This window comes from Pseudomonas sp. MDT2-39-1, from assembly GCF_054898085.1.
In genome coordinates this window covers 2,780,593-2,837,029 of record NZ_CM142716.1, presented here as the reverse complement: position 1 = coordinate 2,837,029, position 56,437 = coordinate 2,780,593, and the positions used below count along the sequence as shown (strand labels likewise).

52 protein-coding genes (2 of these 52 running past the window's edge) are annotated in these 56,437 nt (G+C 60.4%); 29 read left to right on the top strand and 23 right to left on the bottom strand.

The window, feature by feature from the left end; all coding sequences use genetic code 11:
• Together ACYZTM_RS13620 and ACYZTM_RS13615 are read left to right on the top strand one after the other, a co-directional pair.
• Positions 1-774 carry the 3' portion of an SdiA-regulated domain-containing protein gene (locus tag ACYZTM_RS13620; RefSeq protein ID WP_461988946.1) on the top strand. It extends 156 nt beyond the left edge of the window, so 774 of the gene's 930 nt are visible here — the last part of the coding sequence; its start codon lies beyond the left edge, outside the window; the stop codon is at positions 772-774.
• 105 nt (positions 775-879) lie between these two features.
• Positions 880-1,797, top strand: a complete 918-nt coding sequence (locus tag ACYZTM_RS13615) for an SdiA-regulated domain-containing protein (RefSeq protein ID WP_461988945.1) — start codon at positions 880-882, stop codon at positions 1,795-1,797.
• A 126-nt stretch (positions 1,798-1,923) separates the two neighbouring features.
• Here the strand turns inward: ACYZTM_RS13615 and rpiA are convergent, their stop codons facing one another.
• Positions 1,924-2,595, bottom strand: a complete 672-nt coding sequence (gene rpiA / locus ACYZTM_RS13610; RefSeq protein WP_131061068.1) for a ribose-5-phosphate isomerase RpiA — start codon at positions 2,593-2,595, stop codon at positions 1,924-1,926.
• Positions 2,596-2,910: 315 nt separating this feature from the next.
• On the opposite strand from rpiA, the gene ilvA reads away from it, so the two are divergent.
• Both ilvA and ACYZTM_RS13600 read left to right on the top strand, forming a co-directional pair.
• Positions 2,911-4,425, top strand: coding sequence for a threonine ammonia-lyase, biosynthetic (ilvA, locus tag ACYZTM_RS13605; RefSeq protein WP_131061069.1), 1,515 nt, complete (start codon positions 2,911-2,913; stop codon positions 4,423-4,425).
• 39 nt (positions 4,426-4,464) lie between these two features.
• Positions 4,465-4,890 (top strand): DUF2269 domain-containing protein, encoded by a 426-nt coding sequence (locus ACYZTM_RS13600; protein WP_131061070.1) that lies wholly within the window; start codon positions 4,465-4,467, stop codon positions 4,888-4,890.
• 120 nt (positions 4,891-5,010) lie between these two features.
• On the opposite strand, the gene ACYZTM_RS13595 is transcribed toward ACYZTM_RS13600, so the two are convergent.
• Positions 5,011-5,667 carry a histidinol-phosphatase gene (locus tag ACYZTM_RS13595; RefSeq protein WP_461988944.1) on the bottom strand — a complete coding sequence of 219 codons (657 nt, stop codon included), beginning with the start codon at positions 5,665-5,667 and terminating at the stop codon, positions 5,011-5,013.
• A gap of 143 nt (positions 5,668-5,810) precedes the next feature.
• Between ACYZTM_RS13595 and ACYZTM_RS13590 the strand changes: the two genes are divergently transcribed.
• Both ACYZTM_RS13590 and ptsP read left to right on the top strand, forming a co-directional pair.
• A complete protein-coding gene (locus ACYZTM_RS13590) occupies positions 5,811-6,290 on the top strand; it encodes an RNA pyrophosphohydrolase (protein ID WP_007945562.1) in 480 nt (159 codons plus the stop codon).
• A gap of 22 nt (positions 6,291-6,312) precedes the next feature.
• Entirely contained in the window at positions 6,313-8,592 is a 2,280-nt protein-coding gene (ptsP, locus tag ACYZTM_RS13585) for a phosphoenolpyruvate--protein phosphotransferase (RefSeq protein ID WP_131061072.1), read from the top strand.
• 108 nt (positions 8,593-8,700) lie between these two features.
• On the opposite strand, the gene ACYZTM_RS13580 is transcribed toward ptsP, so the two are convergent.
• Positions 8,701-9,447, bottom strand: a complete 747-nt coding sequence (locus ACYZTM_RS13580) for an NRDE family protein (RefSeq protein ID WP_461988943.1) — start codon at positions 9,445-9,447, stop codon at positions 8,701-8,703.
• A 133-nt stretch (positions 9,448-9,580) separates the two neighbouring features.
• Here ACYZTM_RS13580 and ACYZTM_RS13575 point away from each other — a divergent pair, with 133 nt between their 5' ends.
• From ACYZTM_RS13575 to ACYZTM_RS13565, 3 genes are all read left to right on the top strand, one after another.
• A complete protein-coding gene (locus ACYZTM_RS13575) occupies positions 9,581-10,363 on the top strand; it encodes a sulfite exporter TauE/SafE family protein (RefSeq protein WP_131061074.1) in 783 nt (260 codons plus the stop codon).
• Positions 10,364-10,437: 74 nt separating this feature from the next.
• A complete protein-coding gene (lgt, locus tag ACYZTM_RS13570; RefSeq protein ID WP_131061075.1) occupies positions 10,438-11,244 on the top strand; it encodes a prolipoprotein diacylglyceryl transferase in 807 nt (268 codons plus the stop codon).
• A 48-nt stretch (positions 11,245-11,292) separates the two neighbouring features.
• On the top strand, positions 11,293-12,264 hold the full coding sequence (locus ACYZTM_RS13565) for a thymidylate synthase (protein WP_131061076.1): 972 nt from the start codon (positions 11,293-11,295) through the stop codon (positions 12,262-12,264).
• Between the two features lie 126 nt (positions 12,265-12,390).
• Here the strand turns inward: ACYZTM_RS13565 and cadR are convergent, their stop codons facing one another.
• The gene (gene cadR / locus ACYZTM_RS13560) at positions 12,391-12,840 is read right to left on the bottom strand and encodes a Cd(II)/Pb(II)-responsive transcriptional regulator (RefSeq protein ID WP_131061077.1); all 450 of its coding nucleotides are present in this window, start codon (positions 12,838-12,840) and stop codon (positions 12,391-12,393) included.
• Positions 12,841-12,925: 85 nt separating this feature from the next.
• Between cadR and ACYZTM_RS13555 the strand changes: the two genes are divergently transcribed.
• The 7 genes from ACYZTM_RS13555 to ACYZTM_RS13525 all read left to right on the top strand — a co-directional run bounded on the left by ACYZTM_RS13555 (position 12,926) and on the right by ACYZTM_RS13525 (position 22,003).
• On the top strand, positions 12,926-15,205 hold the full coding sequence (locus tag ACYZTM_RS13555; RefSeq protein ID WP_461988942.1) for a heavy metal translocating P-type ATPase: 2,280 nt from the start codon (positions 12,926-12,928) through the stop codon (positions 15,203-15,205).
• Positions 15,206-15,221: 16 nt separating this feature from the next.
• Positions 15,222-16,085 (top strand): LysR family transcriptional regulator, encoded by an 864-nt coding sequence (locus ACYZTM_RS13550; protein ID WP_131061079.1) that lies wholly within the window; start codon positions 15,222-15,224, stop codon positions 16,083-16,085.
• Between the two features lie 233 nt (positions 16,086-16,318).
• Positions 16,319-17,395 (top strand): putative 2-aminoethylphosphonate ABC transporter ATP-binding protein, encoded by a 1,077-nt coding sequence (locus tag ACYZTM_RS13545; protein ID WP_461988941.1) that lies wholly within the window; start codon positions 16,319-16,321, stop codon positions 17,393-17,395.
• Positions 17,395-19,119: a putative 2-aminoethylphosphonate ABC transporter permease subunit gene (locus ACYZTM_RS13540; protein WP_461988940.1), complete on the top strand. Its 1,725-nt coding sequence runs from the start codon at positions 17,395-17,397 to the stop codon at positions 19,117-19,119. Before ACYZTM_RS13545 ends, ACYZTM_RS13540 begins: the two co-directional genes overlap by 1 nt.
• Before the next feature lie 48 nt (positions 19,120-19,167).
• Positions 19,168-20,193, top strand: coding sequence for a putative 2-aminoethylphosphonate ABC transporter substrate-binding protein (locus ACYZTM_RS13535; protein WP_131061082.1), 1,026 nt, complete (start codon positions 19,168-19,170; stop codon positions 20,191-20,193).
• A 119-nt stretch (positions 20,194-20,312) separates the two neighbouring features.
• Positions 20,313-21,446 carry a TIGR03364 family FAD-dependent oxidoreductase gene (locus ACYZTM_RS13530; RefSeq protein ID WP_461988939.1) on the top strand — a complete coding sequence of 378 codons (1,134 nt, stop codon included), beginning with the start codon at positions 20,313-20,315 and terminating at the stop codon, positions 21,444-21,446.
• Complete coding sequence (locus tag ACYZTM_RS13525; RefSeq protein ID WP_131061084.1) at positions 21,446-22,003, top strand: phosphonate degradation HD-domain oxygenase; 558 nt, start codon at positions 21,446-21,448, stop codon at positions 22,001-22,003. The genes ACYZTM_RS13530 and ACYZTM_RS13525 overlap by 1 nt, the downstream gene beginning before the upstream one ends.
• 149 nt (positions 22,004-22,152) lie before the next feature.
• Here ACYZTM_RS13525 and ACYZTM_RS13520 read toward each other — a convergent pair whose 3' ends face one another.
• Positions 22,153-23,529 carry a GTPase/DUF3482 domain-containing protein gene (locus tag ACYZTM_RS13520; RefSeq protein ID WP_461988938.1) on the bottom strand — a complete coding sequence of 459 codons (1,377 nt, stop codon included), beginning with the start codon at positions 23,527-23,529 and terminating at the stop codon, positions 22,153-22,155.
• Positions 23,522-24,901, bottom strand: a complete 1,380-nt coding sequence (locus ACYZTM_RS13515) for a DUF2868 domain-containing protein (protein WP_461988937.1) — start codon at positions 24,899-24,901, stop codon at positions 23,522-23,524. Before ACYZTM_RS13515 ends, ACYZTM_RS13520 begins: the two co-directional genes overlap by 8 nt.
• A gap of 85 nt (positions 24,902-24,986) precedes the next feature.
• Here ACYZTM_RS13515 and ACYZTM_RS13510 point away from each other — a divergent pair, with 85 nt between their 5' ends.
• Positions 24,987-25,499 (top strand): dihydrofolate reductase, encoded by a 513-nt coding sequence (locus tag ACYZTM_RS13510; protein WP_131061087.1) that lies wholly within the window; start codon positions 24,987-24,989, stop codon positions 25,497-25,499.
• Positions 25,500-25,619: 120 nt separating this feature from the next.
• Here ACYZTM_RS13510 and ACYZTM_RS13505 read toward each other — a convergent pair whose 3' ends face one another.
• A complete protein-coding gene (locus tag ACYZTM_RS13505; RefSeq protein WP_461988936.1) occupies positions 25,620-27,011 on the bottom strand; it encodes an L-cystine transporter in 1,392 nt (463 codons plus the stop codon).
• Between the two features lie 241 nt (positions 27,012-27,252).
• Here ACYZTM_RS13505 and ACYZTM_RS13500 point away from each other — a divergent pair, with 241 nt between their 5' ends.
• Positions 27,253-28,308, top strand: coding sequence for an HAD family hydrolase (locus tag ACYZTM_RS13500; RefSeq protein WP_461988935.1), 1,056 nt, complete (start codon positions 27,253-27,255; stop codon positions 28,306-28,308).
• Between the two features lie 255 nt (positions 28,309-28,563).
• Here ACYZTM_RS13500 and ilvD read toward each other — a convergent pair whose 3' ends face one another.
• The 5 genes from ilvD to ACYZTM_RS13475 all read right to left on the bottom strand — a co-directional run bounded on the left by ilvD (position 28,564) and on the right by ACYZTM_RS13475 (position 35,530).
• A complete protein-coding gene (gene ilvD, locus ACYZTM_RS13495) occupies positions 28,564-30,405 on the bottom strand; it encodes a dihydroxy-acid dehydratase (protein WP_131061090.1) in 1,842 nt (613 codons plus the stop codon).
• Positions 30,406-30,663: 258 nt separating this feature from the next.
• Positions 30,664-31,872 (bottom strand): MFS transporter, encoded by a 1,209-nt coding sequence (locus ACYZTM_RS13490; protein WP_461988934.1) that lies wholly within the window; start codon positions 31,870-31,872, stop codon positions 30,664-30,666.
• Positions 31,865-32,830, bottom strand: a complete 966-nt coding sequence (locus tag ACYZTM_RS13485) for a diiron oxygenase (protein ID WP_131061092.1) — start codon at positions 32,828-32,830, stop codon at positions 31,865-31,867. Before ACYZTM_RS13485 ends, ACYZTM_RS13490 begins: the two co-directional genes overlap by 8 nt.
• Complete coding sequence (locus ACYZTM_RS13480) at positions 32,827-33,906, bottom strand: SagB family peptide dehydrogenase (RefSeq protein ID WP_461988933.1); 1,080 nt, start codon at positions 33,904-33,906, stop codon at positions 32,827-32,829. Before ACYZTM_RS13480 ends, ACYZTM_RS13485 begins: the two co-directional genes overlap by 4 nt.
• A 427-nt stretch (positions 33,907-34,333) precedes the next feature.
• A complete protein-coding gene (locus ACYZTM_RS13475; RefSeq protein WP_071490392.1) occupies positions 34,334-35,530 on the bottom strand; it encodes a class I SAM-dependent rRNA methyltransferase in 1,197 nt (398 codons plus the stop codon).
• Positions 35,531-35,844: 314 nt separating this feature from the next.
• On the opposite strand from ACYZTM_RS13475, the gene ACYZTM_RS13470 reads away from it, so the two are divergent.
• The 3 genes from ACYZTM_RS13470 to ACYZTM_RS13460 are packed head-to-tail and all read left to right on the top strand — an operon-like array spanning position 35,845 to position 37,879.
• Positions 35,845-36,660, top strand: coding sequence for an HDOD domain-containing protein (locus ACYZTM_RS13470; protein WP_178083838.1), 816 nt, complete (start codon positions 35,845-35,847; stop codon positions 36,658-36,660).
• Positions 36,661-36,688: 28 nt separating this feature from the next.
• Entirely contained in the window at positions 36,689-37,501 is an 813-nt protein-coding gene (mutM, locus tag ACYZTM_RS13465) for a bifunctional DNA-formamidopyrimidine glycosylase/DNA-(apurinic or apyrimidinic site) lyase (RefSeq protein WP_131061096.1), read from the top strand.
• A gap of 54 nt (positions 37,502-37,555) precedes the next feature.
• Positions 37,556-37,879: a multidrug transporter gene (locus tag ACYZTM_RS13460; protein ID WP_131061097.1), complete on the top strand. Its 324-nt coding sequence runs from the start codon at positions 37,556-37,558 to the stop codon at positions 37,877-37,879.
• Between the two features lie 54 nt (positions 37,880-37,933).
• On the opposite strand, the gene ACYZTM_RS13455 is transcribed toward ACYZTM_RS13460, so the two are convergent.
• The 5 genes from ACYZTM_RS13455 to ACYZTM_RS13435 all read right to left on the bottom strand — a co-directional run bounded on the left by ACYZTM_RS13455 (position 37,934) and on the right by ACYZTM_RS13435 (position 42,633).
• The gene (locus tag ACYZTM_RS13455) at positions 37,934-38,185 is read right to left on the bottom strand and encodes a YfhL family 4Fe-4S dicluster ferredoxin (RefSeq protein WP_461988932.1); all 252 of its coding nucleotides are present in this window, start codon (positions 38,183-38,185) and stop codon (positions 37,934-37,936) included.
• A gap of 102 nt (positions 38,186-38,287) precedes the next feature.
• Entirely contained in the window at positions 38,288-38,767 is a 480-nt protein-coding gene (coaD, locus tag ACYZTM_RS13450) for a pantetheine-phosphate adenylyltransferase (RefSeq protein ID WP_131061099.1), read from the bottom strand.
• A gap of 115 nt (positions 38,768-38,882) precedes the next feature.
• Complete coding sequence (locus tag ACYZTM_RS13445) at positions 38,883-40,478, bottom strand: GMC family oxidoreductase (RefSeq protein WP_461988931.1); 1,596 nt, start codon at positions 40,476-40,478, stop codon at positions 38,883-38,885.
• Positions 40,479-40,628: 150 nt separating this feature from the next.
• Positions 40,629-41,174, bottom strand: a complete 546-nt coding sequence (locus ACYZTM_RS13440; RefSeq protein WP_131061101.1) for a twin-arginine translocation pathway signal protein — start codon at positions 41,172-41,174, stop codon at positions 40,629-40,631.
• Between the two features lie 28 nt (positions 41,175-41,202).
• Positions 41,203-42,633 carry a coniferyl aldehyde dehydrogenase gene (locus ACYZTM_RS13435; protein ID WP_461988930.1) on the bottom strand — a complete coding sequence of 477 codons (1,431 nt, stop codon included), beginning with the start codon at positions 42,631-42,633 and terminating at the stop codon, positions 41,203-41,205.
• 147 nt (positions 42,634-42,780) lie between these two features.
• On the opposite strand from ACYZTM_RS13435, the gene ACYZTM_RS13430 reads away from it, so the two are divergent.
• Both ACYZTM_RS13430 and ACYZTM_RS13425 read left to right on the top strand, forming a co-directional pair.
• Entirely contained in the window at positions 42,781-43,452 is a 672-nt protein-coding gene (locus tag ACYZTM_RS13430; protein ID WP_131061104.1) for a TetR/AcrR family transcriptional regulator, read from the top strand.
• A 33-nt stretch (positions 43,453-43,485) separates the two neighbouring features.
• Entirely contained in the window at positions 43,486-44,340 is an 855-nt protein-coding gene (locus ACYZTM_RS13425) for a sulfurtransferase (protein ID WP_461988929.1), read from the top strand.
• Between the two features lie 196 nt (positions 44,341-44,536).
• On the opposite strand, the gene ACYZTM_RS13420 is transcribed toward ACYZTM_RS13425, so the two are convergent.
• From ACYZTM_RS13420 to ACYZTM_RS13400, 5 genes are read right to left on the bottom strand one after another with little or no spacing between them, the layout of a single operon-like run.
• A complete protein-coding gene (locus ACYZTM_RS13420; RefSeq protein ID WP_461988928.1) occupies positions 44,537-45,376 on the bottom strand; it encodes an AraC family transcriptional regulator in 840 nt (279 codons plus the stop codon).
• 3 nt (positions 45,377-45,379) lie between these two features.
• Positions 45,380-46,378, bottom strand: coding sequence for a hydrolase (locus ACYZTM_RS13415; RefSeq protein ID WP_461988927.1), 999 nt, complete (start codon positions 46,376-46,378; stop codon positions 45,380-45,382).
• A 55-nt stretch (positions 46,379-46,433) separates the two neighbouring features.
• Positions 46,434-47,045, bottom strand: a complete 612-nt coding sequence (gene rsmD, locus ACYZTM_RS13410; protein WP_109635619.1) for a 16S rRNA (guanine(966)-N(2))-methyltransferase RsmD — start codon at positions 47,043-47,045, stop codon at positions 46,434-46,436.
• A complete protein-coding gene (locus ACYZTM_RS13405; RefSeq protein WP_131061109.1) occupies positions 47,045-48,535 on the bottom strand; it encodes a M16 family metallopeptidase in 1,491 nt (496 codons plus the stop codon). Before ACYZTM_RS13405 ends, rsmD begins: the two co-directional genes overlap by 1 nt.
• Positions 48,528-49,883 (bottom strand): M16 family metallopeptidase, encoded by a 1,356-nt coding sequence (locus ACYZTM_RS13400; RefSeq protein ID WP_461988926.1) that lies wholly within the window; start codon positions 49,881-49,883, stop codon positions 48,528-48,530. The genes ACYZTM_RS13405 and ACYZTM_RS13400 overlap by 8 nt, the downstream gene beginning before the upstream one ends.
• Positions 49,884-50,491: 608 nt before the next feature.
• Between ACYZTM_RS13400 and ftsY the strand changes: the two genes are divergently transcribed.
• From ftsY to rpoH, 4 genes are all read left to right on the top strand, one after another.
• Positions 50,492-52,000 carry a signal recognition particle-docking protein FtsY gene (gene ftsY / locus ACYZTM_RS13395; RefSeq protein ID WP_461988925.1) on the top strand — a complete coding sequence of 503 codons (1,509 nt, stop codon included), beginning with the start codon at positions 50,492-50,494 and terminating at the stop codon, positions 51,998-52,000.
• Positions 51,997-52,668, top strand: a complete 672-nt coding sequence (ftsE, locus tag ACYZTM_RS13390; protein WP_131061112.1) for a cell division ATP-binding protein FtsE — start codon at positions 51,997-51,999, stop codon at positions 52,666-52,668. Before ftsY ends, ftsE begins: the two co-directional genes overlap by 4 nt.
• On the top strand, positions 52,665-53,687 hold the full coding sequence (gene ftsX / locus ACYZTM_RS13385) for a permease-like cell division protein FtsX (RefSeq protein ID WP_131061113.1): 1,023 nt from the start codon (positions 52,665-52,667) through the stop codon (positions 53,685-53,687). Before ftsE ends, ftsX begins: the two co-directional genes overlap by 4 nt.
• 112 nt (positions 53,688-53,799) lie before the next feature.
• Positions 53,800-54,654, top strand: coding sequence for an RNA polymerase sigma factor RpoH (gene rpoH, locus ACYZTM_RS13380; RefSeq protein ID WP_007897890.1), 855 nt, complete (start codon positions 53,800-53,802; stop codon positions 54,652-54,654).
• 420 nt (positions 54,655-55,074) lie between these two features.
• Here the strand turns inward: rpoH and mtgA are convergent, their stop codons facing one another.
• The gene (gene mtgA, locus ACYZTM_RS13375) at positions 55,075-55,797 is read right to left on the bottom strand and encodes a monofunctional biosynthetic peptidoglycan transglycosylase (RefSeq protein WP_461988924.1); all 723 of its coding nucleotides are present in this window, start codon (positions 55,795-55,797) and stop codon (positions 55,075-55,077) included.
• 74 nt (positions 55,798-55,871) lie between these two features.
• Between mtgA and ACYZTM_RS13370 the strand changes: the two genes are divergently transcribed.
• Together ACYZTM_RS13370 and thiS are read left to right on the top strand one after the other, a co-directional pair.
• On the top strand, positions 55,872-56,243 hold the full coding sequence (locus tag ACYZTM_RS13370) for a DUF423 domain-containing protein (RefSeq protein WP_461988923.1): 372 nt from the start codon (positions 55,872-55,874) through the stop codon (positions 56,241-56,243).
• Between the two features lie 90 nt (positions 56,244-56,333).
• On the top strand, positions 56,334-56,437 hold the 5' portion of the coding sequence (gene thiS / locus ACYZTM_RS13365) for a sulfur carrier protein ThiS (protein WP_167394879.1). 97 nt of this gene lie beyond the right edge of the window; 104 of the gene's 201 nt are visible here — the first part of the coding sequence; its start codon is at positions 56,334-56,336; the stop codon falls past the right edge of the window.

Here is a 56,437-nt window from a genome sequence, read left to right as displayed (position 1 = left end):
TTCGAAAGCCCGGCCGAGCGTCAGGAAAGTATCTGGCTGCCGGATTACCGCGCGGTAATCGACGCCAAACTGCTACCGGGCATGGAGAAGGACGAAGCGTCGGACCTGGCCTACGACCCGCAAACCAAAACCCTGTTTTCGGTCATGGGCAAAAACCCGTTTCTCGTTGAGCTGACCTTGCAGGGTGACGTCTTGCGCAAGATGCCGCTGGTGGGCTGGAGCAACCCGGAAGGCCTGACCGTGATGGGCAACGGTCTGCTGGCTATTGTCGATGAGCGTGAGCACATGCTCTCCATCGTCAAGGTCGATGCCGAGACTCGCGAACTGAACCGCGATAACTTCCCTAAATACGACCTCGGCCCTTCGAAAGATCAGAACAAGGCCTTCGAAGCCATCGTCTATGACCCGCGCAACCAACAACTCCTGCTGGGTGAGGAGCGCCCGCCGGCGCTGTTCAGCTGGAAAAGCGACGGCAGCCAGATCCTCAAGGGCGACAAGCAGAAACTCGCCAATGACGAACTGGACATCCGCAATCTGTCGGGGCTGGCCATCGACCCGCGCACTGGCCACACCCTCGCGTTGTCCGCCGATTCCCACTTGTTGCTGGAACTGGACGAGAAGGGCGAGCAGGTCAGTTTCATGACGTTGCTGGGTGGTTTCAATGGCCTGAAGAAGACCATCCCGCGTGCCGAAGGCGTGACCATGGACGACGCGGGCAACCTGTACATGGTGAGTGAACCGAACCTGTTCTACCGTTTCGAAAAGCAGAAATAGACGCCCCGAATCCAGCGGTTGTGGTCAAAGGCAACTGGCCATTAAGCTTGAATTCATACAGGCGTGATATTTCATCCGCCTGTTTCTGTTTCCGAGCTCGCCTGAATGCGCCGACTTGCCCGTCCCAAACCCCTCATTCTTATCCTGACAGTGATTGCACTGATCGCGCTGGTTGCGGTCGGCCAATACATGCGTCTGTTCGAGCGCGCCTGGTTCAACCTGCACACCCTCTGGCAACCGCTAAGCAGCGAGTCCATCGGCCTGGATCAATACCGGGTGGAGATCGAGGCCCGGGTCATCGACGGGCTGAACGACGATGTTTCCGCGCTGACCTTCGATCCGGTGCGCAAAAGCCTGTTCACCGTCACCAACAAAAACTCTGAGCTGATCGAGCTGTCTCTGGACGGCCAGATTATTCGACGCATTGCGCTGGTCGGGTTTGGCGATCCGGAAGCCGTAGAATTCATCAGCGCCGACACGTATGTGATCACTGACGAGCGCGAGCAACGGCTGATCAAGATCCATCTGGAGAAGGACACAACGTTCCTCGACGCAGCGGATGCCGAGCAGATGACTCTCGGTGTGCACATGAGCGGCAACAAGGGTTTCGAAGGCCTGGCCTACGATTCGGTGGGCAAGCGCCTGTTTGTCGCCAAGGAGCGCGACCCGATGCTGATCTACGAAGTGCAGGGCTTCCCGCATTACAACCCGGAGAAGTCCTACGCGGTACATGTGGTCAACAACCCCAAGCGCGATGCCGGAATGTTCGTGCGAGACTTGTCGAGCCTGCAATACGACGAGCGCAGCGGCCATTTGCTGGCGCTGTCCGACGAGTCGCGGTTGATTCTGGAGCTGGATGTGGACGGGCGACCGCTGAGCACCATGTCATTGAGTAAAGGGCGTCAAGGGTTGCAAAAGACCGTGCCGCAAGCGGAAGGCATCGCCATGGATGACGACGGTACGATGTACCTGGTGAGCGAGCCGAACCTGTTCTACGTCTTCAAAAAACCACCGCAACCCTGACCAACACCCCAAAACCAATTGTAGGAGCGAAGCTTGCTCGCGAAGAGGCCCTGACAGTCGACATGATACGTTGAATGTCAGGGCCTCTTCGCGAGCAAGCTTCGCTCCTACGGGTGCGACGAACCATCAGGCCTTGAGGGTTTTCACGCCTTCGCTGGTGCCCAGCAGCAGCAAATCCGCCGGACGCGCCGCAAACAAGCCATTGGTGACCACGCCGACAATCGCGTTGATCTGCGTCTCCAGCTCCACCGGGTTGGTGATCTGCATGTTGAACACGTCGAGGATGATGTTGCCGTTGTCGGTCAGCACGCCTTCACGGTAGACCGGGTCGCCGCCGAGCTTTACCAACGCGCGAGCCACGTGACTGCGGGCCATCGGGATCACTTCGACCGGCAGCGGGAACGCGCCAAGTACCGGCACCAGTTTGCTGCCATCGGCGATGCAGATGAAGGTCTTGGCCACGGCCGCCACAATCTTCTCGCGGGTCAGGGCTGCGCCGCCGCCCTTGATCAGGTTCAGGTGCTCGTCGCTTTCATCGGCGCCGTCGACGTAGAACTCCAGGTCGCTGACAGTGTTCAGCTCATACACCGGAATGCCGTGGCCCTTGAGGCGGGCGGCGGTGGCTTCGGAACTGGCGACCGCGCCATCGAACGCGCCTTTGTGCTTGGCCAGGGCGTCGATGAAGCAGTTGGCGGTGGAGCCGGTGCCGACCCCGACGATGCTCTTGTCGTCGAGTTTCGGGAGGATGAAGTCGACGGCGGCCTGAGCCACTGCCTGTTTGAGTTGATCCTGGGTCATGCGGGCTCCGAGGTGCCGAAGGAGGGAACGAAAGGCCGGCATTATAGGCTTCGGGGCGGGGAAGGTCATTGCCCGATTGGCAGGCTGTGACCGTTACTTGTAGGAGCGAGCGGTGCGGCGATCCGACTTACCCGCGAAGAGGCCGTTACATCCAACATAAATGTCGGCAGTTAGATCGCTTTCGCGGGCAAGCCTCGCTCCTACAGGTCCTGATGCCTTTTAGCGAGGCTAAAACCACCTGTTTAGTGTGGTCGTCCGCCCGAAAGCCGGGTTAGACTCCTTGACCCTGCCCAACCCGCTCAGTGATGCTTTCCGATGCTCGAACAGTACGTCAAAAAGATCCTCACCTCGCGCGTTTATGACGTTGCCGTAGAAACCCCATTGCAGACTGCCCGCCAGCTCTCCGAGCGGCTGGGCAACTCTATTTGGCTCAAGCGCGAAGACTTGCAGCCGGTGTTCTCGTTCAAGATTCGCGGCGCCTACAACAAACTGACCCAACTGAGCGATGAAGAACGCGCTCGCGGCGTGGTCACCGCATCGGCGGGCAACCACGCGCAGGGCCTGGCCCTGGCGGCGAAAGTATTGGGTGTCAAAGCCACCATCGTGATGCCCAAGACCACCCCGGAAATCAAAGTCGAAGGTGTGCGTTCGCGCGGCGGCAAAGTGGTACTGCACGGCGATTCGTTCCCGGAAGCCCTGGCCTACTCGCTGAAACTGGTCGACGAAAAAGGCTACGTCTACATTCACCCCTACGACGATCCCCACACCATTGCCGGGCAGGGCACGGTGGCCATGGAGATCCTGCGCCAGCACCCTGGGCGTCTGGATGCGATCTTCGTCCCGGTGGGCGGCGGCGGGCTGATCGCCGGGATCGCGGCGTACGTGAAATACCTGCGCCCGGAGATCAAAATCATCGGCGTCGAGCCGGACGATTCCAACTGCCTGCAAGCGGCCATGGCGGCCGGCGAGCGCGTGGTGCTGCCGACCGTGGGCCTTTTCGCCGACGGCGTGGCGGTGGCGCAGATCGGTCAGCACACTTTCGAGATCTGCAAAGACTACGTCGATGACGTCATCACCGTCAGCACCGACGAAATCTGCGCGGCGATCAAGGACATCTACGACGATACCCGCTCGATCACTGAGCCTGCCGGCGCCCTGGGCGTGGCCGGGATCAAGAAATACGTCGAACAGAATGGCGTCACCGGGCACACCTTTGTGGCCATCGACTCCGGCGCCAACGTCAACTTCGATCGCCTGCGCCATGTCGCCGAGCGCGCCGAACTGGGCGAAGGTCGCGAGGCCATCATCGCTGTGACCATCCCCGAGAAACCGGGCAGCTTCAAGGCCTTCTGCGAAGCCATCGGCAAGCGCCAGATCACCGAATTCAACTACCGGTACAACACCGGCAGCGAAGCGCACATCTTCGTGGGCGTGCAGACGCATCCGGAAACCGACCCGCGCAGTGCGCTGATTGCCAGCCTCGGCGAGCAGGGCTTCCCGGTGCTGGACCTGACCGACAACGAACTGGCCAAGTTGCACATTCGCCACATGGTGGGCGGTCGTGCGGCCCACGTGGTCGATGAAGTGATTCTGCGCTTTGAATTTCCGGAGCGTCCGGGCGCGCTGTTCAACTTCCTCAACAAGCTCGGCGGTCGCTGGAATATCTCGATGTTCCACTACCGCAACCACGGCGCTGCGGATGGTCGCGTGGTCGCGGGGCTGCAAGTGCCCCATGACGAACGTCATCTGGTGCCGGCTGCGCTGGAAGAAATTGGATACCCGTACTGGGACGAAAGCGATAACCCGGCCTATCAGCTGTTTCTTGGCTGAGCGGCTACGCTGTTGGGCACGCTATAAGGAAATCGAACAATGGAAACGTTAACCGCCCTGAAAGTGGCTCACATCGTGGCAACCGTGCTGCTGTTGATCAGCGCGTTGGGTCTGGCGATCTGGGTCTGGCGTACGCGTCGTAACGGTGATGCGACGGCTCACACGCGCACGTTGCAACGGCCACGAGTGTTTATCTGGCTGGTGATGGGGCTGGCGCTGCTGAGCATGCCGTTCACTGGCTGGTGGATGGTGCATCTGGTGGGCTGGCCGTTGGGGCAGACCTGGTTGCTGGCGTCGAGTGTGCTTTACACCGTGGCGGCGTTGGGATGGTTCTGGTTGTTGGTGCGGCTTAACAAGCTGCGCACTGCACCGGGAGGCAGCGGCAAGTTCACCTTTGCCCTCGCACTGTTCAGCTTCGTCTGTTTTATCGCCATTGCCGGGTTGATGGGCGCCAAGCCGGTTTAAGGCTACAGACCGAGTCGATCCCTTCGCGGGCAAGCCTCGCTCCTACAGGATTTGTGTTGGTCGCCGGAATTTGACACGACGCGTAATCTGTAGGAGCGAGGCTTGCTCGCGAAGGCGATTTCAATCGCGCAACGACATTACCGGCCAGCCACGCTTCTCAGCTTCGGCGCGCAAATTCGGATCAGGGTCGACCGCCACAGCGTGAGTCACCTGCTCAAGCAGCGGCAAATCATTCATCGAGTCGCTGTAGAAGTAACTGTCTTCCAGCGAATGCCCGGTCTCTTCCAACCAACGATTCAACCGCGTGACCTTGCCTTCACGGAAGCAAGGAACATCAGTGCTGCGCCCGGTATAACGGCCATCGACCATCTCGCATTCAGTGGCGATCAGGGTTTCGACGCCCAGGCGCCGGGCAATCGGCCCGGTGACGAAGCGGTTGGTGGCCGTGATGATCACCAGTTTGTCGCCAGCCTCGCGGTGCTTGGCCAACAATTCAATAGCCTTGGGCAGCACGATCGGTTCGATGCAGTCGCGCATGTAATCGCTGTGCCATTGATCCAGCGTGGCCATCTCGGTGCGGCCGAGGACTTCCAGGCAGAAGTTCAGATAGGCGTCGTTATCGAGCTTGCCGGCCAGGTAGTCCTGATAAAACTCGTCGTTGCGTGCCTTGTAGGCGACGGCGTCGAGGAAGCCGCGTTCGCACAGGTAATCGCCCCAGGCGTGGTCACTGTCGCCGCCCAAAAGCGTGTTGTCCAAGTCGAATAAAGCCAGCCGCATTGCAGTTACTCGCTGAAAAGTCTGTAGAAAGGCGTCCAGAATACGGACTTTTCACAAGAGTGCACATAAGGTAGGTCGGCTCGTTGCTGCCTTCACAACCTTTGTGGAACAATGCGGCGACATGCGTTTGCGAGGTTGTTGCCGTGATCGACCCCGATGGTTTCCGCCCCAATGTCGGGATCATTCTCACGAATGATGCCGGACAGGTGCTATGGGCTCGCCGTATCAATCAAGATGCCTGGCAGTTTCCACAGGGCGGGATCAACCCCCAGGAGACGCCGGAAGACGCCTTGTATCGCGAGTTGAACGAAGAAGTGGGTCTTGAGCGCGAAGATGTTGAAATTCTCGCCTGCACCCGGGGCTGGTTGCGCTATCGTTTGCCGCAACGTCTGGTCAGGACGCACAGCCAACCGCTGTGCATCGGCCAGAAACAGAAATGGTTTCTCCTGCGCCTGATCTCCAACGAGCAGCGGGTGCGGATGGATTTGACCGGTAAACCGGAGTTCGATGGCTGGCGCTGGGTCAGTTATTGGTATCCGTTGGGCCAGGTGGTGACATTCAAGCGCGAGGTGTATCGACGCGCTCTCAAAGAGCTTGCCCCGCGCCTTTTAACGCGCGACTGACGACGGAGTTCGACCCCGAGCCATGCTCAATACGCTGCGCAAGATCGTCCAGGAAGTTAACTCCGCCAAGGATCTCAAGGCGGCGTTGGGGATTATTGTGTTGCGCGTCAAAGAGGCCATGGGCAGCCAGGTCTGCTCGGTCTACCTGCTTGACCCTGAGACCAACCGCTTCGTGTTGATGGCCACCGAGGGCTTGAACAAGCGCTCGATCGGCAAAGTCAGCATGGCACCCAACGAAGGCCTGGTCGGCCTGGTCGGCACGCGTGAAGAACCCCTGAACCTCGAAAACGCCGCGGATCACCCGCGCTACCGTTACTTCGCCGAGACCGGTGAAGAGCGCTACGCCTCTTTCCTCGGGGCGCCGATTATTCACCACCGTCGCGTCGTCGGCGTGTTGGTTATTCAGCAAAAAGAACGCCGCCAGTTCGATGAAGGTGAAGAAGCCTTCCTCGTGACCATGAGCGCACAGCTCGCCGGTGTAATCGCCCACGCCGAAGCCACCGGTTCGATCCGTGGCCTTGGCCGTCAGGGCAAAGGCATTCAGGAAGCCAAGTTCGTCGGCGTACCGGGTTCGCCAGGTGCGGCGGTGGGTACGGCGGTGGTCATGCTGCCGCCGGCCGATCTGGACGTGGTGCCCGACAAGACCATCACCGACATCGAAGCAGAGCTCGGCCTGTTCAAGACCGCCATCGAAGGCGTGCGTGCCGACATGCGCGCCTTGTCCGCCAAATTGGCCTCGCAGCTGCGCCCCGAAGAGCGGGCCTTGTTCGACGTCTACCTGATGATGCTCGCCGACGAGGCGCTGGGCAGCGAAGTGACCACGGTGATCAAGACCGGTCAGTGGGCCCAGGGCGCGTTGCGCCAGGTGGTCACTGAGCACGTCAACCGGTTCGAGTTGATGGACGACGCCTACCTGCGTGAGCGCGCCTCGGACGTCAAGGACCTTGGCCGCCGTTTGCTCGCCTACTTGCAGGAAGAGCGCCAGCAGAATCTGGTCTACCCGGAAAAAACCATTCTGGTCAGCGAAGAGCTGACGCCGGCGATGCTCGGCGAGGTCCCGGAAGGCACGCTGGTCGGCCTGGTCTCGGTCCTCGGCTCGGGTAACTCCCACGTCGCGATCCTCGCTCGGGCGATGGGCATCCCGACGGTGATGGGCCTGGTCGACCTGCCCTATGCCAAGGTCGACGGCATTGAATTGATCGTCGATGGCAATCGCGGTGAGGTCTACACCAACCCCAGCGACGTGCTGCGCAAGCAGTTTGCCGAGGTGGTGGAAGAAGAGAAACAACTGGCGCTCGGTCTTGATACCCTGCGCGACCTGCCGTGCGTGACCCTCGATGGTCACCGCATGCCGCTGTGGGTCAACACCGGCCTGCTGGCGGACGTTGCGCGAGCGCAGAAGCGTGGCGCCGAAGGCGTCGGTCTGTACCGCACCGAAGTGCCGTTCATGATCAACCAAAGGTTTCCGAGCGAAAAGGAGCAGTTGGCGATCTACCGCGAGCAACTCGCCGCGTTCCATCCGCAACCGGTGACCATGCGCAGCCTGGACATCGGCGGCGACAAGTCGCTGTCGTACTTCCCGATCAAGGAAGACAACCCGTTCCTCGGCTGGCGCGGCATTCGCGTCACCCTCGACCACCCGGAAATCTTCCTGGTGCAGACCCGCGCCATGCTCAAGGCCAGCGAAGGCCTGAACAACCTGCGGATTCTGCTGCCGATGATCTCCGGCACTCACGAACTCGAAGAAGCCCTGCACCTGATTCACCGGGCCTGGGGCGAAGTCCGCGACGAAGGCACCGACGTGCCGATGCCGCCGATTGGCGTGATGATCGAAATTCCGGCGGCTGTTTATCAGACCAAGGAACTGGCGCGGCAAGTGGACTTCCTGTCGGTCGGCTCCAACGACCTGACCCAGTACCTGCTGGCGGTGGACCGAAACAACCCGCGTGTAGCCGACCTTTACGACTACCTGCACCCGGCAGTGCTGCAAGCGTTGCAGAACGTGGTGCGTGATGCCCACGCCGAAGGCAAGCCTGTGAGTATCTGCGGCGAAATGGCTGGTGATCCGGCGGCGGCGGTGTTGTTGATGGCGATGGGCTTCGACAGCCTGTCGATGAACGCCACCAACCTGCCGAAAGTGAAGTGGATGCTGCGTCAGATCAACCTGAGCAAGGCCAGGGAATTGCTGGCCGAGCTGATGACCATCGACAACCCGCAAGTTATCCACAGCTCACTGCAACTGGCGCTGAAGAACCTTGGGTTGGCGAAGATGGTCAATCCGGCTGCGGTCAAAGCCCTCTAAAAGGCTGATGGCCCCTTCGCGGGCAAGCCTCGCTCCTACTACAGGATCACGTTGTCACCTGTAGGAGCGAGGCTTGCCCGCGAAGGCGTCCTCGAATACGCCGCAGATCTAAAGTCTGATCTCCACTTCCCCCAAATGCCCCCCATACGGCCCGAAACTCCGTTCGACCATATGCCGCGTCCCATCCGCCTGAACAATCAACGCCGTACTCGCCCGCGTCCCGTACGTGGGGCTGGCAATAAACACACTCGACAACAACGTCTCGGTCGCCAACCCCACCCCGGTATCCGGCAGCTCGGCAAACGGCGCTGTCTGCGGGTCGTTCAGCAAAGCCAAAAACGCCTGCGGCTGCGGATCCTCCAACACTTCCTCTAACGCCGCCCGCGCCTTGAGCAGTTTCGGCCACGGGGTGTCCAGCCCTGCGTTCGACAACCCGTAAACCCCGGGTGGCAGCATCACCGCCTCAGACGCCCGCGAATTGAAGTGCCACAGTTCGTTGGCATTACCTATCAGCAGGTTAAACCCGGCATATTCCAGCGATCGTCGGACAACGTCGCTTAAGTAATCATCAATTGGCATGTTGCCCAAGAGAAAACCCGCCACCAGCTCACCTCGCGATTTTCGCGACGGCGGCTGATGCGGATCACGGATATTGGTCAGCGCAGCGAAGCGCCCATTGGCCCCGATACCGAGCCAAGTGCCGCGGGCTTCCAGGTCGCGACCGGCATAGACCTGAGGCGCTTCGGGCCATTGCGCTAAGGGCAGGCTGGGCCGGGCATAGAATTCGTCGCGGTTTGCCGCGACGATCAGCGGCTGGGCGTGGCCCGGTCGCCAGGCGAAAACAATCAGGCACATAAGGTGGTCCTTGTGTGTTTTTTGCTCACTCTACGCAGACATCATGCTTCTATCCATCGCCATCCAGTGGAGCCTTGCACCCCGCATCCGTTACTATGCCGGTGCTTTTTTTGAGCAGCGTATAAGGAAGGCCATGGAATTTCTGCTCTATCTGGCGCTGGGCGCCTGCGCAGGCGTGCTGGCCGGGCTGTTCGGGGTTGGCGGCGGGATCATCATCGTCCCGGTGCTGGTGTTCAGTTTCACCTTGCAGGGCTTCGACGCCTCGATCCTGACCCACTTGGCGGTCGGCACGTCCCTGGCGACGATCATCTTTACGTCAGTCAATGCGATTCGCGAACATCACCGTCGCGGCGCGGTGCGTTGGCCAATTTTCGTCTGGATGACGGTAGGTATTCTGATGGGCGCCGGTTTCGGTGCGCTGACGGCCGAAGCCATCTCCGGCCCGAACCTGCAGAAAATCATCGGTGTGTTTGCATTGATCATCGCCGTGCAACTGGCGCTGGACGTCAAACCCAAGGCCAGCCGAACGGTGCCCGGCAAACTCGGTCTCACCGTGGCCGGCAGTGTGATTGGCTGGGCCTCGGCGATTTTCGGCATTGGCGGCGGCTCGTTGACCGTGCCGTTCCTGACCTGGCGCAGCGTGCCGATGCAGCAAGCCGTGGCGACGTCATCGGCCTGCGGTCTGCCGATCGCTCTGGCCAGTGCATTAAGTTTCATGATTCTGGGCTGGCACGATCCCTTGCTGCCGGCCCATAGTCTCGGTTTTATTTATTTGCCGGCGCTGCTGGGGATTGCCCTGACCAGCATGTTTTTCGCCCGCATCGGCGCTCGATTGGCTCACAGGCTGTCGCCGAAGTTGCTGAAAAGGCTGTTTGCCGCTTTGCTGTTCTGCGTAGGCCTGAGCTTCCTGCTCTAGCTCGCAATGCTGGCTTAATCCTGAGGTGGCAGCGTCGCCCGGGAATTCTGGTTTCAACTTAAAAAGGAGTCGCAATGCTGCCTTACCCGCAGATCGACCCGGTGGCTCTGGCCATCGGTCCGCTGAAAATCCACTGGTACGGTCTGATGTACCTGATCGGCATCGGCGGCGCCTGGCTGTTGGCATCGCGCCGACTCAACCGCTTCGACCCGACCTGGACCAAGGAGAAACTCTCCGACATGGTCTTCTGGATGTCGATGGGCGTTATCGTCGGCGGACGCCTGGGCTACGTGCTGTTCTACGATCTGAATGCTTATCTGGCCAACCCGACGCTGATTTTCGAGGTCTGGAAGGGCGGCATGTCGTTCCACGGCGGCTTTATCGGCGTGATGCTGGCAGCGTTGTGGTTCGGTAAAAAGAACGGCAAGTCGTTCTTCCAGCTGATGGACTTCGTCGCACCAATGGTGCCGATCGGCCTGGGTGCCGGGCGCATCGGCAACTTCATCAACGCCGAGTTGTGGGGCAAGGCGACCGACGTGCCGTGGGCGATGATTTTCCCGACCGATCCGGCGCAATTGGCGCGCCACCCGTCGCAGCTGTATCAGTTCGCGCTCGAAGGCGTGGCGCTGTTCGCCATTCTCTGGCTGTTCTCGCGCAAGCCGCGACCGACCATGGCGGTGTCCGGGATGTTCGCGCTGTTCTACGGCATCTTCCGTTTTATTGTGGAATTCGTTCGTGTACCGGACGCGCAACTGGGCTATCTGGCCTGGAACTGGCTGACCATGGGCCAGGTACTTTGCATACCGATGATCGTCGGCGGGCTGTTCCTGATCTGGCTGGCGTATCACCGCGCCCCGGCAACTCCGGCGGCCGCTGTATAAATTCGAACCCCGGGGTGACGACCCCGGGTTCAAGGACACAGGTAACTCATGAAGCAATATCTCGAACTGGTCGCCCACGTCATCAAGAACGGCACCAAACAGGCCAACCGCACCGGCGTGAACACCATCAGCTTTCCGGGCGCGATGCTGCGTTATGACCTGAAAGAAGGTTTTCCGGCGATCACCACGCGCAAGATGGCCTTCAAATCAGCCATCGGCGAGATGTGTGGTTTTTTGCGTGGCGTGAACAACGCCGCGGAGTTCCGCGCGCTGGGCTGCAAGGTCTGGGACCAGAACGCCAACGAAAACGCGCAGTGGCTGGCCAACCCGTTCCGTCAGGGTGAAGACGACCTCGGTGAGATCTACGGCGTGCAATGGCGCAAATGGCCGGCGTACAAGCAGATTCCGGTCAGCAATAAAGCCGCCATCGAACAGACCCTGAGCCAGGGTTATCGTCAGATCGCCGAAGGCGAAGAAGATGGTCGGGCTTACGTCGTTCTGTACAAGGCGATCGACCAGATCCGCCAGTGCGTCGATACCATCATCAAGGACCCGGGCAGCCGCCGCATCCTGTTCCACGGCTGGAACGTCGCCCAGCTCGATGAAATGGCCCTGCCGCCGTGCCATCTGCTGTACCAGTTCCACCCGAATGTAGAGACCAAGGAAATCTCCCTGACCCTCTACATCCGCTCCAACGACCTGGGCCTGGGCACACCGTTCAACCTCACCGAAGGCGCTGCGCTGCTGAGCCTGATCGGGCGCCTGACCGGCTACACGCCGCGTTGGTTCACCTATTTCATCGGCGACGCCCACGTCTACGAAAACCATTTGGACATGCTGAACGAACAGCTCAAACGCGAGCCGTTCCCGATGCCGAAACTGGTGATCAGCGACCGCGTGCCAGAGTTTGCCAAGACCGGTGAGTATCAGCCGGAGTGGCTGGAGTTGATCGAGCCGAGTGATTTCTCGCTGGAAGGTTACGAACACCACGCCCCAATGACCGCGCCGATGGCGGTTTAAGCCATAACACCAACCAAATGTGGGAGCGGGCTTGCTCGCGAAGAGGGAGTGTCAGTCGACAGAGATGTTGTCTGACACACCGCATTCGCGAGCAAGCCCGCTCCCACATTTGGTTATGAGGTGTTCCTAGTGGCCGTGACTGCGGCCGACATGAGAATGCTCCACCTCCGTCGCCACAACCCCGCCACTCACTTCCAGTCGCTGCAAAATCCCGCATTGATCAATATCCGGTCCTTCGCTGCAGCGTTGGCGCAGGTCGAGCAGTTGCGTCTGCAACGCCAGCAACCCGTCAATCCGCGCCTTCACGTGATAAATGTGCTCGTCGATCAACGCATTCACGCTTTCACACTGATCCTGCGGACTGTCGCGCAAGGCCAGCAGGCTGCGAATCTCCTCCAAGGTCATGTCGAGGGTGCGGCAATTGCGGATGAAGGTCAGGCGCTCGGCGTGGGCCTGGGTGTAGACGCGGTAGTTGCCGTCGCTGCGGGCCGGCTCCGGCAGCAGGTTTTCGCGCTCGTAGTAGCGGATGGTTTCCACGGCGCAGTCGGTGAGTTTCGCCAGTTCTCCGATCTTCATGACGGCAATCTCCAAATAGGTGCTTGACCCTATAGTGGCTACAGGGTCTTTACTTGGCAACAGGCACCTTCATGGACGTAACCCGATGAGCGATTCCCTTCACACCCATAAACCCGAGGCTGATCACGATCACGATCACGATCACGATCACAGCCACAAGCTGCAGCCTGTGCAGAAACATGACCACGGCGGGCACGGGGACTCTTGCTGTTCATCCAAAGCGGCAGCACCTTCGCTGATCAAGTTGAGCGACAAGCCGACCGACGGCGCACGGCTGAGCAGCTTCCGCATCGACGCCATGGATTGCCCGACGGAGCAGACGCTGATCCAGAACAAACTGGGCAAGCTTGCGGGTGTGCAGCAACTGGAATTCAACCTGATCAATCGGGTACTGGGCGTGACCCATGACCTGCCAAGCACTGCGCCGATTATCGAGGCGATCAAGTCGCTGGGCATGGTGGCCGAACCGATGGAGCAGGGCGAAGAAGCGCCCGCGCCAATTCCCGAGAAAAAGCACTGGTGGCCCCTGGCGCTGTCCGGCGTGGGTGCGCTGGCTGCAGAAGTTATCCACTTCACCAACGCCGCACCGATGTGGGTGGTGGCAATCATCGCGCTGATTTCGATCCTCAGTGGCGGCCTCACCACTTACAAGAAAGGCTGGATCGCGCTCAAGAACCTCAACCTGAATATCAATGCGCTGATGAGCATCGCGGTGACTGGCGCGATCCTGATCGGCCAATGGCCGGAAGCGGCGATGGTGATGTTCCTGTTCACCGTGGCCGAGTTGATCGAAGCCAAGTCGCTGGACCGGGCGCGCAACGCCATTGGCGGCTTGATGCAGATGACTCCGGAGCGGGCCACGGTGCAGCAAGCTGGCGGCAGTTGGGTCGAGCAAGACGTCAAAACCATTGAGCTCGGTGCGCGCGTGCGGGTTCGTCCCGGCGAGCGGATTGGCCTGGACGGCGAAGTGGTGTCGGGCAGTTCGACCATCGATCAGGCACCGATCACCGGCGAAAGCCTGCCGATCGAGAAGACGGTGGGCGATAAGGTCTTCGCCGGCACCATCAACCAGGCGGGCTCGCTGGAATACACCGTAACCGCCGCGGCGAATAACTCGACCCTGGCGCGGATCATCCACGCCGTGGAACAGGCCCAAGGCGCACGGGCGCCGACCCAGCGCTTCGTCGATCAATTCTCGAAAATCTATACCCCGGCAGTGTTCATCTTTGCCCTGGCGGTGGCAGTGATTCCACCGTTGTTCATGGGAGCGCTGTGGTTCGACTGGATTTACCGGGCGCTGGTGTTGCTGGTGGTCGCCTGCCCATGTGCGCTAGTGATTTCCACCCCGGTGACCATCGTCAGCGGCCTTGCAGCGGCGGCGCGCAAAGGCATCCTGGTCAAGGGCGGTGTTTATCTGGAGGGCGGTTACAAGCTCGATTACCTGGCCCTGGACAAGACCGGCACCATTACTCACGGCAAACCGGTGCAGACCGATTATTTGTCGCTTGATCCAATCGCTGACGCAACCGCCCCGGCGATTGCAGCGGCGTTGGCCGGTCGCTCGGATCACCCGGTGTCGCTGGCCATCGCCAACGCGGCTGTGGATAAACAATTGGCGCCACTCATTGTGGATAACTTCGAAGCCTTGGCCGGTCGCGGTGTCCGCGGTGAAATCAACGGTCAGGTTTACCATTTGGGCAACCACCGCTTGGTGGAAGAGCTGAATCTTTGTTCGCCCGAGCTGGAAGAACAACTGTTTGCACTGGAAAAACAGGGCAAGTCCGTAGTGTTGTTGCTCGACAAGTCCGGCCCACTGGCGCTGTTCGCCGTGGCGGATACGGTCAAAGAGTCCAGCCGCGAAGCGATCCAGCAACTGCACGATCTGGGCGTCAAAACCCTGATGCTGACCGGCGACAATATCCACACCGCTCAGGCGATTGCCGTGCAAGTCGGCATCGACGAGGCCAAGGGCGATCTTCTGCCGACTGACAAGCTGCAAGCCATCGAAGCCCTTTATGCACAGGGCCATAACGTCGGCATGGTCGGCGACGGCATCAATGATGCGCCGGCGCTGGCCCGGGCCGAGATCGGTTTTGCCATGGCCGCAGCCGGCACCGATACCGCCATCGAGACCGCCGATGTCGCCCTGATGGACGACGATCTGCGCAAGATCCCTGCGTTCATCCGCCTGTCGCGGCAGACCTCGATTATCCTCAAACAGAACATCGCCCTCGCTTTGGTCATCAAGGCGATCTTTCTTGGGGTAACCTTTGCCGGGATCGCCACCATGTGGATGGCGGTGTTCGCCGACATGGGCGTGAGCCTGTTGGTGGTGTTCAACGGTTTGCGTCTGCTGCGCAAATAAGCGATGAGGAAAGGGTGTGCTGAGTGCCGAGCTGAAGGCGTTTTACATGGTTGCCCGCTTGGGCAGCATTACCCTGGCGGCGAAAAAGCTCGGCCTGAGCCAGCCCACGGTGACCACGCAAATCCGCAACCTGGAAAGTCAGTACTCGGTTGAACTGTTCTACCGTGGCGGCCGCCGCCTCAGCGTCAGCGATGAAGGTGCGCGGTTGTTGCCGATGGTCAAGGCGCTGTTGCAGCAGGAAGCCGACATCGAGTTTTTCCTGCGCAACAGCGGCCAGGTCCAGGGCACGTTGCGCATTGCCGCCACGGCGCCGTATTACATCCTCGATCTGGTGAAGACCTTTCGCGAGCGCCTGCCGCAGGTGGAAGTATCGGTGGAGATCGGCAACTCCCAGCAGGTGCTGGAGGCGCTGGAGGATTACCGGGTGGATGTCGCGGCGTCCTCGCAGTTGCTCGACGATGCGCGGCTGATACGTCGGGTGCTCGGCAGCGATCCGCTGGTGTTGGCAGTGCATTGCAATCATCCGCTGGCGGTCCACGACCATGTGCCGCTCAGTGCGTTGGCCGGGCATACCTTGTTGATGCGCGAGTCGGGCTCTACGACTCGGCGATTGACCGAAGAGTTGCTGGCCAGCGCCGGGGTGAGTTTCGGGCCGCTGCTGGAGATCGGCAGCCGTGAATCGATTCGTGAGGCGGTGCTGCGCAACATCGGCATCAGCATCATCGCCCGGCAGGAAGTGCCGCATGATCCGCAACTGCGCGTGCTGACGATTGAGAATGCGCCGCAGATTCCCGAGTATTTGTACTGCCTCAAGGAACGAAAAGGCGCGCGGTTGCCGGCGGCGTTTCTGGGGTTGGCGCAGGAAATGGCCCCGGCCTAAAAGTTGTGGTGACTGGTCTGGCCTCTTCGCGGGCAAGCCTCGCTCCTACAGGGGAATGCGATCGACCTGTAGGAGCGAGGCTTGCCCGCGAAGGCGTCGGGTCAGGCAGCGCAAGACTTGAACTCTTGAACCCAAATCCCTGAATACCACTATCAGCCGTTTTTGCCTCACTGCCACATGACCGACGCATTACAAATCTAGGATGGCTCTCATCTGCTTGATGAGGCCCGTCCATGAACCACTCGATCGCAACTGCCCTGACCAACCCCGGCGCCCCGATGAAAGTGCGCGGCGTGCAGAAACGCTTTGGCGCCTTCACCGCGCTGGACAACGTATCTCTCGACGTCGCCGCCGGTGAACTGGTGTGCCTGCTGGGCCCGTCGGGCTGTGGCAAGACCACCTTGCTGCGCTGCATCGCCGGTCTGGAGAAACAAGACAGCGGCGAGTTGTACCTCGGCGATCGCGACGTTTCCCACCTGGCACCCCAGGCACGGGACTACGGCATTCTCTTCCAGTCCTACGCGCTGTTCCCCAATCTCACCGTCGAAGCGAACATCGCCTACGGCCTCGCCGGCAGTGGTCGCGATGAAGTGCGCCAGCGTGTCGGTCAGATGCTGGAACTGGTCGGCCTGATCGGCAGTGAGAAAAAATACCCCGGCCAATTGTCTGGCGGCCAACAGCAGCGTGTCGCGCTGGCTCGGGCATTGGCGCCGGCGCCTTCGTTGCTGCTGCTCGACGAACCGATGTCGGCCCTCGACGCCCGAGTCCGCGAGCATCTGTGCACCGAACTGCGCCAACTGCAGCGCAACCTCGGCGTCACCACCCTGATGGTCACGCACAATCAGGACGAAGCGATGCTGATGGCCGACCGCATCGCCGTGATGAACAACGGCAAGGTTGAGCAATACTCCACGCCGCAGGAAATCTACGACCGTCCGGCGACACCGTTTGTGGCGGAGTTCGTCGGGCAGGGCAATTGGCTGCCGTTTCACCGTAGCAGCGACAGCCACGCCCAGGTCGGCGGGATGAGCATGCGCCTGGCGGATGGCAGCGCTAAAACCACGTCGGGCCGTCTGTTCTGCCGCCCCGAAGCGATCAACGTCAACCCGCCCGTGCATGAAGAGAACCTGTTCCCGGCCAAGGTTCGCGAGATTACTTTCCTCGGCAATCGCTGCCGCATGAGCTTCGAACTCGATCAACTGCCAGGCCATGCATTGCTGGCGGAACTCGCGCCGGAAGCCATGCCGCGTCTCGGCGCCCAGCAGATCATGGTCGCCTTGCCACCGCGCAGCCTGCAGGTGTTTGCCTGATGAGCGCGAACATCGCGCTGCCGATACCGCACAAGCAGGTTCGGCAGACCTCCCGTGCCGAGATCGGCGACCGGGTGTTCGTGGTCGGCGGAAAAGTCCTGTTGCTGGTGTTACTCGGCGTCGCGGTGTTGATGCCGTTGCTGGCGATCTTCTGGCGTGGTTTCAGTTCCGAAGCCGGGCAGGGTGGTGGCCTGGCCGCTGCACGAGAGCTGGTGACCAGTGCGAACTTCCACTGGCTGCTCGGCAATAGCCTGAAAGTTTCCCTCAGCGTTGCGGCGATTGTCGTTCCGCTGGCTTACCTGTTTGCCTACGCGCTGCAACGCACCTTGATTCCGGGCAAAGGCATCTGGCGTGGGATGTCACTGTTGCCACTGATGGCGCCGTCGATGTTGCCGGGTATTGCGCTGGTTTATCTGTTCGGCAATCAGGGCATGTTGCGCGGTTTGCTCTCGGACAATATCTACGGCTTCTGGGGCATTGTTCTGGGCGAGGTCATCTACACCTTCCCACACGCTTTGATGATTCTGCTGTCGGCGTTGTCGCTGGCGGATGCGCGACTCTTCGATGCGGCCTCCAGCATGGGCGCCAGTCCGGCGAAAGCTTTCCGTAGCATCACCTGGCCGGCGACGCGTCAGGCTGTGTTCGCGGCGTTCTGTCTGGTGTTCACCCTGACCATCACTGACTTCGGTGTGCCTGTGGTGGTCGGTGGCGATTATCAAGTACTGGCGCTGGAAGCCTACAAAGCAGTGGTCGGTCAGCAACAATTCGGCCGCGGCGCATTGATCGGCATGGTGCTGTTGCTGCCGGCACTGTTCAGTTTTGCGGTCGATGCCTGGTTGCGTCGGCGTCATGGCGATTCCATGAGTGGCCGGGCTCAGGTGTTTCAACCGGCGCCGTCGAAGCTGCGTGATGGCTGCTACCTGGCGATCGTGTTGCTGATCTGCGCGGTGTTGCTGCTGGTGTTCGGCATGGCGGTGTACTCGTCGCTGGTGAAATTCTGGCCGTACAACCTGTCGCTGTCGCTCAACCATTATCAGTTCAACGACACGGCGGGCGGTGGCTGGCTGGCCTACGGCAACAGCGTGAAGATGGCCCTGTGCACGGCGTTGATCGGCAGCGTGCTGATCTTCACCGGCGCCTACCTGATGGAAAAAACCAAGGGTCAGCGCGGGTTGAATCTGACCCTGCGCATGCTCAGTTTCGTACCGATGGCGGTGCCGGGTCTGGTGCTGGGCCTGGGTTACGTCTTCTTCTTCAACCTCACCGGCAACCCGCTGCATGTGCTCTACGGAACCATGACCCTGCTGGTGGTCTGCACCATTGCTCACTATTTGACCACCGCGCAAATGACCGCCACCACCGCGCTGCGCCAACTCGATGCCGAGTTCGAAGCCGCCGCGCTGTCGCTCAAGGCGCCGCTGTATCGGCACTACCTGCGCGTCACCGTGCCGATCTGCCTGCCGGCATTGCTGGACATCGTGCGCTACCTGTTCGTCTCGGCCATGACCACCGTTTCGGCGGCGATCTTCCTCTACAGCCCCGACACCATCCTCGCGGCAGTGGCGGTGCTGAACATGGACGACGCCGGCAACGTCGGCGGCGCGGCGGCGATGTCGACCCTGATTCTGTTCACCTCGGCGGGCGTGTCCCTGCTGCTGGCCTGGGCCTCGCGTGGTTTGCTGCGCCGCTCCCAAGCCTGGCGACAGACCGCGCCTGGCAATTGATTCCCTGCTCCTCAACCCCAAAGCCTTCAACTCAAACAGGAAAAGATCATGTTCAAGCCCCTGGCCCTGGCCGCTGCTGTCCTCACCGCTTTCAGCCTGAACGCCTTCGCGGCGCAAACCGAGTTGACGGTGTACACCGCCCTCGAAGCCGAACAACTGAAGACCTATAAAGAAGCCTTCGAAAAAGCCAACCCGGACATCGAGATCAAGTGGGTGCGCGATTCGACCGGCATCATCACCGCCAAGCTGCTGGCCGAAAAAGCCCGCCCGCAGGCTGATGCGGTCTGGGGCCTGGCGGCCTCAAGCCTGGCGATTCTCGATCAGCAAGGCATGCTGCAAAGCTATGCGCCGAAGGACCTGGGCAAGATCGGCGGCAACTACCGCGATGCGGCCAACCCGCCAGCCTGGGTCGGCATGGACGTCTGGGCCGCGACCATTTGCTTCAACACGGTTGAAGCCGAAAAGCAGGGTTTGACCAAACCTGTGAGTTGGCAGGACCTGACCAAGCCTGAGTACAAAGGCAAGATCGTGATGCCGAACCCGGCCTCGTCCGGCACCGGTTTCCTCGACGTCAGCGCCTGGCTGCAAACCTTCGGCGAGAAGCAGGGCTGGCAGTACATGGACGACCTGCACCAGAACATCGGCCAGTACGTTCACTCCGGTTCCAAGCCGTGCAAGCTGGCGGCAGCGGGTGAGTTCCCGATCGGTATTTCCTTTGAATACCCGGCCGTTCAGCTGAAACGTCAGGGCGCGCCGCTGGACATCATCCTGCCGAAGGAAGGCCTGGGCTGGGAGATCGAAGCGACCGCTGTGATCAAGGGCACACCGCATGAAGAGGCGGCAAAGAAGCTGGCTGACTTCTCGGCAAGTCCTGCGGCGATGGAGCTTTATAAGGAGAACTTCGCGGTGCTCGCTCAGCCTGGCATCGCCAAGCCGCAGACCGAATTGCCTGCGGATTATGAGCAGCGTTTGATCAAGAACGACTTTGCCTGGGCGTCGAAGAATCGCGACGAGATCCTGACCGAATGGCGCAAGCGTTATGACGGCAAGTCCGAGAAAGTGGTTGCCAAGTAAGATTTCCATCGGCTGACAGGGCCCCTTCGCGGGCAAGCCTCGCTCCTACAGGGATACGCGTTCCCCTGTAGGAGCGAGGCTTGCCCGCGAAGGCGGCTTCGAATTCAGGGCAAAACTTCATGACACAACACAACGACATGCTGATCGTAGGCGCTGGCATTTTAGGCCTGTCCCACGCCTACGCCGCCGCCAGACGCGGTCTCAAAGTCACGGTTTTCGAACGCAGCGAAACCCCGCTCGGCGCCTCGGTCCGCAACTTCGGCCAGGCCCTCGTCACCGGCCAGCCACCGGGCCCGATGCTCGAGCTGGCCAAAGCCAGTCGAGAGATCTGGGGCCACTGGGCGCAACTGGCGGGCCTGCAACTCAAGCGCAACGGCTCGTACCTGTTCGCCCGCACCGAAGCCGAAGAACACCTGCTGGAAGCTTTCTGCGCCGGCCGCGCCGTGGAACACGGTTACCGCGTCGACCTGTTGCGCGGTGCTGCACTGCGCGACCTGTACGGCGGCCAGTTCCGCCATCACCGCGCTGCGTTGCATGGCATGGATGATCAACAACTGTATTCGCGCGAAGCGATTCCGGCGCTAATCGACTACCTGCGCCGCGACCTCGGCGTCGAGTTTCACTTCTCCACGTTGGTGCGCGACATCGAACCGGGTCGCCTGCACAGCACCGCCGGCACTTTCAGCGCCGAGCAGATCATCGTCTGCTCCGGCCACGACTATCAGACCTTGCTGGCCGAGCCGATTGCCGCGCTCAATCCGCAAATCTGTCGCCTGCAAATGCTCCGCGCCCGACCGCAGATCAACCTCAATCTGCAACACGCGTTGCTCACCGGTTTGAGTTGCGTGCACTACGGCGCTTTCGCCGATCTGCCGGAAGCGGCGGCGGTGCAGGCGCAAATCCTGCGCGAGGAACCGCACCTGCATGAAAACGGCATCCACCTGCTGATCAGCCCGACGCCTTACGGCGAATTGATCATCGGCGACTCCCACCATTACGGCAGCGATCCGTCGCCGTTCAATGCCGAGCAAGTGGATAGCTGGATGATCGAACTCGCTGAACAAACCCTGGCTTGCAAGGTGCAAGTGGTCGAGCGCTGGCAGGGTGTCTATGGTTCACGGGGGCCAGGGCCGTTCTCGTTCTTGCGGCCGATGCCGGGTGTGAGCGTGGCGCTGATGCACACCGGGGTCGGCATGAGTGTCGGGCCGGCGATGGCCGAACGTAATGTCGCTCACGTGTTGGGGGAAGATTGATGGCGCGTCCTGAGCAAGTGATTGCCGAGGTGTTCGGTTTGTACGAGCGCTTTGGCGACAGCGATTACATCGGCGAGCCGGTGTCGCAGATCGAGCACATGTCCCAGGCGGCCGAACTGGCCATGGCCGAGGGCTTCGATGATGAAGTGGTGCTGGCCGCGTTCTTCCATGACATCGGGCATATCTGCACCGACAGCGCGCAGAACATGGGCGGTTTCGGCGTGGTCAGCCACGAGCGTCTGGGCGCCGATTACTTGCGTCGGGCTGGTTTCAGCGAACGCATGGCGCGGCTGGTGGAATACCACGTTCAGGCCAAGCGTTATCTGACGCTCAAAGTGCCCGGGTACTACGAGCGATTGAGCGAAGCCAGCCGTCGGACCCTGGAATATCAGGGCGGGGTGATGACGCCGGCCGAGGTTGAAGCCTTCGAACAGGACCCGTTGTGCGAAGTCAGTTTGCGCATGCGGCAGTGGGATGAGTTGGCCAAGGAGATGTGGGTGCCGGTGATTGATCTGGGGGTGTTGAAGGACAAGGCGTTGCGGTTGTTGGCTGCGTAATGCTTTGAGATCGAGGTGCTGCCTTCGCCGGCAAGCCGGTCTCACTCCTACAGATTCCGTAGTGACTACAGAACTTGTGTCCACCACATATCCTGTAGGAGTGAGCCTGCTCGCGATGGGGCCAGCCCAAACACCATAATGACCAAGGTTTACAACTGCTGCGCCAACACCTCAACCTGCTCCTGCCTTTCCGCCTGACTCAACTTCGCCTGGGGATTCAGCGACGACCACTGCGGATGCGCCCGAGCCTTGTTCAGGGCTTCGGGCAATTTGCCTTCGCGCCAGGTCTTGTCCTGTGGCGTGGCCACCTGAATGCTGTCCATCGCCGCGTGCCCGCGCACATTCAGCGCTTGCAGCAGTTGCCGCTGACGCAATGCCAACAACCTCAACACACTGTCGTCGACCGTCAACTCTCGCTGGCCTCGGATCTTGCCCATCAACCGGCCGCCATAACTGCGGGCGGTTTGCAGCGCACCGCCGGCAATCGCGCCGGCCAGTGCCGCCGCGCCGAGGGTCAGGCCGCCCACCAACAAGTCGATCCCGGCACCGGCGGCCGCGCCTGCCGCGATACCACCGCCGACCCGGACGCCGAGTTGCTTGAGGGTTTCGGGGTTGAACAAATCATCGCCCCAACGGCCATCGAGCAGCGGCAGATCACTGGCCGCCGCGTCCTGTGGGCGGAAGGCGTAGAGCTTGAGCAAGGCTTCGACGCAGCGCTGTTCCCGTTGGCGAACGGCTTTGCGCAGTTCGCTGATGGCCTGCTGTTCCTGATCCGCATCGCTGACCACGCTGCGTCGGCACGCGGCGCAATCGATCAGCAACTCGGCAATCAGCCGCGCCGCACTTTGCTGGCGGGCCAGGCGTTGGGCCTGTTGATCGGCGATCAGGCGTTCCAATTGTTCGCGGGAATTTTCCAGCAGCAAGGCGAGGCTTTCATAGAGTCGGCGTTCGCCATCCTCGGGCGGCGCGACGCTGTCGAATCGCACCAGGGCATGCAAGCCCAACCGTGCCAGGGCTTCACGCCAATCCGGCTCGCGATGATTGGCGCTGCTGACGAAATTCAGCACCGGCAGCAGCGGTTTACCGCAACTGGCCAGTACTTCCAGTTCGTCGCGGTACTTGGCCAGCACCGGCTCCCGGGCGTCGATCACATAGAGGCCGGCGTCCGAGGCGAGCAGCTGCCGCAGCACTTTGGCTTCCTGTTCAAAGCGCTGCCGGGCTTCGCTGCCCTCCAGGAATCGCGCCAGCCGTGCCGGGCCGTCGAGGCGTTCGCCGGGACGTTCCAGGCGTTCGAGGTAGTCGAGCAGGGCGATGGCGTCTTCAAGGCCTGGCGTGTCGTAGAGATCGAGCAAGGGCTCGCCGTCCACCGACAACCGCGCGCCTTCGACGTGGCGGGTGGTGCTGGGGCGATGGGACACTTCACCGAAACCGACATCCCGGGTGAGCGTGCGCAGCAACGAGGTTTTACCGACATTGGTGTGGCCGACCACGGCCAGCTTCAAGGGCGCTTTCCAGGTATTAGTCATGGCCGGTCTCCAGCCAGTTCACGGGCACGCAATCGGCGAACGGCAGGTCCAGCTGTTGCAGCGCCACATGCCAGTCACCCAGGCGTTCGGCATCCAGTGCTTCGCCGGGCGGCGCTTGCAGCAACCAGACACGGGTGGCGGCGGCATTGCGCGCGAGTTCGGCGATCAGTGCCAGGCTGCCACGGTCTGGTGAGCGGCGCGGATCGCAGGCAATTGCCAGGCGTGCCGGGGGAAAACGACTCAGCTGTTCGAGGAGTTTGTTGCGTGACTCGCGGCTGTCGAGGATGCCGGCGTTGTTCACGGTTTTCGGCAGTGGCGGCGGCCACGGGCGTTGATCGTCCAGCTCGATGGCCACCAGCAGTGCGCCATCGCTCTGCTGTTCACTGACACCGCTTTCCACACGATGAAGTTGCGCAGGCGCGGCATCGCTGATGCCGAGGCGTTCGCTGGTGGGCATCAGGCGTTCGCGCAGTTGGGCATAACCGGGCAGGTTCAAATCCAGGCGCAAAGTTGCCTGACCAGATTTCCAGCGCCACCGGCAGAACACCGCCAGCAACAGACGCGGCAACACGCCGTAGACCAGCAACACGCCCACCAGCCATGCCGCCCAGGCCTGACGGGCGCTTTCGATGTTCAGCGCGGCATCGCCACTGGCGCGGATCATCTCCACAGTGGGCACGCTGAAACCGAGCAACGCTGGCAGGGCGCCGAGGGCCTGGGTCATGGCGACGAAGGTTTCGCCGCGCAGAATAGTGGTTTCCCAGACGAAGCCGTAGCGCCGGGTCGCCATGAGCGTCAGCAAAATCACCAGGGCGCTGAGCATCGCCAGTAACCACAAGCCATTGACCAGCACGCCGATCGCCCAGCGATTGAGTTTCTGTCGCTGCAATAACAGCAGCAGCGCTGGCGCCAGTTGCGCAGCTTTGGCATCCCGGGCGAGTTTTTCGCTGAGCCACAGCCACAAGCGTCCAAGGCTGGCGCCGTGTTCACCGGCAAACACCAGCCCCAACGCCCAGCTCAACAACAGAATCAGATTGAGCCCAAGCAGACTGCCCAAGGCCCAAAACACATTCACCGGGGTCTGGCCGTCACCCAGCGCGGCAAACGCCAGGCCCGCGCCGCTGACAATGGCCAGCACCGCCATGACGATCAGCGCCAGTCGCGCACCTTGCAGCCAATGTTTGAGGGCGTCGGCCAAGCCGTCGCGCTCGGCCAGCCACACCGCCCGGCGCTGAATCCGCGTCGGCAGGTCGCCGCCGGCGCTGCGGGCCAGTCGGTTGGCTTCCAGATCATCCAGGGGGCCGGCGTGTTCTTCACGCAGGCGCACCGTCTCGGTCAGCCAGAGGTTTTGCAGTGGAGTCAGTTCAGTCACGCGGCATCCCGTCGCTCAATTGAGCTGTGAGCATAACCGCTGTGGCGCTTATCGGGGTACGGGAGGCTCTGGTATCCTCGCCAGCATGACTAAACCACTCCCCCTCAGCCTGATCGCAGCCCTCGGTGAAAACCGTGTGATCGGCGTCGACAACAGCATGCCCTGGCACTTGCCGGGGGACTTCAAATACTTCAAGGCCACGACCCTGGGCAAGCCGATCATCATGGGTCGCAAGACCTGGGATTCCCTTGGTCGTCCGCTGCCTGGCCGCTTGAACATCGTGGTCAGCCGTCAGGCGGATCTGGTGCTGGAAGGCGCGGAGGTTTATCCGTCACTGGAGGCTGCCGTGGTTCGCGCGCAGGAATGGGCGAAGGAGCAGGGCGTCGACGAGGTGATGCTGATTGGCGGGGCGCAGTTGTATGCGCAGGGGGTAGCGCAGGCGGATCGGTTGTATCTGACGCGTGTGGCGTTGAGCCCGGAGGGGGATGCGTGGTTTCCGGAGTTTGATTTGAAGGCGTGGAAGTTGGTGTCCAATACCCCGAATCGGGCTGAAGGTGACAAGCCGGCGTACAACTTCGAGGTTTGGGAAAAAGCCTAAAAGCTTCGCGGGCAAGCCTCGCTCCTACAGGATTTGTGTCGATAACGAAAATTGCGTACGACACAAATTCTGTAGGAGCGAGGCTTGCCCGCGAAGAGGCCCGCTCAGTCGCTGAAAGACTTAAGCGTGAGCCAGCTCCGCATGCTCATCCGCACCCAGCAGTTCTTTATCCGTCTGCTGCATCATCTGGCTGGTAATCGCCCCGGCCGTAATCGAGCCACTCACGTTCAACGCCGTGCGGCCCATATCGATCAGCGGCTCAACCGAAATCAGCAACGCCACCAATGACACCGGCAAGCCCATCGCGGGCAGCACGATCAGCGCGGCAAACGTTGCACCACCGCCCACGCCCGCCACACCGGCCGAGCTCAAGGTCACAATCGCCACCAGCGTCGCGATCCATAGCGGGTCCAGCGGATTGATGCCGACAGTTGGCGCGACCATCACCGCCAACATCGCCGGGTACAGACCGGCACAGCCGTTCTGGCCAATGGTTGCGCCGAACGAAGCGGCGAAACTGGCGATGGATTGCGGGATGCCCAAGCGGTTGGTTTGCGCTTCGATGCTCAGCGGAATCGTCGCGGCGCTGGAGCGGCTGGTGAACGCAAACGTCAGCACCGGCCAGATCTTGCGGAAGAAACGCAACGGGTTGATCCCAGCCGCCGACACCAGCAGGCCATGGACCACAAACATCAGGCCCAGGCCGAGGTAGGAAACCACCACAAAACTGCCGAGCTTGATGATGTCTTGCAGGTTGGAACCGGCGACCACTTTGGTCATCAGCGCCAACACACCGTACGGGGTCAGCTTCATCACCAGGCGAACCAGGCGCATCACCCAGGCTTGCAGGGTGTCGATGGCGTTGATCACTTTCTGACCTTTCTGCACGTCATCCTTGAGCAGTTGCAGCGCCGCGACGCCGAGGAACGCAGCGAAGATCACCACGCTGATGATCGAGGTCGGCTTGGCGCGAGCGAGGTCGGCGAACGGGTTTTGCGGAATGAACGACAGCAGCAGCTGCGGCACATTCAGGTCGGCAACCTTGCCCGCATAGTCGGTATGGATGGTTTGCAGACGGGCCATTTCCTGGGTGCCGGCCACCAGGCCTTCGGCGGTCAGGCCGAACAGGTTGGTCAAACCGATACCGATCAGCGCCGCGATGGCGGTGGTGAACAGCAGCGTGCCGATGGTCAGGAAGCTGATCTTGCCCAGCGAGGAAGCGTTGTGCAGGCGTGCCACGGCGCTGAGGATCGAGGCGAACACCAGCGGGATCACGATCATTTGCAGCAACTGCACGTAACCGTTGCCCACCAGATCGAACCAGCCGATCGAGGCTTTCAGCACCGGGTTGCCGGCACCGTAAACGGTGTGCAAGGCAACACCGAATACCACGCCGAGCACCAGCGCGAGCAGGACTTTTTTTGCCAGGCTCCAGGTGGTGTGACGGGTTTGCGCGAGGCCAAGCAGTAACGCGAGGAACACCAGAAGATTGAGGATCAGCGGCAGATTCATGAGAACTCCGAAAGTGACTTGTGCCAGCCACCTTCCGGGGCAGCTGCGAACCGGCAAGCCTAACAGCTTGATTTACAATGAATTAATACCAAAAACGCATGAAAACCGTCGTTTTTGGAATAAGCCGATGTCGCTGTCGGGGATGCAGCTGGCGCAATAGGTGCGTTAACGGTCGCAGGCAGACGGGGACTGTCACACTAATTTGATAGCGTCGATATCTTTGAATCAGGGAGAAATGCAGATGAAGTTCGCACCAAAATTTCTGGTTGCCGCACTCTGTCTTGGCCTCGCCGGCCAAGTGCTCGCCACGGATCTGAAACACTGGCCAGCCGATCAGGCCAAGGCGCTGGACGCGATGATTGCGGCCAACGCTAACAAAGGTAACTACGCGGTGTTCGACATGGACAACACCAGTTACCGCTACGACCTCGAAGAGTCGTTGCTGCCGTACATGGAAAACAAAGGCCTGATCACCCGCGAGAAACTAGACCCCTCCCTGAAACTGATTCCGTTCAAGGACACCGCCGACCACAAGGAAAGCCTATTCAGTTACTACTACCGCCTCTGCGAACTCGACGACATGGTTTGCTATCCATGGGTCGCCCAGGTGTTCTCCGGCTTCACGCTCTCAGAGCTCAAGGGTTATGTCGATGAGTTGATGGCGTCCGGCAAACCGGTGCCGGCCACTTACTACGAAGGCGACGTGGTCAAGAAACTCGACGTCAATCCGCCGAAAGTCTTCACCGGTCAAACCGAGCTGTACAACAAGCTGATGGAGAACGGCATCGAGGTCTACGTGATGACCGCGGCCTCCGAAGAACTGGTGCGCATGGTCGCTTCCGATCCGAAGTACGGCTACAACGTGAAACCGCAGAACGTGATCGGCGTGAGCTTGCTGCTCAAGGATCCCAAGTCTGGCGAACTGACCACGGCGCGCAAGCAAATCACCGCTGGCAAGTATGACGAGAAGGCTAACCTGGGCCTCGAACTGACGCCGTACCTGTGGACCCCGGCGACCTGGATGGCCGGTAAGCACGCGGCGATCCTGACTTACATCGATGAGTGGAAAAAACCGGTGCTGGTAGGCGGCGACACCCCGAGCAGCGATGGTTTCATGCTGTTCCACGGTGTCGACGTGGCCAAGGGCGGCATCCACTTGTGGGTCAACCGCAAAGACAAATACATGACCCAGATTAACGGCATGATGGCCAAAAACGCTGCGGCTCAGGCCAAGGAAGGGTTGCCGGTGACGGCGGACAAGAACTGGGTGATCGTCAAGCCGGAGGAGATTCAGTAAGACCGAGGCGCAGCCATCGCGAGCAGGCTTGCTCCCACAGGTCTTGGGTGATCCAGAGGTTGTGTGAACACCGAAGATCCCTGTGGGAGCGGGCTTGCCCGCTAATGCGGTGTGTCAATCAACGTTAATGCTGGATGTGCCGGCCTCTTCGCAGGCAAGCCAGCTCCCACATTGATCTCCATCGTTTGGTGGATTTCGGTCAGACAAAAAAATGCCCCGCACTTGGCGGGGCATTTTCGTTTCTGCGATTGACGCTTACAGCCCGTCAAGCATTGCCTTGTTACGCACAGCACCCTTGTCGGCGCTGGTCGCCAGCAGGGCGTAGGCTTTCAGTGCGGTGGTCACTTTACGTGGACGTTTTTCCACAGGTTTCCAGCCTTTCTGATCCTGCTCGGCACGGCGCCCAGCCATTTCTTCGTCGCTGATCAACAGGTTGATCGAGCGGTTCGGAATGTCGATCAGCACCTTGTCGCCATCCTGCACCAGGCCAATCGCGCCGCCCGCAGCCGCTTCTGGCGAAGCGTGGCCGATGGACAGGCCCGAAGTGCCGCCGGAGAAACGGCCGTCGGTGAGCAGGGCGCAATCTTTGCCCAGGCCTTTGGATTTCAGGTACGACGTCGGGTACAGCATTTCCTGCATGCCCGGGCCGCCTTTCGGTCCTTCGTAACGGATGATCACGATGTCGCCGGCCTTCACTTCGTCCGCGAGGATGCCGCGTACGGCGCTGTCCTGGCTTTCGAAGATCTTCGCGTTGCCTTCAAAGACGTGGATCGACTCGTCGACGCCCGCGGTTTTCACCACGCAACCATCAAGTGCGATGTTGCCGTAGAGAACGGCCAGGCCGCCTTCTTTCGAGTAAGCGTGCTCGACACTGCGGATGCAGCCGTTTTCACGATCGTCGTCCAGGGTTTCATAGCGGGTCGACTGGCTGAACGCGGTTTGCGTCGGGATGCCCGCCGGACCGGCCTTGAAGAAGTGATGCACCGCTTCGTCGTCGGTCTGTGTGATGTCCCACTTGGCGATGCCTTCGGCCAGGGTTTTGCTGTGCACGGTCGGCAGATCGGTGTGTAGCAGACCGCCACGGGCCAGGGAGCCGAGGATGCTGAAGATCCCGCCAGCACGGTGCACGTCTTCCATGTGGTACTTCTGGATGTTCGGCGCGACTTTGCACAGTTGCGGCACGTGACGGGAGAGGCGGTCGATGTCGCGCAGGTCGAAATCGATCTCGGCTTCCTGGGCCGCGGCCAGCAGGTGCAGGATGGTGTTCGTGGAACCGCCCATGGCGATGTCCAGCGTCATGGCGTTTTCGAACGCCTTGAAGTTGGCGATGTTGCGCGGCAACACCGACTCGTCGTTCTCGCCGTAGTAACGCTTGCACAGCTCGACGATGGTGCGACCGGCCTGCAGGAACAGCTGCTCGCGGTCGCTGTGGGTGGCCAAGGTCGAACCGTTGCCCGGTAATGCCAGGCCGAGGGCTTCGACCAGGCAGTTCATCGAGTTGGCGGTGAACATGCCGGAGCAGGAGCCGCACGTCGGGCAGGCGCTGCGCTCGTACTCGGCGACTTTCTCGTCAGAAGCGCTGGAGTCGGCGGCGATCACCATGGCGTCGACGAGGTCGAGACCGTGGCTGGCCAGTTTGGTCTTGCCGGCTTCCATCGGGCCGCCGGAAACGAAGATCACCGGGATGTTCAGGCGCAGGGACGCCATCAGCATGCCGGGGGTGATCTTGTCGCAGTTGGAGATGCAGACGATGGCGTCGGCGCAGTGGGCGTTGACCATGTATTCGACGGAGTCGGCGATGATCTCGCGGCTCGGCAGCGAATAGAGCATGCCATCGTGGCCCATGGCGATGCCGTCATCCACGGCAATGGTGTTGAATTCTTTCGCTACACCGCCGGCGCGTTCGATTTCGCGGGCGACCAGCTGGCCCAGGTCCTTGAGGTGGACGTGGCCCGGTACGAACTGGGTGAAGGAGTTGGCAATGGCGATGATCGGCTTTTTGAAGTCGTCATCCTTCATCCCCGTGGCGCGCCACAGTGCGCGGGCGCCGGCCATGTTGCGGCCATGGGTGGACGTTTTCGAGCGGTAATCAGGCATGAAGCACTCCGGGCGGCTAATCAGGTATCAAAAGGGAAGTGAGCTTCTATTGACGTCTGGAACACCCAGAAATGGCCGTGTGTCCGGAAGTTGCCGATAACTTTGCGGGATCGCCGCGCGCTTCAGCTTGAGCTCATAAACCCGCCGGGGGATGACTGGCGATGAATGCCGCGATTCTACACGGCTGGCGTCAGGAGGGAATGCCGGGAAGCGTTGATCCAGCGCTGACACAGCGTGCGGGATGACGACTGGCAGGTTTCAGCCCACTTTCAGCGCCAGATGACTTCGTGTAATCAGTACATTCAAGCCAAGACCCGTGGCACTCAAGATCAGGAAACAAAGGGCCAGTGCCGTGGTCAGGTCCTCGGACGCGAGATTGATCACCACGCTGATCACGCCGCCACACATGAAAATCAGCACGCCGCCCACCGAGGTAGAGGTTCCGGCATTCTGTGGGTAGAGACTCATGGCTTTGGAGTTGGCGATGGGCCTGGTAATGGTGGTGCCTGCGGTACAAATCAGCATGGGTATCAGCACCGTCGCCGCAGAGAGCCCGAGCTGATCCGCCAACCAAAGCATCACCAGCCCTGACAACGCGATCAGTCCCAGACCAATGACTATTTGCGTGTTGGCCCGCAGATGCCGATGCAGAACACTGGCGGCAATCCCGCCAAACACATAGGCCACGCCATACAGCAACAACGCCCAGGCAAATTCGTAAGGCGAGAGCGCCAGCCGCTCCATGAAAATGATTGGTGAAGTGACGATGAACGAGAAATGGCAGGCGAAAGCCAGGGCTGAAATAAACCAGTAACCCATGAAGCGCAGATCCGAACACAGCCGCCAATAGGCACTGAACAATCGCTCATGTGCCGTGGTATGAAGGTGCGGGTTTTCCCTGAGCAGGAAAAGGGCTTTAAGCCAGACAATGACAGCGAGGGTGATAAACACATAAAAGCTGCCCTGCCAGCCTAGCTGCAATTGCAGCCACGTCCCCAGCAGGGGCGAAATCGAAATGAACACCCCGCCGCCGGTCACCATCCAGATTCTGATTCGCTCCTGTTCCTTGCCGACGAACAGATCCTGAACCAGTGCCTGTGACAGGACAAAGGATCCGCAGCCAACGGCCTGGATCACCCGAAAGAACAAAAACCAGCTGTATTCGCTGGAAGCCAGGCACCCCGCGGCACCGATCACCGCGATTGCGATACCTGCCAGCAGCAGCTTCTTGCGCCCCCACAAGTCTGACAACGGTCCGACCAGCACCACAGAGAACGCCAGGCCAATGGCGAACATGCTGACGGAAAGGGCGATGTTGGACGGTGAGGTCCGAAAGTAGCCGGAAAGATCGGGAAAGGACGGGAGCACCACATCCAGGGGAAAGACGCCTAGCAGCGTCATGGTCATCAACAGAATGACCATCGCACGATGTTTTTCGATACGGGGTACATGTTTACCGTCATTCATCGAGAAGCCCCGCCCTGGAGAAGAGCTGCCGATTGGCAGGCAGATCGAAGAAACCCGCCTTTTTCATAGCGTTCAACGTGGCACCAGCACCCGACCGGGCGCGCAGGCGTAGTGCTTGCGGGCCGGTCAGATCACAAAGGATTTGCGCCACAGACATTTCGCTCAGGCCGGCGCTGCGCAGGCTTTCGCCAAGCCAGCGTTCATCAACTTCAAAGAAAATCAGCAGGATTTCCAGGAGCAACCTGGCGGTGAACGTGCGTTGGCCACAGCTCAACTGCAGCCACAGATAATGGAATACTTCGCAAAAGTAGCGACTGTGTCGCGCCTCGTCGGCAAGGTGATCCCTGAGCATTTCCTGAACGCTGCTGACCAACGTGTCGCGGCAAACGTCGAGCAGTTCCTTGGCGATAATCGTTTCCGAGACGAAGCCGACGAGAAACCACGCCAGTGCTTTGTGCTTGTCTGGGGTGCGGTCGAGCAGGGCGTTCAGCCGGGCTATCCGCTGGGGCATGACCGGGCGATCAGTCATGCCGTAAATGTCAGCAATCTGCTCGGCGAGGCTATTGGAGAACAGCGCGTGATAAGCCTCATCGGTGTAGAGCTGCAGCGCGGCCGTTTTCATCCGTTGGGGGATGGAGACCCCCAGTTCGTTGTGAGCGATGGTTTCCACGGATCGGTTGACGATACGGTGTTCGAGCAGGGTGGTGTAGTCGAGGAAATGCACCAAATGGTTGGCGGTCAGGCGATGAATGATCCCTCTGCCTGCTGCTTTGACCGCCGGGTGATTCAGGTAAGGCAGGAAGGCCGGAGGGAACCAGTGGCGGGTCTCCAGTTGCTGTTCCAGGTTCGAGGGCCGTTGATAGGCGTGTTCGCTGATGCGCACCGAGGCTCGGGTATTCCAGTCTCCAAGGGTGAAGCGATTGGCCCAAGACGCGGGGTCGATGAGGGGCTCGGTCATTGTTCCTGTCCCCGATTGCTCAGCAGTGCTTTCAACTCCTTGCACATCACTTGCCCGTCGCTCTGGCCGCAGCCGACAAAAAACAACGGTTGTTCTGCACTGTCCTCAAGTCCCAGCAACGCTTCGACCTGATCATCCGTCAAGGCGCCGGTCAGCCAGGTGTTCAATCCCTGCGAAGTGGCCGCCAGTTGAAAGGTCTGAGAAATATGGCCGGCCTCGACGTAGGCCATTCGGTAGGCCCGCGAGTGTTCATATTTCCACCACAGCTTGTCGAATCGACTGGTGATGAACAGGCCTGCGGGCAGGTTATTGATGAAATGTTGCCCGCACATCAGTTGACCCAAAGGCTGACGAGGCAGCGGATTAACGAAACTCAGTGCATGCCCGATGGGGTGGTAGGCGTAGAGACCGGGTTGCAGGCCGTTGACGTTTTGCACCAGCAGAAAGCCTTCGCAGGCATTCAGTCCGCCTCCGGACGGGCTGCTTCGCCGGGCGCCAAGGCCTTCGACAATGCTTTCGTCGACGTCGTTTTCGCGCTCATGCAGATAGCCAAGGGACAGGTACAGCAATGTACTCACCGCTTCGAGGGAAACGGCTTCACCCGTGAACGTGCGGCAGGTTTTGCGATTGACCAGGGCATTTGCCAGGGAGCCTTCCGGCAGGGAGGAAGGTTTTGGCAGGGCAATCAGCTCGCCTGCCAGGCGTTCCGAGCGCCTGGGTTTGGGCGTGGATGTGGACAGCACGTCGGTGCAATGATCAAGGTATTGTTTTGACCATTCATTAATGTCTTGCGGAATATGTTCGCAAGGAATGTTCTTGGTGCCGATATGATATATCTTCGACAGTTCGTCCCAGCCCCATTCAATACTGCCTGTTGTTGATGTTGTCAGTATTCCAGCGTTGAGCAGCTGAGTGTCGATTGTACTGCGGTGGTTGAACTTTTCGGGGTTGTCGATAAGTTCGGCCAGTCGAGTGGAGTACTTCAGGTTTAGTTCAAATTGCTTGTGGTTCTTGTAATCCCAGACTATTTGACCGGGCGTACGAGGAAGTATGAATAAATGAGGGCTGATCTGCATGATGGGCGGTTCGCTCTGGGCAATGCCATAAAAAACGCTGGGTAGCCGGCACTCCCCAGCGCCTCATTTACTTAACGGGCTTTAGGGGCGACCAGAAAAGCCAGGTTAGCGATGCTGTTAGCTTCCAGAGTAATTGCTTTCATTTTGGAACTCCTTGTAATTGAAAGTGAGTGTCACTTCGTTGTGACACTCTCAATCATAGAGCGTAATTAGCGCTTATCAAGGCAATATTAGGTAGGAATCCTCCAGAAGTTTTGTCGGAACAATCATGTGCGTGAACAAGTTTTGTCAGGCGTATTCTTATTAATTAAAGACACAAGGAAACGTCCTGCAAGTTCGTAGGATTGCAAGTGTAGGAAGTTTGAGGGGGAATCAATAACAGATAATAGAACGGGGAGCCGGCTGGCTCCCCGTCAAACCGGCGTCATCAGCTGTTTGGCAGCAACCGGCAGGTGATGCTCTTGATGTAGCGGGTTTCGGCGATGGCCGGGTGGACCGGGTGATCCGGGCCTTGACCGCCACGCTCGAGCATCTGGATGTTGCGGTCCAGGTGACGGGCGCTGGTCAGCAGGATGTTCTGCAGATCGTCTTCCGGCAGGTGCATCGAGCACGACGCGCTGACCAGGATGCCGTCCTTGCTGAGCAGGCGCATGGCTTGCTCGTTCAGGCGACGGTACGCGCCTTCACCGTTCTTCATGTCTTTCTTGCGTTTGATGAAGGCGGGCGGATCGGCAACGATCACGTCGAATCGTTCTTCGCTGGCTTTCAGCTCTTTGAGGGCTTCGAACACGTCGCCTTCGATGCAGGTCATTTTTTCGGCGACGCCGTTCAGTGCGGCGTTGCGCTCGACGCCGTCGAGGGCGAAGGCCGACGCGTCGACGCAGAACACTTCACTGGCGCCGAATGCGGCGGCTTGCACGCCCCAGCCGCCGATGTAGCTGTACAGGTCCAGCACGCGTTTGCCTTTGGCATAAGGGGCGAGGCGCGCGCGGTTCATGCGGTGGTCGTAGAACCAGCCGGTTTTCTGACCCTGGATGACCGGTGCTTCGAATTTCACGCCGTTCTCTTCCAATGCGACCCACTCCGGCACCAGGCCGAACACGGTTTCGACATAGCGGTTGAGGCCTTCGGCATCACGGGCAGCGGAGTCATTTTTGAACAGGATGCCGCTTGGCTTGAGCACTTGGGTCAGCGCCGCGATCACGTCTTCTTTATGGGCTTCCATGGTCGCCGAAGCGATCTGCACCACCAGGATGTCGCCGAAGCGGTCGACCACCAGACCTGGCAGCAGGTCGGAGTCGCCGTAGACCAGGCGATAGAACGGCTTGTCGAACAGGCGATCGCGCAGGGACAGCGCAACGTTCAGGCGATGGACCAGCAACGACTTGTCCAGCGGCAACTTGATGTCGCGCGACAGCAAGCGGGCGCAGATCAGGTTGTTCGGGCTCATGGCCACGATGCCCAGCGTCTTGCCGCCGGCGGCTTCGAGGATCGCCTGATCGCCAGCTTGAAAGCCGTGCAATGGGGTGGCGGCTACATCGATTTCGTTGCTGTAGACCCACAAGTGGCCGTTTCGCAGGCGACGGTCGGCGTTGGCTTTGAGGCGCAGGCTAGGCAGGGACATGACGTCGCTCCGGAAAAAAGAGCGGGAGTATAGCGTGTTGAGTGTGGTGGCGGGCCGGGCGGGCGATGAAACGCTGATGACGCCTTCGCGGGCAAGCCTCGCTCCTACAGGGCATAGGGTGCTTTTGTAGGAGCGAGGCTTGCCCGCGAAAGCGATTTCGATTGCTATGCAGAAATGAAACTTTGGCCGATGTGCAGGCCGGTATGTCGGATCCAACTTTATAAAGGTTAGAATCGCCTCCTGGCCCAGAGTGTGTACTTATGTCCCAAGAGCTGACTTCCGAACAGATTCAACAGTCCCTGCAAGGCATCAGCGTGCCTGCTCAGCCGCAAATCATGGTGGATTTGCAGATGGAGCAGTACATGCCCGACCCGGATCTGGAAGTGATCGCGAAGCTGATCTCCCAGGACCCGGGGCTCTCTGGCGCCTTGCTGAAGATCGTCAACTCGCCGTATTACGGCTTGAGTAACAAGATCGCGTCGATCCAGCGTGCGGTGAACCTGCTGGGCAGCCGTTCGATCATCAACCTGATCAATGCGCAGTCGATCAAGGGCGAAATGAACGACGACACCATCGTCACCTTGAACCGTTTCTGGGACACGGCTCAGGACGTGGCGATGACCTGCCTGACACTGGCCAAGCGCATCGGCGCCCAGGCGGGTGATGAAGCGTACGCGCTGGGGCTGTTTCACGATTGCGGCGTGCCGCTGATGTTGCAGCGCTTCCCCAATTACATGACCGTTCTGGAGGAGGCCTACGCCAACGCCAGTGCCGAATGCCGGGTGGTCGACACAGAGAACCGGGTGTTCAACACCAACCACGCGGTGGTCGGTTATTACACGGCCAAATCCTGGCGCCTGCCGGAGCATGTGACCGCCGCGATCGCCAATCACCACAATGCCCTGGTGATTTTCAGCGATGAGTCTTCGCGCAACGCTCAGCTCAAGAACCTGCTGGCGATCCTGAAAATGGCCGAGCATATTTGTGCGTCTTACCGGGTTTTGGGTAATCAGACCGAAGACCACGAATGGAACAGCATCGGGCATCTGGTGCTCGATTATGTCGGCCTCTCGGACTACGACTTCGAGACCCTCAAGCAAACGATTCGCGATCTCGGCGCTCACCGCTGAGCACCGGACAGCCTGATTCGAGTACACCATGCCTGAACTGCCAGAAGTCGAAACCACCCGTCGCGGGATTGCGCCGCACCTGGAAGGCCAGCGCGTCAGCCGGGTGATCGTGCGTGAGCGCCGCTTGCGCTGGCCGATTCCTGAAGACCTCGATGTGCGACTGTCCGGCCAGCGTATTGTGCTGGTGGAACGGCGCGCCAAATACCTGTTGATCAACGCCGAAGTCGGGACGCTGATCAGTCATTTGGGCATGTCGGGCAATTTGCGTCTGGTGGAAGTCGGCATGCCGGCGGCCAAGCACGAGCATGTCGACATCGAACTGGAATCCGGGCTGGCCCTGCGCTATACCGACCCCCGCCGGTTTGGCGCGATGCTCTGGAGCCTCGACCCGCTCAACCACGAACTGCTGATTCGCCTGGGGCCGGAGCCGTTGACCGACCTGTTTGATGGTGATCGCTTGTTCCAGCAGTCCCGGGGACGATCCATGGCGGTCAAGCCGTTCATCATGGATAACGCGGTGGTGGTCGGCGTCGGTAATATCTATGCGACCGAAGCCCTGTTCGCCGCCGGCATCGACCCGCGTCGTGAAGCCAAGAGCATTTCCCGAGCGCGCTATTTGAAGCTGGCGATCGAGATCAAACGCATTTTGGCCGCGGCCATCGAGCGTGGCGGTACTACGCTGCGGGACTTTATCGGCGGCGACGGTCAGCCGGGTTATTTTCAGCAGGAACTGTTTGTGTATGGCCGTGGCAGTGCGCCCTGCAAGGTCTGTGGGACGGAGTTGCGGGAAGTAAAACTCGGGCAGCGCGCCAGCGTCTTTTGCCCACGCTGTCAGAGCTGATACGTCCTACGGTCTATAGTCAGTGTTCTGACTGCCTAGCCGAAGGACCGTGCCATGAATTCGTTTCGAACCCTTGTTGTTGCGCTGCTGCTGAGCGTCGGTGCGCCAGCGCTGGCGGCAAACAGCGGCAGCGGTGACCCGCGCTACACCATCCAGAATCCCCCGGCCTACGCCATGCTCGGCGACTTGCTGATCGCCCGCCCCTTGTTGGTCGTGGCGACGGTGATCGGTGCCGGGGCGTTTGTGGTGTCGTTGCCGTTTACTGCATTGGGCGGCGGTATTGGCGATGCGGGTCAGGCGCTGGTGGTTGATCCGGCGAAAGCGGCGTTTGTGCGGTGTCTGGGGTGTATCGGGGAGGGATTTGAGCAGCGGGAGTGAAGCCTGTAGGAGCGAGGCTTGCCCGCGAAGGCGTCCTCACAGACGCCAAATGAATCAACCCTTCCCGGTAATAACCCGATACTTCGCCATCAACTGCTCTTCAGTCTCCGGATGCGCTTCATCCAGCGGAATGCAATCCACCGGGCAAACCTGCTGGCACTGAGGTTCGTCGTAGTGGCCGACACACTGTGTGCACAGGTTCGGGTCGATCACGTAGATCTCTTCGCCTTGGGAAATGGCGGCGTTCGGGCACTCAGGTTCGCAGACGTCGCAATTGATGCAATCGTCGGTGATGATCAGGGACATGCTAACTCCAGCCAGGGCGCAAGGCCCGGGCGCAATAAACCAATGCGCGCAATTGTGCCGCATTGGCGCCCGCAGTGCACGCGGGCGCCGCTTGAGCGGTCGTTACTTCTTGAAGCGTTCGGTGAGGGCGTCCGCCACCACAGGGTGGACGAACTTGGTGATATCGCCGCCCAACGCTGCGATTTCACGAACCAGCGTCGAGGAAATGAACGAATAACGCTCGGATGGTGTAAGAAACAGACTTTCCACATCCGGCGCCAGTTGGCGGTTCATGTTGGCCAGCTGGAATTCGTATTCGAAGTCCGACACCGCGCGCAAACCACGCAGGAACACGTTGGCGTTTTTCTCTTTGGCAAAGTGCGCCAACAGCGTCGAGAAGCCGACGACTTCAACGTTCGGCAGATGTTTAGTGACCTCGCGGGCAAGCGCCACACGCTGTTCCAGGGGAAACAACGGGTTTTTCTTCGGGCTGGCAGCGACGGCGATGATCACATGATCGAACAGGCGCGCGGCGCGTTCGACCAAGTCGCCATGGCCCTTGGTAATAGGGTCGAAGGTACCTGGGTACAACACTCGGTTCATCGCGTCGTCCTGGCGGGAGTCCGTTGGGGAGTCGGATGGTATCGCAGCCTTCCCGGTCGGCCAAGTCGCCTGTTGGGTAAGAAAGCACTATAGACGATTGGAATATTCTCCGTTTTCATGGGTTTTTCAAACGTTCGGCGAGGGAAGTTGCCAGTTGCGCCGTCAACCCGTAGACCGACAATTGCGGGTTTGCGCCAATGCTGGTGGGGAACAGCGAGCCGTCATGAATCGACAGATTGCTGATCTGGTGATGCCGGCCGAGGCTGTCGGTCACGGCGTTTTTCGGGTCTTCACCCATGGCACAACCGCCCATCACATGAGCGCTGCCCAGGCGGGTGCGGTACAGTTCAAGGCTCAAACCGTCGATCAGCGTGCGCGCTTCGGCCAGGGTTTTCACATAGCGCGCGTCGGCGTGCATCGGCATGACCGCGTTGGCGCCACCGGCGAACTGGATCTCGGCCATGCTGTGGAAGGCCCGGCGCAAGCCGTCCCAGGCATAGGGTGAAACCTGATAATCGAGCACTGGCGTGTTGTCACTGCGCAACTCGACGCTACCGCCCGGGCTGTCCGGGTGAAAACCGTCGCGCAGCAACGCCAGCATCGCGTGGGTGTGGGGCAGGTTTTCCATGTGCGCGGCGTTTTCCTTGCCGAAACCGCCGAGCAGGGTGGAGGCGAGCGCCGGGTGCAGCGGCGGTACTTCCAGTTTGTAGGACATCTTGCCGGTGGTGCCGTCCTGCCACTGGAAATGGTCGGAATAGATCGACTGCGGTGCGCCGTAGAACGGGTTGATCACCTCGTCGAACAGCCCGGCGGACATGTTCACCAGGTGTAGAAAAGTCCTTTTACCCAGCCGTTTGTGAGGATCGGGCGCCTCGGAGCGCATGAGCAGCGCCGGGCTGTTGATCCCGCCGCTAGCCAGCACGTAATGCCGGGCCTTGACCGTGATTGTCTTGCCCGTGGGAGCGACGCAACGGTCATCCATCGCTACGCATTGCAAGCCAGTGACCTTGTCGCCGCTGATCAATAGCTTTTCGGCGCGAGCCAGATAGAGCAGCTCACCGCCTTTTTCCAGGGTCGCCGGAATGGTCGTGACCAGCATCGATTGCTTGGCGTTGGTCGGGCAGCCCATGCCGCAGTACCCGAGATTCCAGCAGCCACGCACGTTGCGCGGGATCACATGCCAGGTGTAGCCAAGTTTTTCGCAGCCTTTGCGGATCACGTCGTTGTTGGCGTTGGGTGGGATCATCCAGGGAGCGACGCCCAGGCGTTGTTCCATCTTCTCGAACCACGGCGCCATCTCGGCCGGCGTGTGGCCTTTGACGTCGTGTTCTTTGGCCCAGTGGTCGAGGGTCGGGTCCGGCGTGCGAAAGCTTGAGGTCCAGTTGATCAGCGTGGTGCCGCCCACCGCGCGGCCCTGGAGGATGGTGATCGCGCCGTCCTTGCTCATGCGGCCGATGCCTTCCTGGTAGAGGTTGGTGTAGGCCTGGTCTTCGAGCAGCTTGAAGTCGCTGCTGGTCTTGAGCGGACCTTCTTCGATCAGCAACACCTTGTAACCGGCGGCGCTGAGGATTTCCGCGGTGGTCCCGCCGCCCGCGCCGCTGCCGATGATCGCCACGTCCGCTTCGAGGGTCAGGTCCTGGGTCAGTTGCGAGCCGTTGTAGGTTTTCCAGCCTCGGGCCATGCCTTCGCGGAACGGGTCGGGTACGGGCATCTTCGGGTTCTCTTGTTGTTATGGTTTGGGTGCAGTGGTGTTTATATGGACGCCTTCGCGGGCAAGCCTCGCTCCTACAGGATCGAGTGAGCCCTTGTAGGAGCGAGCGGTGCGGCGATCCGACTTGCCCGCGAAGGGCGCGGCTCGGTCTCAAACTGCAGGCGGCCCTGGATACCCGCAATGCACCCACGATTCCGCTCGGCTATACCAGGCCATCATCACCAGTTGCAGCAACGAGCTATGCCCCATGCGCAACAGGCTCAACGAACTGTTTTCCCAGCGATCGAGAAAATGCCGGATCTCATCGGCACTGGCGTTTTCCCAGCTGCCCCAGATCCCGGTCAGCGGCCCGCGGGTCACCGCCATTCCCAGCACGTCGAACAATTGCTGGGTCAACTTGAGCATTTCCGGCGACAAATGATTCAAGTCGTTATCCAGGGTTTCAAGCGTGCCATCGACGGCCGCCGGCATCTTCTCGACGGCCACGGCGCCTTCGAGCATCACCGGCACCAATGCCCGCAGAAACAGCAGGTCGCCGCTACGCAAAATCGCGAAACCGCTGGCCGGGAGGCTCGATGAGCAGCCGCTGAGGCTCGCGCCCAATCCGGCCGTGGCCAGAAACGCACTCGCGCCGAGGCTGAATTTAAGCAGGCCGCGCCGTGACAGCGCGGGTGTATCGGACAGGCTTGGGCTCATTATTGTTATTACCCGAAGGGGATGATCGTTAGCGGATAAACAGCTTCTGGATCAGTTTCTGAATGGATTTTCCGTACGGCGGGTAAATAAGTTTCGAGGCGTTGAAGCGTTGTTTGATCAGCACGCCTTTGGCCTTGCTGAAGGTCAGGAAGCCTTCGTGGCCGTGGTAATGGCCCATGCCGGAGGCACCGATGCCACCGAACGGCATATCGTCCTGAGCCACGTGCAGCAAGGTGTCGTTGAGGCAAACGCCGCCGGAATGGGTTTCGTGGAGTACGCGATTTTGTTCGCGCTTGTCGTAGCCGAAGTAATACAGCGCCAGCGGACGAGGTCGTTGATTGATGTAGGCAAATGCCTGATCAAGATCCTTGTACGGAACGATCGGCAGCAGCGGGCCGAAGATTTCGTCCTGCATCACGGTCATGTCATCACTGACGTTGAGTAGCACGCTGTGACTCATGCGCCGGCCCTGGCCTTGATCGAACAGCGGAATCAGCAGTGCACCCTTGCTGGTGGCATCACTGACGTAACCGTTGAGCCGCGCCAATTGCCGGTCATTAATGATCGCGGTGTAGTCCGGGTTGTCGGCCAGTGTCGGATAAAACCCGCGAACCGCCTGGCGATAGGCTTCGACGAAAGCGCCGACACGATCTTCCGGCACCAGCACGTAGTCCGGGGCCACGCAGGTTTGTCCGGCATTGAGCGTCTTGCCGAAAGCGATGCGTTCGGCGGCGTCCTTGAGCGGCACGTCGAGGGAAACGATGGCTGGGGATTTGCCGCCCAGCTCAAGGGTCACCGGCGTCAGGTTCTCTGCCGCCGCGCGCATCACGTGCTTGCCGATGCTGGTGGCGCCGGTGAACAGCAGGTGATCGAAACGCAGTCGGGAGAACGCGACACCGATATCGGCTTCGCCCAGTACCACGCAGACCAGGTCTTGCGGGAAGATCCGGCCCAGCAACTCCTTGAGCAGCAAGCCGGTGGCGGGGGTCGACTCACTGAGTTTGAGCATCACCCGATTGCCCGCCGACAACGCACCCACCAGCGGCCCGATGGCCAGGTAAAGCGGGTAGTTCCAGGGCACGATCACGCCGACCACGCCCAGCGGTTGATAAACAACCTTGGCCGAAGCCGGCTGAAAAGCGATACCGACCTTGCGCCGCGAAGCTTTCATCCAGCCTTTGAGGTGCTGACTGGCGTAGTGAATACCGTGCAGGCTGGGCATCAGTTCGGCGAGCAGGGTTTCATCGGCGCTGCGGTGACTGAAGTCCTGGCTGATGGCATCGATCAAGGCTTGGCGTTCATTACTCAGCAGATCCCGCAGGGCCTTGAGCCATTGTTGACGCTGGGCGGCCGGTGGCATCGGGTTGGCTGCATACGCCGCACGCTGCGTATCAAACAGGACCTGGAGTTCGTCCAGAGGCTGTTGCAGGTTCTGCAGGTACGCGATGTCGGCGGTCATGATCGGCTCCGGTTTTTGTTGTAATGAGGCACTTTTTAGAGTCTATGCTCTAGAAAGTCAAATGACATCCTGGTGCAGCATTGTTTTATCCACTCGCCGATAGGTCGTAAGATGCCCGTCAACGCACTCTGAATTAAAGCTCAAGCCATGGCCCCTCGGATCAAAACCAGCGAGCGCATCGTGCAGAACAGCCTGGAGCTGTTTAATCAACAGGGCGAGCGCAGCATTAGCACCAACCACATTGCTGCCCACATGGAGATTTCTCCGGGCAACCTGTACTACCACTTCCCCAACAAGCAGGCGATCATCGCCGTGTTGTTCAGTGAGTACGAAAGTCTTGTGGACAGCTTCCTGCGCCCGCCCCAGGGCCGCGCGTCCACGGTGGAAGACAAGCGCTTCTACCTTCAGGAACTGCTGGCGGCGATGTGGCGCTACCGGTTTTTGCATCGTGATCTTGAGCATTTGCTCGACAGCGATTCCGAACTGGCCGCCCGTTATCGGCGTTTCTCCCAGCGCTGCCTGATCCATGGCACCCACATCTACGCCGCCTTCGTTGACGCCGGCATCCTGCAAATGGACAAGGTCCAGATCGAATCCCTGACGCTCAATGCGTGGATTATCCTGACGTCCTGGGTGCGTTTTCTGTGCACCACGCGGGAAAACTCCAATCACCTGAGTGAGCAGGCCATCAAACGTGGGGTGTATCAGGTGCTGGTGCTTGAGGCCGGTTTCGTCACGGACCAGGCGCGCGACGCGGTCAACGCGCTGTACGAAGAGTTTTACGTGCCTCTGGCCCAGGCCCTTGAAGAAGTGCAGTAGGATTCAAGACCGACTTAATCACAGGAGCCCGTTATGCCCATTGCGCAACTGATCAGCCCGCAAGCGTTGGACCTGAAAAAGGATGCGCCTGGGCTGGTGATTCTGGATTGTCGTTTTGCCCTCGAAGACCCGGACTACGGTCAGCGCAGTTATGCCGAAGGGCATATCGCCGGGTCGAGCTTTGCCGATCTTGAACGTGATTTGAGCGGGGCAGTGGTCAAGGGCGTGACCGGGCGCCACCCGCTGCCTGAACCTGAAGACTTGATCGAGCGCCTGCAAGCGTGGGGCATCAACGCCGACAGCGAAGTGGTTTTGTACGACGATGGCCCCGGTGCCTACGCGGCGCGGGCCTGGTGGTTGCTGGCCTGGCTGGGCAAGCGTGACGGCGTGTTCATTCTCGATGGCGGGCTCAAGGCCTGGCACGCGGCCGGATTGCCGCTGAGTCTGGACAGGTGCGACATCAAGCGCGGCACCTTCACCGGGACGCCGGACAATGCGCTGATCTTGAGCGCCGAACAGCTTCAGCAGCGCCTCGGCCAACCGACACTGACCTTGCTAGACGCCCGCGCCTTGCCGCGTTTCAAGGGCGAAGTCGAGCCGATCGACCCGATTGCCGGGCACATCCCCGGTGCGCAATGTGCGGCCTTTACCGAGAACCTGGGCAGTGACGGGCGTTTCCTGCCGGCTGAGCAGCTCAAGCAGCGCTTTGCCGCGAAACTCGGCGATCGTGCACCGACCGATCTGGTGGCGTATTGCGGATCTGGCGTGACGGCTTGCCATAACCTGTTCGCACTGTGTCTCGCCGGGTATCCGTTGGGCTCGTTGTATGCCGGCTCGTGGAGCGAGTGGATCAACGATCCCGCGCACGGCATCGCCACCGGCGAATAAACACAAATCCCTGTGGGTGCGAACTGTGGCGAGGGGATTTATCTCCGTTGGGTCGCGAAGCGGCCCCGAGTCGAAAACTGCGGTGTATCAGATACACCGCACACAATGGTTTCACGGCGCAGCCGAACGGGGCGGTGCGACGTTTCGCTAAATCCCCTCGCCACAGTTCGCTCCCACATTCGGATCTTTGCCGAGCTCAATATCCCGATAGTTGCCGCGCACTGCGATACGCCCCCGGTCCAACCCCGTAAACCTGCTTGAACTGTCGACTCAGATGGCTCTGGTCGGCAAATCCCAGCTGCATCGCGACTTCCAGCGGCAAACAACCGTTCTGTAACAGCGCTCTTGCCTGGGCGATGCGTTGCTGCATCAACCAGGTGTGCGGTGGCATGCCCGTGGCGCGGCGAAAGACCCGGGCGAAGTGAAACGGTGACAGGTTGACCGCTGCCGCCAGTTCTTCCAGCGAGGGCGGCGCGGCCAATTGCGCTTGCAGTACGTCCTTGGCCAGCGTCACCGCCCGGTGCTCCTTGCCGGGTTTGCCGGCAATCGGCACGGCCGCATGACGTTGCAGCAGCAACAGCATCATCTCGCGCCAGACCGTTTGCTGTTGCAGGGCCGTGGACGGACTTTCCAGCAAGCGATGCAATTGGCAGAAACCCTTCACCAGATCCGGATCGCGATACAGCGTCGCGCCAAACCCCGGCAGGTTGTGGGTCGGCAGCTCCAGTTCGTCCAGCAGCGAGAGAATCTGCCCGCTGTCCGGATAAAACGCCCGGTACAACCAGCCGTCCTCCGTGCCCTTGTGGCCGGTGTGCAGTTCATCAGGGTTGATCAGCACCAGGGTGCCGCTGCCGGCCAGGTGTTCGGCACCGCGATAGCGATAACGCTGGGCACCGGCCATGATCATGCCGATCACATAACCGTCATGCACGTGGGGCGCGAAGCGGTGTTCGATGTAGCGTGCGGACAATAATTCGACGCCGGCCAACGGCGCCGTTTGCCAGAAGCGGATCGACTCGCCCTGATCGGCGTCCATGGCTTACCCGCGACCCACGGCGCTCAGCCACTGCGGAATGCGTCGTTCCAGGTAATAACCCGGTTGCCGGAACGAGCCATCGATAAACCCGACATGCCCGCCCTTGGGTTGCAGCTCGAATTGAGTGGAGGCGGACAATTCCGACGCGTGCGGCAGGCTATGGGGGAACACGAAGGGATCGTCGGCCGCCTGGATGATCAGGGTCGGCGTGCGAATCTGGTCAAGGAAATAGCGACTGGAGGCGCGGCGATAGTAATCCTCGGCATCGACGAAACCATTGAGCGGCGCCGTGACCCGGCCATCGAAATCCCAGAAGGTGTGCAGGTTCTCCAGCGAGCCCAACGCCGCCAATGCCGCCAGTCCATCCTCGCGCCCGTCATGCTGGAACTGGCGCTGCTTGTTCTTGATGTAGGCCACCATCTCACGCATGAAATGCGCCTGATAGACCTTCGAAAAACCCTGCCCGATACGATCGGCGCAATGATCGAGACGAAACGGTACCGACACCGCCACCGCACCGAGTACGCCGCTGTCACTGCCGGTCTCGCCCAGGTGTTTGAGCAAGACATTGCCGCCCAGGGAATAGCCGACCGCATACAGCGGTGCGAGAGGGCGCTTGGCCCGCAGGTGTTTGATGACTTCGGCGAGGTCTTCGCTGGCGCCGGAATGGTAGCTGCGTGGCAACAGATTCGGCTCGCCCGAACAGCCGCGCCAGTTCAACGCGACACTGGCCCAACCCTGGGCACCGAATGCTTTCTGCACCCCGACCACGTAAGGCGAATTCGAAGAACCGGTCAGCCCGTGCAACACCAGCACCAGCGGCGCATCGGCGGTGTGCGGGCCGTGCCAGTCCATATCGAGAAAGTCGCCATCCTCAAGCCACAAGCGTTCGCGCTCGCGTTCGATGTGCGTGGTTTTGCGCCACAGCGGTCCCCACAAGGTTTGCAGGTGCGGGTTGCCGAGGCCGAAGGCGGGGGTGAAACGTTCTGACGGAAAGGACACGATTGCTCTCGATGCAGCGGTGCGCAACCTGTGCGCACCTTTTCAGGCCGGTCGATTAACCGGCGATCTCTGCCATACGTTGCCACAACGCGTAATACACCCGCCCGGATTTCTGCTCCCGGTGCAGGCGCCAGTTGCCTGGCAAGCCAAGGCTCGACGGCGCGTTTTCGCTTTCAGTGTAGATCCAGGCTTCATTGGCCAGCCACTGCCGCTCTTCAAGCAGGGTGCAGACGGTCGGTAACAGGTCCTGGTTGAACGGCGGGTCGAGGAACACTAGGTCGTAAGCGGTCGCGGTCTGGGTTTCCAGATAGCGCAGGGCATCGGCGGTCTGGATCTGGCCGGTGGTGCAGCGCAGCGTGCCCAGATGCTCCTTGATGCTGGCGACCGCAATGTTGCTGGCGTCCAGCGCCTGCCCCATCGCGGCGCCACGGGACAGGGCCTCAAGGAACAACGCACCGCTGCCGGCGAACGGATCAAACACTTTGGCCCCGGCAACGTACGGCGCGAGCCAGTTGAACAGGGTTTCACGCACCCGGTCCGGGGTCGGACGCAGGCCCGGAGCGTCCGGGAAGCTCAGCTTCCGGCTGCCCCATTCGCCGCCGATGATGCGCAGTTGGTTCACGCCATTGTGTACGTTGTGAACGGGTTTTTTAGGACGAGTGGCCATTAATGCTCCGGAACCCCGAGCGGCTGCTCGGCAGGTTTATCAGTTGGGGCCGGTAACGGCTTTTGCGGCACGGTCGGGCCAGCGCTGACGATGACCATTTTGTCCGTGCTCAAGTGTTTGTTCAGTGCGGCTTTGACCTGCTCGACGGTCAGGCTCTGCGACTCACGCATGAAGTCATTCAGGTAACTCAGCGGCAGGTTGTAGAAACCCATGGCGCCGAGCTGGCCGACGATATCAGCGTTGCTGGCGGTGGAGAGCGGGAAGCTGCCGGCCAATTCACGCTTGGCGTCGTCGAGTTCTTTCTGGGTCGGGCCGGTTTTAAGGTAGTCGGCGAGGACGTCCTGCACCAGTTTCAGCGTGCCTTCGCTCATTTCTGCGCGGGTTTGCAGGTTGATCATGAACGGGCCGCGCGCTTGCATCGGGCTGAAACCCGAATAAACGCCGTACGCCAGGCCACGCTTCTCTCGCACTTCGCTCATCAAGCGGGTGCCGAAACCACCGCCGCCGAGGATCTGGTTGCCCATGGACAACGCCGCGTAGTCCGGATCGTCACGGTCGATGCCCAGTTGCGCAACCATCAGGTTGGTTTGCTTGGACGGGAACTCGATGTGGCCGATGCTGGCTTTCGGTTCTTCCGGTTGCGCGATTTTCGCCAGTGCCGGGCCTTTCGGCAGCGCGCTGGAGACTTGCGCGGCAATCGCCTCGGCTTCGGCACGGGACAAATCGCCGACCAGCGCAATCACCACGTTGCCGCCTGCGTAGGCTTTCTCGTGGAACGCCTTGAGTTGCGCCACGGTAATCGCCGGGACGGTTTTTGCCGTGCCGTCACTGGAATGCGCGTACGGATGATCGCCGTACAAGCGGTTCATCAGCTCCAGGCTCGCCAGTTTTCCGGGGTTCTGCTTCTGGTATTCGAAACCGGCGAGCATCTGGTTCTTGATGCGCGCAAAGGAGTCGGCAGGGAAGGTCGGTTTGCCGACGACTTCAGAGAACAGCTTCAGTGCGGGCTCGCGCTTGTCTGCGGCGCTGAGGCTGCGCAGGGAAGCCAGTGCCATGTCTTTAAATGCGCCGTTGCCAAAGTCTGCGCCCAGGCCTTCGAAGCCCTGAGCAATGGCGCCGACATCTTTACCGGTCACACCTTCGTTGAGCATCGCGTTGGTCAGCAGGGCGAGACCGGGCGCGTTGCCGTCCTGGCTGCTGCCGGCGGCGAAGATCAGGCGCAGGTCGAACATCGGCAGCTCGCGGGCTTCGACGAACATCACTTTGGCGCCTTCGGCGGTGTTCCAGGTCTGTACGTCGAGTGAGCGGTGGCTCGGCGCCTTGCCGTCGAGTTCGGTCAGCGATTGCAGCTTCTGGCTGGCCTTGGCCTTGTCGAGGGCTTCGCTGGCCTTGGTGTCATCGCTTTTTGACAGATAAAACGCAGCGGAGCCGATCAGCACGGCTGCGATCAGGCCGATCAGGGCCAGGCGGGGGTTTTTACGCTCACTCATGAGTCGTCTCCAGTGGCAGTACATGGGCGACGCTGAGACGTTCGCGGGTGAAATACAGCTTGGCGGCTTTCTGGATATCTTCCGGTGTCACGCTTTCCAGGTCGGCGAGTTCGGTGTCCATGAGCTTCCAGGACAGGCCGACGGTTTCCAGCTGGCCGATGGAGGTGGCCTGGCTGGTGATCGAATCACGCTCGTAGACCAGGCCGGCGATGACTTGGGCGCGGACGCGTTCCAGTTCTTCAGCGGACGGCGCGGTGGTTTTCAGCTGTTCGAGCAGCTTCCACAGGCCCGCTTCGGTCTGGGCCATGGTTTTCTTTTTCTGCGTGTTCGGCGTGGCCGACAAGGTGAACAGGCTGTCGCCGCGGGTGTAGGCGTCGTAACTCGACGAGCCACCGGACACCAGCTCTTCGCCGCGCTCCAGTTGCGTCGGGATGCGTCCGCTGTAACCGCCGTCGAGCAGGGCCGAGATCAGGCGCAAGGCGTTCACCGAGCGTTTGTCTTCGGCGGTGGCGATGCTCGGCACGTTGAAGCCCAGCATCAGGCTCGGCAATTGGGTCTGCACGTGCAGGGTGATCTGGCGCTCGCCGGGTTCGGCCAGTTCCAGCGGGATTTTCGCCGGTGGCACGTCACGTTTGGCGATCGGGCCGAAATAGCGCTGGGCCAGGGTTTTGACCTCGTCCGGGGTCACGTCGCCGACCACCACCAGCGTGGCGTTGTTCGGCACGTACCAGGATTGGTACCAGTGGCGCAGCTCTTCGACTTTCATACGGTCCAGGTCAGCCATCCAGCCGATGGTCGGCGTGTGGTAACCGCTGGCCGGGTAGGCCATGGCCTTGAAGCGTTCGTAGGCCTTGGACATTGGCTTGTCGTCGGTGCGCAGGCGACGTTCTTCTTTAATGACTTCGATCTCGCGGGCGAACTCGTCGGCCGGCAGGCGCAGGCTGGCCATGCGGTCGGCTTCCAGCTCGAAGGCCACGCCGAGGCGGTCGCGGGCCAGCACCTGGTAATACGCCGTGAAGTCATCGCTGGTGAACGCGTTCTCTTCGGCGCCGAGGTCGCGCAGGATCAGCGAAGCTTCGCCGGGTCCGACTTTCTCGCTGCCCTTGAACATCATGTGTTCAAGCGCGTGGGACAAACCGGTCTGACCTGGCGTCTCGTAGCTGGAGCCGACCTTGTACCAGACCTGGGAAACCACCACTGGTGCACGATGGTCTTCGCGCACAACGACCTTCAGACCATTATCCAGAGTGAATTCGTGGGTGGGTTGTGGATCGGCAGCCAGGGCCGAGAGGGGCAGACAAACTGTGCTGAGCAGCAGGCCTGCAGCGCGGCGGGCTAAAGCATTCATTCGTTTTTAAACCTTTGGGGCTGCCCGCTTGTTCTTAGCGTCAGCGGGCGAGAGGTAGGGCGTGTCATCAATCATTACCAGTACCGTGCCGGAGCCTGATAGTGCGCAGGGCAAGGCGCAAGGAGTGTAGTTTGGTCATTCCAAATAAACTCCGAGCAACGCAGCCCTGCACACTATCAGGCCCGGCCCTCCGGGTGGCGCCTGAAAACGGGCCATGCTGCGTTGCAGTCCTTGGGAAGGAAAGCACATTCCCTGCGGCCTGCGCCTTGCCTGGCCCGTTTTCAGGCGGCCACGCGGTACTGGTAATGATTGATGACACGCCCTAGGATACTGGTCCGTTTTACTGGCGGCCACGCCTATCAGGCCTTTGATCGGCCGGAAGGTTGCATGGGTTACCTGCGGAAGCTTTGAGTTTGTCAGCTAAACTCTGCGTTTTCGCCGACGATGCCGTTCCAGTCCTTCGTATTAGTCAACCTTTGAGGTGCTGTTTGCACCTCGACAAAATGTTGCGCGTGAACAAGCTGGGTCAATCGCAGTCTGTTCTGCATCGAATATTCATTTGCCGGGGCGCCCTTAGGCGCGTCGCTACCGTGAGATAGCCGTCCTCCATGTTTGGTTCCAACGACGACAAGAAGACCCCAGCTGCGGCTGGCGAGAAGAAAAGCCTGTTCGGATGGCTGCGCAAAAAGCCGCAGGACCCCGTCGTCGAACAGCCACAACCACTTCCTGAGCCAACATCTGCGCCGGTAATAGAAGAAGAGCTGGCGCCGGTTGTCCTGCCGATCGCCGAGCTGGTACTGCAACCGGTGGCTGAAGCGGAACTCGAAGTGATTGCCGAGCAGCCGCTGACACCCGGCGCCGAGCCGTGGCTGACGTTGCCGGTGGCGGAAGAACCGGTGGCCTTGGTTGAAGATGAGTTGGCGCCGCATGTGACGCCGCCGATTCCTGCCCCGACGGCCTTTGCTCATGAGCCTGTTCATGCGCCGGTGGTTGAACCGGTTGTCGTGCCGGTCGTCGTGGCCGAGCCTGAGGCGGTTGTCCCAGAGCCGGTGATTCCTGCGTTTGTCGCTCCGCCCGCTCCTGTGGTTCAAGCCCCGGCGCCTGTACCGGTTGTTGCTCCCTTAGTCGCCGCGCTCGATGTTCCCGTCGAACTCCCGGTCGAGCCGCCGCGTACCGAAGAAACCAAAGCCGGTTTCTTCGCCCGCCTCAAGCAAGGTCTGTCCAAGACCAGCGCCAGCATCGGCGAAGGCATGGCCAGCCTGTTCCTGGGCAAGAAAATCATCGATGACGAGCTGCTCGAAGACATCGAAACCCGTCTGCTGACCGCCGACGTTGGCGTCGAAGCGACCTCGGTGATCATCCAGCACCTGACCCAAAAGGTTGCGCGCAAAGAGCTGGCCGATGCCGACGCACTGTACACATCCCTGCAAGCTGAACTCGCGGCGATGCTCAAGCCTGTCGAGCAGCCGCTGAAAATCACCTCGCAGAACAAGCCATTCGTGATTCTGGTGGTTGGCGTCAATGGCGCCGGCAAGACCACCACCATCGGCAAACTGGCGAAGAAGCTGCAGCTCGAAGGCAAGAAAGTCATGCTCGCGGCCGGCGATACTTTCCGCGCCGCCGCCGTCGAGCAGTTGCAGGTGTGGGGCGAGCGCAACAAGATCCCGGTCATCGCCCAGCACACCGGCGCCGACTCCGCTTCGGTTATCTTCGATGCCGTGCAAGCCGCCAAGGCCCGTGGCATTGACGTGTTGATCGCCGACACCGCCGGTCGCCTGCACACCAAAGACAATTTGATGGAAGAGTTGAAAAAGGTTCGCCGGGTCATCAGCAAGCTCGATGCCGATGCGCCGCACGAAGTGCTGCTGGTGCTCGACGCCGGCACCGGTCAGAACGCCATCAACCAGGCCAAGCAATTCAACCAGACCGTCGAACTGACCGGCCTGGCGCTGACCAAGCTCGACGGCACTGCCAAGGGCGGGGTGATTTTCGCCCTGGCCAAGCAATTTGGTTTGCCAATTCGCTACATCGGCGTCGGTGAAGGCATCGATGACTTGCGTACTTTTGAAGCAGAACCCTTTGTCCAGGCACTGTTTGCCGAGCGGGAGCGTTCATGATTCGTTTCGAGCAAGTCGGTAAGCGCTACCCGAACGGTCACGTCGGCTTGCATGAGCTGAGCTTTCGAGTCCGACGGGGCGAGTTTTTGTTTGTGACCGGCCACTCTGGCGCCGGTAAAAGCACCTTATTGCGCCTGCTGCTGGCGATGGAGCGTCCGACCACCGGCAAATTGCTGCTCGCCGGCCAGGACCTCGCCACCATCAGCAATGCGCAGATTCCTTATCTGCGTCGGCAGATAGGTGTGGTGTTCCAGAATCACCAGTTGCTGTTCGATCGCACGGTGTTCAACAACATCGCGCTGCCCTTGCAGATCCTTGGCCTGTCGAAGGCCGAGATCGTCAAGCGCGTGGATTCGGCGCTTGAGCGCGTGGCGCTGTCGGATAAAACCGATCTGTACCCCGGCGACCTGTCCACCGGTCAGCAACAGCGCGTCGGCATCGCCCGCGCCATCGTCCACCGTCCGGCTCTGCTGCTGGCGGACGAACCGACCGGTAACCTCGACCCGCGTCTGGCGGCCGAGATCATGGGCGTGTTCGAAGACATCAATCGTCTGGGCACCAGCGTGCTGATTGCCAGTCACGACCTGGCGCTGATCGCTCGTATGCGTCATCGCATGCTGACCCTGCAACGTGGCCGACTGATCGGCGACGGGGAGGCGGGCGTATGAGTGCGACACGCAGCCCCAAGGTTTCCGAGCGTGTGGCCCCCAAGGCCGCCGACCCGCAGCCGCAGAAGAAAAAACGCGACGATGATGACGGTCCGGACTTCGCCACGCTGTTCCGCGCCTGGGTCGAGAGTCATCGCGCCAGCCTGCTCGATAGCTTGCGTCGTTTGGGCAAGCAGCCAATCGGCAGTTTCTTCACCTGCATGGTGATGGCGGTTGCCCTGAGTTTGCCCATGGGCCTGTCACTTTTGCTAAGTAACGTCGAACGCCTCGGCGGTTCCTGGCAGCGTGCGGCGCAGATTTCCCTGTACCTGCAAATCGAGGCCAGCCCCGCTGAGGGTGAGTCGTTGCGCGAGCAGATCAAAGGCATGCCCGGCGTCGCGGAGGCGGAATATGTCGGTCGTGATCAGGCGCTGGAAGAGTTCCAGCAACAGTCCGGTCTGGGCGAGGCGCTCAAGGAACTGCCGGAAAACCCGCTGCCAGGCGTGGTGCTGGTGACCCCGAACGAGGTCGACAAGCCCGCGCTTGAAGCATTACGACAAAAACTTTCCGAGCTGCCGAAGGTACAACAGGCGCAACTTGATCTAGTCTGGGTCGAGCGTCTGGCAGCGATCCTCAAGCTGGGTGACCGTTTTGTCTTCGGTCTGACCGTGCTTCTGGTTTCTGCATTACTTTTGGTGATAGGCAATACCATTCGTCTTCATATTGAAAACCGCCGCACAGAGATAGAAGTGATTAAACTCGTCGGCGGCACTGACAGCTATGTGCGCAGGCCCTTTCTGTACATGGGCGCGTTGTATGGCTTCGGTGCGGGGATGCTTTCCTGGGGTGTATTGGCGTTCGGCCTGAACTGGCTGAACGACGCGGTGGTAGGGCTGGCCGGTTTGTACGGCAGTGATTTCGCACTGGCTGGCGTGCCAGTTGCCGACGGTCTGTCTCTCTTGCTTGGCGCGGTGCTGTTGGGGTATATCGGTGCATGGATTGCAGTCGCACGCCACCTGAGGGAGCTTGCGCCTAAGTAGTATCATTTTGCTCGTATTGACCTTTCAGCGTTTATGGGAACTTGTCTTTCGGTTTCCGGTCAATTTTCGCAGTGCTGAACTGCACGAGTTTGTAAGTGGGAGGTTTTTTCGTATGACCAATTCTTTGCAACCTGCATATGCTCTGGTCCCGGGTGCGAACCTGGAGGCCTATGTGCACACGGTGAACAGCATTCCATTGCTGACGCCGGAGCAGGAGCGTGAACTGGCCGAGAGTCTCTATTATGAGCAGGATTTGGGGGCGGCTCGGCAGATGGTGCTCGCCCACCTGCGTTTTGTTGTACATATCGCCCGTAGCTATTCCGGTTACGGCCTGGCTCAGGCTGACCTGATCCAGGAAGGCAACGTCGGCCTGATGAAGGCGGTGAAGCGCTTCAACCCGGAAATGGGTGTGCGTCTGGTTTCGTTCGCAGTGCACTGGATCAAGGCGGAAATTCACGAGTTCATCCTGCGCAACTGGCGCATTGTGAAAGTCGCGACCACCAAGGCTCAGCGCAAGCTGTTCTTCAACCTGCGCAGCCAGAAGAAACGCCTGGCGTGGCTGAACAACGAGGAAGTCCACCGTGTGGCGGAAAGCCTCGGCGTAGAGCCGCGGGAAGTGCGCGAGATGGAAAGTCGCCTGACCGGCCATGACATGGCCTTCGACCCGGCCGCAGAAGCGGACGACGACAGTGCTTTCCAGTCACCGGCCAACTATCTGGAAGACCACCGGTACGACCCGGCCCGTCAACTGGAAGATGCCGACTGGAGCGACAACTCCAACCACAACCTGCACGAAGCGCTGGAAGTGCTGGACGACCGCAGCCGTGACATCCTCTACCAGCGCTGGCTGGCGGAAGAGAAAGCCACGCTGCACGACCTGGCGCAGAAGTACAACGTGTCGGCCGAGCGTATTCGTCAGCTTGAAAAGAGCGCGATGAACAAGCTCAAGTTGTCGATCGCCGCTTAACCGCGCGCCCGGCAATAAAAAACGCCCCGATCATTGATCGTAATGCTGTTCACTTAAGCGCGGGCACTCATTTGTGGCGAGGGGATTCAGCGAAACGTCGCACCGCCCCGTTCGGCTGCGAAGCAGTCGTAAATCCACACAACTCGGTCTGTCTGAACGGGCGCAGGGGGCCGCTTCGCAGCCCAACGGGGATGAATCCCCTCGCCACAAGTTCTCGCTCGACTGATGATTGTCTTAAGTGAACAGCATTACGATCATTGATCGGGGCGTTTTTGTTTGTGCCCACTAGTGACGCATCGCCCCCCTGCAGGAGCGAGGCTTGCCCGCGAAGGCGGAGTGTCAGCCAACCTCTTCATCGACAGACACACCGCTTTCGCGGGCAAGCCTCGCTCCTACGAGGATTGCGTCGTCGCGGATCAGTCATTGTGCCCAAGGCGCTCGGCGTGAATCGTTGATGCCCACCAGATAACTATCCCCGCCCAACTGACTCATCTGCTGCCGAATCCACCCAGCCCGCCGCGCAACATAGTGGGTCGGATGGCTCGCACTCCACACCCGTGGATTAGGCAGCACCGCCGCCAGCAAACTCGACTGCTGCCGGGAAAGAGACTTGGCGCCAACACCAAAGTGATGTCTGGCCGCTGCTTCAGCGCCAAACACCCCGTCATCCCACTCGGCACTGTTGAGGTACACCTCGAGAATTCGTTGCTTGGGCCAGAGCACCTCGATCAACCCGGTGAACCAGGCTTCCAGGCCTTTACGCAGCCAGCTGCGCCCAGACCACAAAAACAGATTCTTTGAGACTTGCTGGCTCAGGGTGCTGGCACCGCGAATCGAACCGCCGAGTTCGTTATGGGCCAATGCTTTCTGGATCGCCCCAAAATCAAAACCCCAATGCTCCGGGAATTTCTGATCCTCGCCCGCGATCACCGCGACTTTCAGGTCGTCAGAGATTTCATCCCAGGGCTTCCAGGTGCGTTGCAGGTCAATCGGCTCGCCGTCGAACCAGGATTCGACCTTGCGCTCGACCATCAAGGCCGTTCCCGGTGGTGGTACCACGCGAAAAATCAGAACCAGCAATACGCTGCCGCCCACGAACCAGAGCAGGGCTTTTGTGAATCGTCGCAAAAATATACGCAGCATAGAGATGGCTTGGCCGAACCCGTTGAGCGGGCCATTATACAGACCCTGTTGATCGAGTCTGACTGGAGTTCTTCATGCTGCGTGGCTTTCTGATGCTGGCCGCTTTCTTCGGTTTCACTGGCGTTGCCCTTGGCGCGTTCGCCGCCCACGGCCTGAAAAACCGTCTGACACCCGAGTACCTGGCGATATTCCACACCGGCGTCACGTATCAACTGGTGCACACCTTGGCGCTGCTGGGCGTGGCGCTGCTGGCCACGCAGATTCCGGGTCGCCTGATCACTTGGGCCGGCGCCTCGTTTGCCATCGGCATCCTGCTGTTTTCCGGCAGTCTGTACCTGCTGACCCTGACCGGCTTCAGCAAGCTGGGGATCATCACGCCCTTCGGCGGCCTGGCATTCCTGGTCGGCTGGTTCTGCCTGGGGCTCGCCGCCTGGCGGTTGAGCTGACCGGACGGTCCATTTCATGACGAATGGCTTGGGTCGCCAAGACTGATCGGGCTAGAATGCCAGCCCCTAAAAATGATGGCGGCATTCGGTATGCGCATTCAGTTGAACGGCGAATCCCTTGAACTGCCCGACGGCGAAACCGTTGCGGCCCTGCTGACCCGTCTGGATCTGACCGGACGCCGGGTGGCGGTTGA

Coding starts and splice junctions, on each gene's coding strand:
- ACYZTM_RS13440 (WP_131061101.1), bottom strand. CDS start 41,174: ATGAGCCCAAGCCTGTCCGATACACCCGCGCTGTCACGGCGCGGCCTG.
- mutM (WP_131061096.1), top strand. CDS start 36,689: ATGCCTGAACTGCCAGAAGTCGAAACCACCCGTCGCGGGATTGCGCCG.
- cadR (WP_131061077.1), bottom strand. CDS start 12,840: ATGAAGATCGGAGAACTGGCGAAACTCACCGACTGCGCCGTGGAAACC.
- ACYZTM_RS13580 (WP_461988943.1), bottom strand. CDS start 9,447: ATGTGCCTGATTGTTTTCGCCTGGCGACCGGGCCACGCCCAGCCGCTG.
- rpiA (WP_131061068.1), bottom strand. CDS start 2,595: ATGACCCAGGATCAACTCAAACAGGCAGTGGCTCAGGCCGCCGTCGAC.
- ftsY (WP_461988925.1), top strand. CDS start 50,492: ATGTTTGGTTCCAACGACGACAAGAAGACCCCAGCTGCGGCTGGCGAG.
- ACYZTM_RS13595 (WP_461988944.1), bottom strand. CDS start 5,667: ATGCGGCTGGCTTTATTCGACTTGGACAACACGCTTTTGGGCGGCGAC.
- mtgA (WP_461988924.1), bottom strand. CDS start 55,797: ATGCTGCGTATATTTTTGCGACGATTCACAAAAGCCCTGCTCTGGTTC.
- ACYZTM_RS13400 (WP_461988926.1), bottom strand. CDS start 49,883: ATGAATGCTTTAGCCCGCCGCGCTGCAGGCCTGCTGCTCAGCACAGTT.
- ACYZTM_RS13430 (WP_131061104.1), top strand. CDS start 42,781: ATGGCCCCTCGGATCAAAACCAGCGAGCGCATCGTGCAGAACAGCCTG.
- ACYZTM_RS13425 (WP_461988929.1), top strand. CDS start 43,486: ATGCCCATTGCGCAACTGATCAGCCCGCAAGCGTTGGACCTGAAAAAG.
- ftsX (WP_131061113.1), top strand. CDS start 52,665: ATGAGTGCGACACGCAGCCCCAAGGTTTCCGAGCGTGTGGCCCCCAAG.
- ACYZTM_RS13460 (WP_131061097.1), top strand. CDS start 37,556: ATGAATTCGTTTCGAACCCTTGTTGTTGCGCTGCTGCTGAGCGTCGGT.
- ACYZTM_RS13600 (WP_131061070.1), top strand. CDS start 4,465: ATGGAAACGTTAACCGCCCTGAAAGTGGCTCACATCGTGGCAACCGTG.
- ACYZTM_RS13455 (WP_461988932.1), bottom strand. CDS start 38,185: ATGTCCCTGATCATCACCGACGATTGCATCAATTGCGACGTCTGCGAA.
- ilvD (WP_131061090.1), bottom strand. CDS start 30,405: ATGCCTGATTACCGCTCGAAAACGTCCACCCATGGCCGCAACATGGCC.
- ACYZTM_RS13565 (WP_131061076.1), top strand. CDS start 11,293: ATGAAGCAATATCTCGAACTGGTCGCCCACGTCATCAAGAACGGCACC.
- ACYZTM_RS13535 (WP_131061082.1), top strand. CDS start 19,168: ATGTTCAAGCCCCTGGCCCTGGCCGCTGCTGTCCTCACCGCTTTCAGC.
- ACYZTM_RS13520 (WP_461988938.1), bottom strand. CDS start 23,529: ATGACTAATACCTGGAAAGCGCCCTTGAAGCTGGCCGTGGTCGGCCAC.
- ACYZTM_RS13485 (WP_131061092.1), bottom strand. CDS start 32,830: ATGACCGAGCCCCTCATCGACCCCGCGTCTTGGGCCAATCGCTTCACC.
- ilvA (WP_131061069.1), top strand. CDS start 2,911: ATGCTCGAACAGTACGTCAAAAAGATCCTCACCTCGCGCGTTTATGAC.
- ptsP (WP_131061072.1), top strand. CDS start 6,313: ATGCTCAATACGCTGCGCAAGATCGTCCAGGAAGTTAACTCCGCCAAG.
- ACYZTM_RS13555 (WP_461988942.1), top strand. CDS start 12,926: ATGAGCGATTCCCTTCACACCCATAAACCCGAGGCTGATCACGATCAC.
- lgt (WP_131061075.1), top strand. CDS start 10,438: ATGCTGCCTTACCCGCAGATCGACCCGGTGGCTCTGGCCATCGGTCCG.
- ftsE (WP_131061112.1), top strand. CDS start 51,997: ATGATTCGTTTCGAGCAAGTCGGTAAGCGCTACCCGAACGGTCACGTC.
- ACYZTM_RS13370 (WP_461988923.1), top strand. CDS start 55,872: ATGCTGCGTGGCTTTCTGATGCTGGCCGCTTTCTTCGGTTTCACTGGC.
- ACYZTM_RS13475 (WP_071490392.1), bottom strand. CDS start 35,530: ATGTCCCTGCCTAGCCTGCGCCTCAAAGCCAACGCCGACCGTCGCCTG.
- ACYZTM_RS13525 (WP_131061084.1), top strand. CDS start 21,446: ATGGCGCGTCCTGAGCAAGTGATTGCCGAGGTGTTCGGTTTGTACGAG.
- rsmD (WP_109635619.1), bottom strand. CDS start 47,045: ATGGCCACTCGTCCTAAAAAACCCGTTCACAACGTACACAATGGCGTG.
- coaD (WP_131061099.1), bottom strand. CDS start 38,767: ATGAACCGAGTGTTGTACCCAGGTACCTTCGACCCTATTACCAAGGGC.
- ACYZTM_RS13530 (WP_461988939.1), top strand. CDS start 20,313: ATGACACAACACAACGACATGCTGATCGTAGGCGCTGGCATTTTAGGC.
- ACYZTM_RS13405 (WP_131061109.1), bottom strand. CDS start 48,535: ATGAGTGAGCGTAAAAACCCCCGCCTGGCCCTGATCGGCCTGATCGCA.
- ACYZTM_RS13545 (WP_461988941.1), top strand. CDS start 16,319: ATGAACCACTCGATCGCAACTGCCCTGACCAACCCCGGCGCCCCGATG.
- rpoH (WP_007897890.1), top strand. CDS start 53,800: ATGACCAATTCTTTGCAACCTGCATATGCTCTGGTCCCGGGTGCGAAC.
- ACYZTM_RS13615 (WP_461988945.1), top strand. CDS start 880: ATGCGCCGACTTGCCCGTCCCAAACCCCTCATTCTTATCCTGACAGTG.
- ACYZTM_RS13505 (WP_461988936.1), bottom strand. CDS start 27,011: ATGAATCTGCCGCTGATCCTCAATCTTCTGGTGTTCCTCGCGTTACTG.
- ACYZTM_RS13575 (WP_131061074.1), top strand. CDS start 9,581: ATGGAATTTCTGCTCTATCTGGCGCTGGGCGCCTGCGCAGGCGTGCTG.
- ACYZTM_RS13500 (WP_461988935.1), top strand. CDS start 27,253: ATGAAGTTCGCACCAAAATTTCTGGTTGCCGCACTCTGTCTTGGCCTC.
- ACYZTM_RS13480 (WP_461988933.1), bottom strand. CDS start 33,906: ATGCAGATCAGCCCTCATTTATTCATACTTCCTCGTACGCCCGGTCAA.
- ACYZTM_RS13435 (WP_461988930.1), bottom strand. CDS start 42,633: ATGACCGCCGACATCGCGTACCTGCAGAACCTGCAACAGCCTCTGGAC.
- ACYZTM_RS13540 (WP_461988940.1), top strand. CDS start 17,395: ATGAGCGCGAACATCGCGCTGCCGATACCGCACAAGCAGGTTCGGCAG.
- ACYZTM_RS13445 (WP_461988931.1), bottom strand. CDS start 40,478: ATGCCCGTACCCGACCCGTTCCGCGAAGGCATGGCCCGAGGCTGGAAA.
- ACYZTM_RS13420 (WP_461988928.1), bottom strand. CDS start 45,376: ATGGACGCCGATCAGGGCGAGTCGATCCGCTTCTGGCAAACGGCGCCG.
- ACYZTM_RS13490 (WP_461988934.1), bottom strand. CDS start 31,872: ATGAATGACGGTAAACATGTACCCCGTATCGAAAAACATCGTGCGATG.
- ACYZTM_RS13510 (WP_131061087.1), top strand. CDS start 24,987: ATGACTAAACCACTCCCCCTCAGCCTGATCGCAGCCCTCGGTGAAAAC.